Origin of the sequence: Amycolatopsis heterodermiae, from assembly GCF_034929455.1 — a bacterium.
Taxonomy (GTDB): domain Bacteria; phylum Actinomycetota; class Actinomycetes; order Mycobacteriales; family Pseudonocardiaceae; genus Amycolatopsis; species Amycolatopsis heterodermiae.
In genome coordinates this window covers 56,139-110,251 of record NZ_JAYFSI010000012.1, presented here as the reverse complement: position 1 = coordinate 110,251, position 54,113 = coordinate 56,139, and the positions used below count along the sequence as shown (strand labels likewise).

At 71.8% G+C, this 54,113-nt stretch carries 59 protein-coding genes and 2 pseudogenes (1 of these 61 only partly in view); 34 read left to right on the top strand and 27 right to left on the bottom strand.

Annotated elements, in window-relative coordinates:
• Window positions 1–16: 16 nt before the first annotated feature.
• Window positions 17–586 carry a TetR/AcrR family transcriptional regulator gene (locus tag VA596_RS38170; RefSeq protein WP_410171960.1) on the bottom strand — a complete coding sequence of 190 codons (570 nt, stop codon included), beginning with the start codon at window positions 584–586 and terminating at the stop codon, window positions 17–19.
• A 76-nt stretch (window positions 587–662) separates the two neighbouring features.
• Window positions 663–1,130, bottom strand: a complete 468-nt coding sequence (locus VA596_RS38165) for a TetR/AcrR family transcriptional regulator (RefSeq protein WP_323333899.1) — start codon at window positions 1,128–1,130, stop codon at window positions 663–665.
• On the opposite strand from VA596_RS38165, the gene VA596_RS38160 reads away from it, so the two are divergent.
• Window positions 1,092–1,448: a Rossmann-fold NAD(P)-binding domain-containing protein gene (locus VA596_RS38160; protein ID WP_323333897.1), complete on the top strand. Its 357-nt coding sequence runs from the start codon at window positions 1,092–1,094 to the stop codon at window positions 1,446–1,448. The two genes, VA596_RS38165 and VA596_RS38160, sit on opposite strands and share 39 nt — an antisense overlap.
• Before the next feature lie 315 nt (window positions 1,449–1,763).
• Here the strand turns inward: VA596_RS38160 and VA596_RS38155 are convergent, their stop codons facing one another.
• Window positions 1,764–2,804, bottom strand: a complete 1,041-nt coding sequence (locus tag VA596_RS38155; protein ID WP_323333895.1) for an aldo/keto reductase — start codon at window positions 2,802–2,804, stop codon at window positions 1,764–1,766.
• A gap of 74 nt (window positions 2,805–2,878) precedes the next feature.
• Between VA596_RS38155 and VA596_RS38150 the strand changes: the two genes are divergently transcribed.
• Window positions 2,879–3,415, top strand: coding sequence for a TetR/AcrR family transcriptional regulator (locus VA596_RS38150; RefSeq protein ID WP_323333893.1), 537 nt, complete (start codon window positions 2,879–2,881; stop codon window positions 3,413–3,415).
• A gap of 28 nt (window positions 3,416–3,443) precedes the next feature.
• Here the strand turns inward: VA596_RS38150 and VA596_RS38145 are convergent, their stop codons facing one another.
• The 3 genes from VA596_RS38145 to VA596_RS38135 are packed head-to-tail and all read right to left on the bottom strand — an operon-like array spanning window position 3,444 to window position 5,535.
• A complete protein-coding gene (locus tag VA596_RS38145; protein WP_323333891.1) occupies window positions 3,444–4,064 on the bottom strand; it encodes a TetR/AcrR family transcriptional regulator in 621 nt (206 codons plus the stop codon).
• The gene (locus VA596_RS38140; RefSeq protein WP_323333889.1) at window positions 4,064–4,921 is read right to left on the bottom strand and encodes an oxidoreductase; all 858 of its coding nucleotides are present in this window, start codon (window positions 4,919–4,921) and stop codon (window positions 4,064–4,066) included. Before VA596_RS38140 ends, VA596_RS38145 begins: the two co-directional genes overlap by 1 nt.
• A 50-nt stretch (window positions 4,922–4,971) precedes the next feature.
• Window positions 4,972–5,535, bottom strand: coding sequence for a TetR/AcrR family transcriptional regulator (locus VA596_RS38135; protein ID WP_323333887.1), 564 nt, complete (start codon window positions 5,533–5,535; stop codon window positions 4,972–4,974).
• A gap of 113 nt (window positions 5,536–5,648) precedes the next feature.
• Between VA596_RS38135 and VA596_RS38130 the strand changes: the two genes are divergently transcribed.
• Window positions 5,649–6,704 carry an aldo/keto reductase gene (locus tag VA596_RS38130; RefSeq protein ID WP_323333885.1) on the top strand — a complete coding sequence of 352 codons (1,056 nt, stop codon included), beginning with the start codon at window positions 5,649–5,651 and terminating at the stop codon, window positions 6,702–6,704.
• A 159-nt stretch (window positions 6,705–6,863) separates the two neighbouring features.
• Window positions 6,864–7,400, top strand: coding sequence for a YrhB domain-containing protein (locus VA596_RS38125; RefSeq protein ID WP_323333883.1), 537 nt, complete (start codon window positions 6,864–6,866; stop codon window positions 7,398–7,400).
• A 13-nt stretch (window positions 7,401–7,413) separates the two neighbouring features.
• On the opposite strand, the gene VA596_RS38120 is transcribed toward VA596_RS38125, so the two are convergent.
• From VA596_RS38120 to VA596_RS38110, 3 genes are read right to left on the bottom strand one after another with little or no spacing between them, the layout of a single operon-like run.
• On the bottom strand, window positions 7,414–8,055 hold the full coding sequence (locus VA596_RS38120) for a CoA transferase subunit B (protein WP_323333882.1): 642 nt from the start codon (window positions 8,053–8,055) through the stop codon (window positions 7,414–7,416).
• Window positions 8,052–8,804 carry a CoA transferase subunit A gene (locus tag VA596_RS38115; RefSeq protein WP_323333880.1) on the bottom strand — a complete coding sequence of 251 codons (753 nt, stop codon included), beginning with the start codon at window positions 8,802–8,804 and terminating at the stop codon, window positions 8,052–8,054. Before VA596_RS38115 ends, VA596_RS38120 begins: the two co-directional genes overlap by 4 nt.
• Window positions 8,805–8,815: 11 nt before the next feature.
• Complete coding sequence (locus tag VA596_RS38110; protein ID WP_323333878.1) at window positions 8,816–9,751, bottom strand: hydroxymethylglutaryl-CoA lyase; 936 nt, start codon at window positions 9,749–9,751, stop codon at window positions 8,816–8,818.
• A gap of 156 nt (window positions 9,752–9,907) precedes the next feature.
• On the opposite strand from VA596_RS38110, the gene VA596_RS38105 reads away from it, so the two are divergent.
• The 3 genes from VA596_RS38105 (at window position 9,908) to VA596_RS38095 (ending at window position 12,633) form a co-directional block, all read left to right on the top strand.
• Window positions 9,908–10,675, top strand: a complete 768-nt coding sequence (locus VA596_RS38105; protein WP_323333876.1) for an IclR family transcriptional regulator — start codon at window positions 9,908–9,910, stop codon at window positions 10,673–10,675.
• A 160-nt stretch (window positions 10,676–10,835) separates the two neighbouring features.
• Entirely contained in the window at window positions 10,836–11,651 is an 816-nt protein-coding gene (locus VA596_RS38100; protein ID WP_323333874.1) for an SAM-dependent methyltransferase, read from the top strand.
• Between the two features lie 28 nt (window positions 11,652–11,679).
• The gene (locus VA596_RS38095) at window positions 11,680–12,633 is read left to right on the top strand and encodes a catalase (protein WP_323333872.1); all 954 of its coding nucleotides are present in this window, start codon (window positions 11,680–11,682) and stop codon (window positions 12,631–12,633) included.
• A gap of 15 nt (window positions 12,634–12,648) precedes the next feature.
• Here VA596_RS38095 and VA596_RS38090 read toward each other — a convergent pair whose 3' ends face one another.
• Window positions 12,649–13,215: a PhoU domain-containing protein gene (locus VA596_RS38090; RefSeq protein WP_323333871.1), complete on the bottom strand. Its 567-nt coding sequence runs from the start codon at window positions 13,213–13,215 to the stop codon at window positions 12,649–12,651.
• Between the two features lie 74 nt (window positions 13,216–13,289).
• Between VA596_RS38090 and VA596_RS38085 the strand changes: the two genes are divergently transcribed.
• Both VA596_RS38085 and VA596_RS38080 read left to right on the top strand, forming a co-directional pair.
• Entirely contained in the window at window positions 13,290–14,261 is a 972-nt protein-coding gene (locus VA596_RS38085) for a magnesium transporter CorA family protein (protein ID WP_323333869.1), read from the top strand.
• A gap of 126 nt (window positions 14,262–14,387) precedes the next feature.
• Entirely contained in the window at window positions 14,388–17,585 is a 3,198-nt protein-coding gene (locus VA596_RS38080; protein ID WP_323333867.1) for a family 78 glycoside hydrolase catalytic domain, read from the top strand.
• Here VA596_RS38080 and VA596_RS38075 read toward each other — a convergent pair.
• Complete coding sequence (locus VA596_RS38075; RefSeq protein ID WP_323333865.1) at window positions 17,582–18,259, bottom strand: TetR/AcrR family transcriptional regulator; 678 nt, start codon at window positions 18,257–18,259, stop codon at window positions 17,582–17,584. The two genes, VA596_RS38080 and VA596_RS38075, sit on opposite strands and share 4 nt — an antisense overlap.
• 86 nt (window positions 18,260–18,345) lie before the next feature.
• Here VA596_RS38075 and VA596_RS38070 point away from each other — a divergent pair, with 86 nt between their 5' ends.
• The gene (locus VA596_RS38070) at window positions 18,346–19,464 is read left to right on the top strand and encodes an FAD-dependent oxidoreductase (RefSeq protein WP_323333863.1); all 1,119 of its coding nucleotides are present in this window, start codon (window positions 18,346–18,348) and stop codon (window positions 19,462–19,464) included.
• Here VA596_RS38070 and VA596_RS38065 read toward each other — a convergent pair whose 3' ends face one another.
• Complete coding sequence (locus VA596_RS38065; RefSeq protein ID WP_323333861.1) at window positions 19,465–20,376, bottom strand: NADP-dependent oxidoreductase; 912 nt, start codon at window positions 20,374–20,376, stop codon at window positions 19,465–19,467. It abuts the gene before it with no gap.
• A gap of 19 nt (window positions 20,377–20,395) precedes the next feature.
• Window positions 20,396–21,847 carry an MFS transporter gene (locus VA596_RS38060; RefSeq protein ID WP_323333859.1) on the bottom strand — a complete coding sequence of 484 codons (1,452 nt, stop codon included), beginning with the start codon at window positions 21,845–21,847 and terminating at the stop codon, window positions 20,396–20,398.
• A gap of 121 nt (window positions 21,848–21,968) precedes the next feature.
• On the opposite strand from VA596_RS38060, the gene VA596_RS38055 reads away from it, so the two are divergent.
• Entirely contained in the window at window positions 21,969–22,688 is a 720-nt protein-coding gene (locus tag VA596_RS38055; protein ID WP_323333857.1) for a TetR/AcrR family transcriptional regulator, read from the top strand.
• Window positions 22,689–22,929: 241 nt separating this feature from the next.
• On the opposite strand, the gene VA596_RS38050 is transcribed toward VA596_RS38055, so the two are convergent.
• Both VA596_RS38050 and VA596_RS38045 read right to left on the bottom strand, forming a co-directional pair.
• Entirely contained in the window at window positions 22,930–23,352 is a 423-nt protein-coding gene (locus tag VA596_RS38050; protein WP_323334294.1) for an MmyB family transcriptional regulator, read from the bottom strand.
• Window positions 23,288–23,761, bottom strand: a pseudogene (locus tag VA596_RS38045) (helix-turn-helix domain-containing protein); the annotation flags it as partial. The pseudogene VA596_RS38045 and the gene VA596_RS38050, both read right to left, overlap by 65 nt.
• A 130-nt stretch (window positions 23,762–23,891) precedes the next feature.
• Here VA596_RS38045 and VA596_RS38040 point away from each other — a divergent pair.
• The 6 genes from VA596_RS38040 to VA596_RS38015 all read left to right on the top strand — a co-directional run bounded on the left by VA596_RS38040 (window position 23,892) and on the right by VA596_RS38015 (window position 30,351).
• Entirely contained in the window at window positions 23,892–24,653 is a 762-nt protein-coding gene (locus tag VA596_RS38040) for an SDR family NAD(P)-dependent oxidoreductase (RefSeq protein WP_323333855.1), read from the top strand.
• A 178-nt stretch (window positions 24,654–24,831) separates the two neighbouring features.
• A complete protein-coding gene (locus VA596_RS38035) occupies window positions 24,832–26,322 on the top strand; it encodes a right-handed parallel beta-helix repeat-containing protein (RefSeq protein ID WP_323333853.1) in 1,491 nt (496 codons plus the stop codon).
• Between the two features lie 298 nt (window positions 26,323–26,620).
• Window positions 26,621–27,625 (top strand): D-isomer specific 2-hydroxyacid dehydrogenase family protein, encoded by a 1,005-nt coding sequence (locus VA596_RS38030; protein WP_323333851.1) that lies wholly within the window; start codon window positions 26,621–26,623, stop codon window positions 27,623–27,625.
• Window positions 27,622–28,647 (top strand): D-alanine--(R)-lactate ligase, encoded by a 1,026-nt coding sequence (gene vanA / locus VA596_RS38025; protein WP_323333849.1) that lies wholly within the window; start codon window positions 27,622–27,624, stop codon window positions 28,645–28,647. Before VA596_RS38030 ends, vanA begins: the two co-directional genes overlap by 4 nt.
• Window positions 28,644–29,249, top strand: a complete 606-nt coding sequence (vanX, locus tag VA596_RS38020) for a D-Ala-D-Ala dipeptidase VanX (protein WP_323333847.1) — start codon at window positions 28,644–28,646, stop codon at window positions 29,247–29,249. The genes vanA and vanX overlap by 4 nt, the downstream gene beginning before the upstream one ends.
• A gap of 4 nt (window positions 29,250–29,253) precedes the next feature.
• The gene (locus VA596_RS38015) at window positions 29,254–30,351 is read left to right on the top strand and encodes a UDP-N-acetylglucosamine--N-acetylmuramyl-(pentapeptide) pyrophosphoryl-undecaprenol N-acetylglucosamine transferase (RefSeq protein ID WP_323334292.1); all 1,098 of its coding nucleotides are present in this window, start codon (window positions 29,254–29,256) and stop codon (window positions 30,349–30,351) included.
• Here the strand turns inward: VA596_RS38015 and VA596_RS38010 are convergent.
• Window positions 30,329–31,420 (bottom strand): sensor histidine kinase, encoded by a 1,092-nt coding sequence (locus tag VA596_RS38010; protein ID WP_323333846.1) that lies wholly within the window; start codon window positions 31,418–31,420, stop codon window positions 30,329–30,331. The two genes, VA596_RS38015 and VA596_RS38010, sit on opposite strands and share 23 nt — an antisense overlap.
• Window positions 31,413–32,087, bottom strand: a complete 675-nt coding sequence (locus tag VA596_RS38005) for a response regulator transcription factor (RefSeq protein WP_323333844.1) — start codon at window positions 32,085–32,087, stop codon at window positions 31,413–31,415. Before VA596_RS38005 ends, VA596_RS38010 begins: the two co-directional genes overlap by 8 nt.
• 86 nt (window positions 32,088–32,173) lie before the next feature.
• On the opposite strand from VA596_RS38005, the gene VA596_RS38000 reads away from it, so the two are divergent.
• Both VA596_RS38000 and VA596_RS37995 read left to right on the top strand, forming a co-directional pair.
• A complete protein-coding gene (locus VA596_RS38000; RefSeq protein WP_323333842.1) occupies window positions 32,174–32,662 on the top strand; it encodes a M15 family metallopeptidase in 489 nt (162 codons plus the stop codon).
• An 83-nt stretch (window positions 32,663–32,745) separates the two neighbouring features.
• A complete protein-coding gene (locus VA596_RS37995) occupies window positions 32,746–33,138 on the top strand; it encodes a hypothetical protein (protein ID WP_323333840.1) in 393 nt (130 codons plus the stop codon).
• Window positions 33,139–33,142: 4 nt separating this feature from the next.
• On the opposite strand, the gene VA596_RS37990 is transcribed toward VA596_RS37995, so the two are convergent.
• From VA596_RS37990 to VA596_RS37970, 5 genes and pseudogenes are all read right to left on the bottom strand, one after another.
• Window positions 33,143–33,499 carry an STAS domain-containing protein gene (locus VA596_RS37990; RefSeq protein ID WP_323333839.1) on the bottom strand — a complete coding sequence of 119 codons (357 nt, stop codon included), beginning with the start codon at window positions 33,497–33,499 and terminating at the stop codon, window positions 33,143–33,145.
• Entirely contained in the window at window positions 33,496–34,725 is a 1,230-nt protein-coding gene (locus tag VA596_RS37985) for a PP2C family protein-serine/threonine phosphatase (RefSeq protein WP_323333837.1), read from the bottom strand. Before VA596_RS37985 ends, VA596_RS37990 begins: the two co-directional genes overlap by 4 nt.
• A complete protein-coding gene (locus VA596_RS37980; RefSeq protein WP_323333835.1) occupies window positions 34,725–35,159 on the bottom strand; it encodes an alpha/beta fold hydrolase in 435 nt (144 codons plus the stop codon). The genes VA596_RS37985 and VA596_RS37980 overlap by 1 nt, the downstream gene beginning before the upstream one ends.
• A gap of 47 nt (window positions 35,160–35,206) precedes the next feature.
• A pseudogene (locus VA596_RS37975) lies at window positions 35,207–35,455 on the bottom strand (alpha/beta fold hydrolase); the annotation flags it as partial.
• Window positions 35,456–35,465: 10 nt separating this feature from the next.
• Entirely contained in the window at window positions 35,466–36,305 is an 840-nt protein-coding gene (locus tag VA596_RS37970; RefSeq protein ID WP_323333833.1) for an oxidoreductase, read from the bottom strand.
• 103 nt (window positions 36,306–36,408) lie between these two features.
• Between VA596_RS37970 and VA596_RS37965 the strand changes: the two genes are divergently transcribed.
• The gene (locus VA596_RS37965; RefSeq protein WP_323333831.1) at window positions 36,409–37,248 is read left to right on the top strand and encodes a helix-turn-helix transcriptional regulator; all 840 of its coding nucleotides are present in this window, start codon (window positions 36,409–36,411) and stop codon (window positions 37,246–37,248) included.
• Here the strand turns inward: VA596_RS37965 and VA596_RS37960 are convergent.
• Entirely contained in the window at window positions 37,238–38,431 is a 1,194-nt protein-coding gene (locus VA596_RS37960) for a serine hydrolase domain-containing protein (RefSeq protein ID WP_323333829.1), read from the bottom strand. The genes VA596_RS37965 and VA596_RS37960 overlap by 11 nt on opposite strands.
• A gap of 161 nt (window positions 38,432–38,592) precedes the next feature.
• On the opposite strand from VA596_RS37960, the gene VA596_RS37955 reads away from it, so the two are divergent.
• The gene (locus VA596_RS37955) at window positions 38,593–39,051 is read left to right on the top strand and encodes a GtrA family protein (protein ID WP_323333827.1); all 459 of its coding nucleotides are present in this window, start codon (window positions 38,593–38,595) and stop codon (window positions 39,049–39,051) included.
• Between the two features lie 25 nt (window positions 39,052–39,076).
• Window positions 39,077–39,973 carry a LysR family transcriptional regulator gene (locus tag VA596_RS37950; RefSeq protein ID WP_323333826.1) on the top strand — a complete coding sequence of 299 codons (897 nt, stop codon included), beginning with the start codon at window positions 39,077–39,079 and terminating at the stop codon, window positions 39,971–39,973.
• On the opposite strand, the gene VA596_RS37945 is transcribed toward VA596_RS37950, so the two are convergent.
• Together VA596_RS37945 and VA596_RS37940 are read right to left on the bottom strand one after the other, a co-directional pair.
• Window positions 39,970–40,710: an SDR family oxidoreductase gene (locus VA596_RS37945; RefSeq protein ID WP_323333824.1), complete on the bottom strand. Its 741-nt coding sequence runs from the start codon at window positions 40,708–40,710 to the stop codon at window positions 39,970–39,972. The two genes, VA596_RS37950 and VA596_RS37945, sit on opposite strands and share 4 nt — an antisense overlap.
• Window positions 40,711–40,790: 80 nt before the next feature.
• On the bottom strand, window positions 40,791–41,609 hold the full coding sequence (locus VA596_RS37940) for a helix-turn-helix domain-containing protein (protein WP_323333822.1): 819 nt from the start codon (window positions 41,607–41,609) through the stop codon (window positions 40,791–40,793).
• Window positions 41,610–41,689: 80 nt separating this feature from the next.
• Between VA596_RS37940 and VA596_RS37935 the strand changes: the two genes are divergently transcribed.
• The 6 genes from VA596_RS37935 (at window position 41,690) to VA596_RS37910 (ending at window position 48,518) form a co-directional block, all read left to right on the top strand.
• Complete coding sequence (locus VA596_RS37935; protein WP_323333820.1) at window positions 41,690–42,577, top strand: alpha/beta fold hydrolase; 888 nt, start codon at window positions 41,690–41,692, stop codon at window positions 42,575–42,577.
• Between the two features lie 97 nt (window positions 42,578–42,674).
• Entirely contained in the window at window positions 42,675–46,142 is a 3,468-nt protein-coding gene (locus VA596_RS37930) for a ricin-type beta-trefoil lectin domain protein (protein WP_323333818.1), read from the top strand.
• Window positions 46,143–46,746: 604 nt separating this feature from the next.
• A complete protein-coding gene (locus VA596_RS37925; RefSeq protein ID WP_323333816.1) occupies window positions 46,747–46,926 on the top strand; it encodes a hypothetical protein in 180 nt (59 codons plus the stop codon).
• Entirely contained in the window at window positions 46,920–47,375 is a 456-nt protein-coding gene (locus VA596_RS37920; RefSeq protein ID WP_323333814.1) for a hypothetical protein, read from the top strand. The genes VA596_RS37925 and VA596_RS37920 overlap by 7 nt, the downstream gene beginning before the upstream one ends.
• 63 nt (window positions 47,376–47,438) lie before the next feature.
• Window positions 47,439–47,825 carry an STAS domain-containing protein gene (locus tag VA596_RS37915; RefSeq protein ID WP_323333812.1) on the top strand — a complete coding sequence of 129 codons (387 nt, stop codon included), beginning with the start codon at window positions 47,439–47,441 and terminating at the stop codon, window positions 47,823–47,825.
• A 57-nt stretch (window positions 47,826–47,882) separates the two neighbouring features.
• Window positions 47,883–48,518, top strand: coding sequence for a PaaI family thioesterase (locus VA596_RS37910; RefSeq protein ID WP_323333810.1), 636 nt, complete (start codon window positions 47,883–47,885; stop codon window positions 48,516–48,518).
• A 536-nt stretch (window positions 48,519–49,054) separates the two neighbouring features.
• On the opposite strand, the gene VA596_RS37905 is transcribed toward VA596_RS37910, so the two are convergent.
• Together VA596_RS37905 and VA596_RS37900 are read right to left on the bottom strand one after the other, a co-directional pair.
• Window positions 49,055–49,363 carry a hypothetical protein gene (locus tag VA596_RS37905; RefSeq protein ID WP_323333808.1) on the bottom strand — a complete coding sequence of 103 codons (309 nt, stop codon included), beginning with the start codon at window positions 49,361–49,363 and terminating at the stop codon, window positions 49,055–49,057.
• A gap of 320 nt (window positions 49,364–49,683) precedes the next feature.
• Complete coding sequence (locus tag VA596_RS37900; RefSeq protein ID WP_323333807.1) at window positions 49,684–50,277, bottom strand: TetR/AcrR family transcriptional regulator; 594 nt, start codon at window positions 50,275–50,277, stop codon at window positions 49,684–49,686.
• 134 nt (window positions 50,278–50,411) lie between these two features.
• Between VA596_RS37900 and VA596_RS37895 the strand changes: the two genes are divergently transcribed.
• The 6 genes from VA596_RS37895 to VA596_RS37870 all read left to right on the top strand — a co-directional run.
• Window positions 50,412–51,134, top strand: coding sequence for an SDR family NAD(P)-dependent oxidoreductase (locus VA596_RS37895; RefSeq protein ID WP_323333806.1), 723 nt, complete (start codon window positions 50,412–50,414; stop codon window positions 51,132–51,134).
• A gap of 28 nt (window positions 51,135–51,162) precedes the next feature.
• On the top strand, window positions 51,163–51,573 hold the full coding sequence (locus tag VA596_RS37890) for a PaaI family thioesterase (RefSeq protein ID WP_323333804.1): 411 nt from the start codon (window positions 51,163–51,165) through the stop codon (window positions 51,571–51,573).
• A gap of 213 nt (window positions 51,574–51,786) precedes the next feature.
• Window positions 51,787–52,638 (top strand): STAS domain-containing protein, encoded by an 852-nt coding sequence (locus VA596_RS37885; protein ID WP_323333802.1) that lies wholly within the window; start codon window positions 51,787–51,789, stop codon window positions 52,636–52,638.
• Entirely contained in the window at window positions 52,638–53,042 is a 405-nt protein-coding gene (locus VA596_RS37880) for an STAS domain-containing protein (RefSeq protein ID WP_323333800.1), read from the top strand. Before VA596_RS37885 ends, VA596_RS37880 begins: the two co-directional genes overlap by 1 nt.
• The gene (locus tag VA596_RS37875) at window positions 53,039–53,449 is read left to right on the top strand and encodes an ATP-binding protein (protein ID WP_323333799.1); all 411 of its coding nucleotides are present in this window, start codon (window positions 53,039–53,041) and stop codon (window positions 53,447–53,449) included. Before VA596_RS37880 ends, VA596_RS37875 begins: the two co-directional genes overlap by 4 nt.
• A protein-coding gene (locus tag VA596_RS37870; protein ID WP_323333797.1) for an ATP-binding SpoIIE family protein phosphatase crosses the window boundary here: on the top strand, window positions 53,446–54,113 show its 5' portion. It continues 364 nt past the right edge of the window; only the first 668 of its 1,032 coding nucleotides appear in the window; the start codon lies at window positions 53,446–53,448; its stop codon lies beyond the right edge, outside the window. Before VA596_RS37875 ends, VA596_RS37870 begins: the two co-directional genes overlap by 4 nt.

The following is a 54,113-nucleotide window of genomic DNA, read 5'->3' as shown; positions in this document are numbered from 1 at the left end:
GCAGCCGGTGAGCGTCCTACTTGGACGCGGCGTCGATGCGGAACTGCAGGATCCCGTCGACGCCCTGGAGGAACGTGTCGCAGACCTCGGGCGGGTCCGACAGGCAGCCCGCGGCCATCGCGCCGTCCCGGAGCATCACGAAGTGCCGGCCCGCGAGCCCCGGCGGCGTCGTTCCGACCTGCGCCAGCAGGTCCGTGATGGTGTGCAGGAACCATTCGCGGTGGGCGAGGACGGCTTTGTGCACGGGGTGCTCGGGGTCCGGGTACTCGGCCACCGCGTTGAGGAAGGCGCAGCCGCGGAAGTGGGCCGACCGGATGCCCTCGGCGATCGACCTGGCGATGGTGCGCAGGATGTCGGCCGCCGGAAGGCCGCCGGCGAGGGCCTTGCCGACCGCTTCGCGCTCCATCTCGTGGACGCCCTGCAGGTACGCGACGACCAGGTCGTCCTTGCCGGGGAAGTGCCGGTACAGCGTGGCGCGGGTGACCTTCGCCTCCGCGACGATCCGGTCGATCCCGACGGAGTGCAGGCCCTCCGCGTAGAAGATCCGGGTCGCCGTCGCGAGCAGCCTCGACCGCGCTTCGGACACCTGACCTCGCGTGTTCTGCACCATCGGACCGAGTGTAACAGGGAGAACGTTCGGTCCTCTTGAGCAGCGGCAGGCGTCACTCCCCCGCCGGGCGCGCGGCCGCGCCGTTCACCAGCGCGTCCATCAGCAGGTCGACGAGCCGGCCGGCCTGGGACGGCGTGCCGTGCCGGACCGAGTAGGCGATGCCCCCCATGAACAGCAGGACGACGTCGGGGGTGAGGTCGGTGCGCACCGTGCCGTCGCGGGCGCCGGCCTCGAGAAGGCGGCCGACCGCGCCGGTGAGCAGCGTGTGGCTGTCGGCGAAGGGATCGGCCCCGGAGGCGACGACGGCGTCGAGCGCCGCGGACATGCCGCTCTTGGCCGCGGCGTAGTCGAGGAAGTGGGCCACCCACCGGCGGACGGCCTCGGCGGCCGGGTACCGGGCAACCAGGTCGCCGACCGTCTCGCACACCCGCACCAGCTGGTGCTGGTAGGCCGCGTCGACCAGCACCTCCCGGGTCGGGAAGTGCCGGTAGAGCGTGCCGACGCCGACTTCGGCGTCCACCTCACCATCGTCGAGCCCGGCGGCACCCGCACCGGTTTCGCTTCGGCCCTGCGGTACACGGAGGAAACGGCCGCCTACCGGGACAACGCCGTCGGCCGGACGCGGCGCGGGCTCGAAGCGCTCGACGACGACGCCCTGACCGGCGATCCGGCGAAGCTGGCCGCCGCCATCTTCCGGACCACCCGCGACCCGAACCCGCCCGTGCGCCTCGCCCTCGGGGCCGACACCTACGACGCCGTCCACGCGGCACTGAGCGAACGTCTCACGGCACTCGAAGCCCAGAAGGACCTCGCGGCGACGGTCGCCTTCACCCCGTGATCAGGCGAGCTTGCCGACCACACCGGACAGTTCGGCGTGCAGCGCGGCACTAAGGGTGACCTGGCCTTCGGGAGCCAGGACTGTGCGCGGCCTGCATCTCAAGCCCGCAGGCAGCATTCCGGGGCGGGTTGGTGCGCTTCTTTCGTGGCACCGAACCGGATCGCTTCGTGTTCGGCAGTGTCGAGGTCTTCGACAGCGAACCCGGTGTCTCGAACGCCAACTCGCCGCCGAGCAGGTCGGCCCAGAAGCGGCGGGGTCGGCACATTCGAGGGTGATCGCGGCGATGGGGGCCACCGGCACGGGCGCTCCGGGGAATCAGTGAACGGGAACGAGCGGAGCGTCTAGGAGGCTGCGGTCGCCGTCGAGGCCGTGGGTCAAGGCCGCCGCCACGTCCTCGTGCGGTGTGCCCAGCCGGATCGTGCTGACCTCGTCCAGCACTTCGTACTGCTTCCGGCTCAGCTCGACGTCCAGGGCGTCGAGGTAGCCCTGCAGCTGGGCCGGGGTGCGCGGGCCGACGATGGGGATCATCGACGTCTGGGCCTGCCCGGCGCGGTGACGCAACCAGGCCAGCGCGACCTGGACCGGGCCCGTCCTGATCTCCTCGGCGACCGCGAGGACCGCGTCGAGCACGGCGCCGCGCTGGCCGGTGTCCACGTCGGCCCGGGCACTGAGCCGCCCCTGCGCGCCTTGCCGGTACTTCCCGGTCAGTAGCCCGCCCGCCAGCGGGGAGTACAGGACGACCCCCAGCCCGTGGGCCTGCGCCATCGGGAGGAGCTCGCGCTCCGCGGAGCGTTCGGCCAGGCTGTATTCGGTCTGGATGCCGGCCAGCGGCGAAGAGCTGCTCAGCTCCGACCGGACGGCGGCGCCCGCGACCCGCCAGGCTGGGAAGTTCGACAGGCCGCCGTAGCGGATCTTGCCCGAGCGGACCAGATCCTCGAAGCCGGCCAAGATCTCCGGCATCGGGGTCACGCCGTCGGGGAAATGGGGCATGAAGACGTCCACGTAGTCGGTCTTCAACCGCCGCAAGCTCTCCTCCAGGGAGCGGATCATGGTCTTGCGGCTGTTGCCCGTGGTCCCCGGCCGGACCTGGGCCTGCCGGGTCCCGCTGTACTTGGTGATCACCACGAACTCGTCGCGCTCGCGGCCGAGGAGCTCGCCGAGCACGGTCTCGGCCTCCCCGTTCTGGTAGATGTTCGAGACGTCGAACGTGGTGCCGCCGGCCGCGACGAAGGCCTCGAAGATCGCCTTGGCGCCCGCCAGGCCCGCGGCGGCCGGGGCCGCGCCGAAGGTGGCCGTGCCCAGGACGTACTCCGAGACCCGCAACCCGCTCCGCCGGCCGAATGTCTGGTAGCGCAAGGAACTCTCCTCGGGTGCACGAGCTGTGGGGTAGAGTTCGGACGCTACCACAAAAAACGAATGGTCGTTCTTTTATGCCGAGAGTCACGCAAGCCCACCTCGACGCGCGCCGTCAGCAGATCCTCGACGCGGCCCGCGCCCGCTTCGCCTCCCACGGCTTCGCGCGGACGTCCATGACCGACCTCGTCGAAGCCTCGGGCCTGTCCACCGGGGCGATCTACCGGTACTTCAAGGGCAAGGACGAGATCGTCGCCGCCATCTGCGCACACTCGAACCAAGCGCTCCCCACCGAGCTGACGGCCGGGTCCGCGCGCGAGTTCCTCGAGCACATCCGCACCATGGCGCGCGAGGAGGACCACGCCCGGCTGGTCGCCCAGATCTACGCCGAGGCCGCCGTCTCCCCGCCGCTCGCCGACCTCGTCCGACGGCAGCTCGCCGAGCTGCGCGCCGCGGTGGCCGGGCTCCTGCCCGGCCGCGAACCGGCCGAAGCCGACCGGATCGCCGAAGCGTTCGTGACCCTGTGCGGCGGCTACGGCCAGCAGCTCGCCATCCGCGGCGACCTCGACCCGGCCCCCTTCGTCACGGCGCTCGTGGCGATCATCGAGTCGTGACGCGCTCGGCCCATCACGGCGCCGGTGGTCAGGGTTCGAGGCCCGCGGTCCGGAGCCACACCACCCGGCAGGTCTCCGACGCCTGGTCGAGCGCCTCGGGAGAAACCGCCGACGCGTGGTAGAACGTCCGCTCGATCATCCAGCACAGCGCGCCCGCCAGCGCCCGGGCGCCGTCGGGGCCCTCGTGGGACGCGACGTCGGCCCGCACCAGGATCGTGGTGATGGCGTCGATGAAGACGTCCGCGGTCTCCGTCCACAGTGTACCGAGTTCGGGAATGGTCGAAGCCTGGTCGATCGCCACCCGCATGATCAGGCCGTGCTCGTGCCAGCGGTCGCGGGTGCGCGTCATGGCCGTCGCGATCGCGTCGCGGGGCGCGGCGGGATCGCCGGCCGCCGCACGGGATTTCTCGCGGAGTGATTCCACGGTCCTGGCGAAGAGCGCGACCAGCGCCTCCTGCTTGGAGCTGAAGTAGAAGTACGTCGACGCACGGGACAACCCGGCGCGTTCGGCGATGTCGCTGGTCGTGAGCGAGTCGAAGCTCTTGACGGCCAGCAGATCCTCGAGGACGTCGAGGATCTGCTGCTCACGAAGGTCCCCTTTGGACGGTGCGGCGGTGCGCCGTCGGCCTGCCTTGACCGGGTCAGGCATCAGTTCGCCGCGACCTGGTGACCGTCGGGGAAGTCCGTCGACCGGGACAGCTCTTCCCACGCTTCGATGTCCGCGGACACGGCGGCCCGGCCGTTCCCGACGAGCCTCAGCGCGTCCGAACCGAGCACCAGGTGCACCGGCGGTTTTTCCGCGTCGACCACCGCGAGCACGGCTTCCGCGGCCTTGGCGGGATTGCCCAGCTGGTTACCACTGGCGGCGTGGCGTGCCGCGCGGATCGGCTCGAACAGCTCGTCGTAGTCCGCGATCGACCGGTCGCTGCGGACCATCGAGCGGCCCGCCCAGTTCGTCCGGAACGAACCCGGCTCGACGATCGTCACCCGGACCCCGAAGCCCGCGACCTCCTTGGCCAGCGATTCCAGCATCCCCTCCACCGCGTACTTGCTGCTGCAGTAGTACGCCATCCCGGGAACGGTCATCAGCCCGGCCATCGAGCCGACGGCGAAGATGTGCCCGGACCGCCGCTGCCGCATCCCCGGCAGCACCGCGTGGACCGTGGCCGCGACGCCGAACACGTTGGCGTCGAACTGCGCGCGCAGGTCGGCCATCGTGGACTCCTCGAACACACCCTCGTGCCCGTAGCCAGCGTTCGCGATCAGCACGTCGACCGGGCCGACGGTGCGCTCGACCTCGCCGACCACGTCGAAGACCGCCTCGTCGACGGTCACATCGAGCTGCCGCGCGTGGGCCCGTCCGGGCGCGAGCGCCTCGAACTTCGCCAAGTCGTCGGCCTTGCGCACGGTGCCGACGACGGTATGGCCGGCCGCCAGCGCGGCCTGCGCGAAGGCGCGGCCGAGGCCACTGCTGGCACCGGTGATGAGGAACGTCCGCTTCGTCATGCCGTCGACTCTACGCCGTGTCCAGAAAAATCGACACTGTGTCGAGTGTCCTACCGTGGCCGTAGTCCATCGACGACGACGGTGAGCATGCGGTCGAGCTGGGCGCGCTGGCCGGGCGCGCCGGCCACGGAGAGCACGCCGGCGAGGATGCCGCCGACGTCGACCGGATCGAGGTCGCCGCGCAGTTCTCCCGCTTCGACCCCGGCCTCGAGCACCATCCCCAGGATCTGCAGCACCTCGTCGCAGACCGGTCCAGTGCCGAAGCGCCCGGAAGCGCTCATGGCGACCAGGGCTTCGCAGATGCCGCGCCGCTCCGCCGCCCACTCGGCGAAACGGCGCATCCAGGCGTGCAGCGCCTGCGCGGGCCGCTCGGTGACCAGGAGGACGCGCGCGTCGTCGCGCAGCGGGCGGATCTGGTCGCGGTAGACCTCTTCGACCAGGTCCTCCCGGGTGGGGAAGTGCCGGTAGAGGGTGCCGCTCCCCACGCCCGCGCGCTTGGCGATCGCGTCCAGCGAGATCGACTTTCCCGAGGCGAAGGCCTCGGCGGCCGTGGCGATCAGGTGCTCGCGATTGCGCTGGGCGTCGGCTCTCAGGGTGCTCCGTGGAGGTGTCATGGCCTTCGCGATCGGGTTGCCGGGTGGGGGTGCGAGCTAATCGGGGACATCTCCGTTTAGTGTAGCGTGAGCTAAGCGGGGACCTCGCCGCTTACGACAACCAGGAGATCACGATGGCACTCACGCTCGACACCTACCGGCAGCTGGGACGTTCCGGCCTGCGGGTCTCGCCGCTCGCGCTCGGCGCGGCCACCTTCGGCAACGACTGGGGCTGGGGCGCGGAGCCGGACGAGGCGCGGAAGCTGTTCGACCTCTACGTCGAACGCGGCGGGAACTTCGTCGACACGGCGGTCACCTACACCAACGGCACGTCGGAACGCCTGCTCGGCGAGTTCGCCCGCGACCGGCGGGACAGCCTGGTCCTGGCCACGAAGTACACCACCCTGCGCCGGCCCGGCGACCCCAACTCCGGTGGCGCGAGCCGGAAAAGCCTCTTCGGCGCGGTCGAAACCAGCCTGCGGCAGCTGAACACGGACTACATCGACCTGCTGTACCTGCACGTGTGGGACCCGACCACGCCCGTCGAGGAGATCCTGCGCGGCCTGGACGACCTGGTCCAGCGGGGCAAGGTCCTCTACGTGGCCATCTCCAACACCCCGGCCTGGCAGATCGCGCGCATGCAGACGATCGCCGACCTGCGCGGCTGGTCGCCGCTGGTGGCGCTGCAGCTTGAGTACAACCTGGTGGAGCGCACCGGGGAGCGCGACCTGATCCCGATGGCGCGGGAACTGGGGCTGGGCACCGTCTTGTGGTCACCGCTCGCGGGCGGCGTGCTCACCGGCAAGTACCGCCGCGAGGACCTGACCGCGTCGCCGTCCGGCCAGGGCTCGCGCAAGGAGTTCAACCTGGCCCTCGGCGGCGTGACCGAGCGCAGCCTCGCCATCGTGGACGTCGTCAAGGAGGTCGCCGGCGAGCTGGGCCGCACGCCGGCCCAGGTGGGACTCGCCTGGACCCTGCAGAACCCGGCGGTGACGGCACCGATCATCGGCGCCCGCACGACCGAGCAGCTGACGGAGAACCTCGGAGCGCTGGAGGTCGACCTCACCCCGTCCCAGGTGGCGCGCCTGGACGAGGTCAGCGCGATCGACCTCGGCTTCCCTCACGCGATGCTCGCGAGCGACCACATCCGGGTCCAGACCCGCGGTGACCTGAAGATCCAGGCCCGCTGAAGCTACGGCTCAGCGGCCCAGGTGGTCGCGGTACGAGGTCCGGTTCGACGGACCGGTTGAGGAACACACCGGCCGTCCTCCACCGTAACCCGGCTCGGTGCCGCTGAAGTCGCCACAATTCGGGGATCCTCGGCGCAATGAACGCCCTACTCTGGTGCCGTGGTGTCGGAGAGGTGGGCGGTCAAGGTCGTGGAGCGGCATCTGGCCGGGTGGTCGGCGCAGGGTGGGCCGACGATGGCGGTCATGGACGTCAGGCCGCACCGGCTCGGCTGGGTGATCAACAGCCAAAGTGAGCGTTACCTGCGCACCCGCGCCATGATGGACGCGGTGCTGGGTCACTGGCCCTTCCTGGTCGACGGGGTGGACGGCAGCCTGCACGAGTTGCTTGGCGTCGCCGATCCCGGGAACGGCGAGTGGATCGAGGAGTATCTCGAGCAGGTACGCGGCATCGAACGTGCCGACCCGCTGCGGCTCCGGATCGCCGAGCTGCTCGATTCGGGTCAGCGTCTCGCCGCGCTTCGGCTGGTCCGAGCCTCCGCGCCCGATCTCGGGGCGCAGGGGGCGAAGGAGTACGTCGAGGCTGCCGCGGTCGCCGCGCCGGTTCCCGGGCACCTGCGCTCACGGCTGCCTCGGCCGCCGGCCGGGCGCCGGGCCTGGCGGCGTGTGTCGGGGCCGAACCCCGAGCCGGGCGCGTGACGAGCCGTGGTGGCTATGCCGACAAGGCGACCTTCAGCGATGCCCCCGTGGCAGCACGCACGTCGTCTTCCGTGACGCCAGGCGCCGTTTCCACCAGTACCAACCCCTCGGCGGTCACGTCGATGACGGCGAGGTCGGTGATGATGCGGTTCACCACGCGCAGTCCGGTGTACGGCAACGTGTTCTCCCGGAGGATCTTGGGGGAACCGTCCTTTGTGGTGTGTTCCATCAGCACGATGACCCGGCGGGCGCCGTGGACGAGGTCCATCGCGCCGCCCATGCCCTTGACCATCTTGCCGGGCACGGCCCAGTTGGACAGGTCGCCGTGTTCGGAGACCTGCATGGCGCCCAGGACCGCGACGTCGAGGTGGCCGCCGCGGATGATGCCGAACGAGAGCGCGGAGTCGAAGAACGACGCGCCCGGGCGGACGGTCACCGTTTCCTTGCCGGCGTTGACCAGGTCCGGGTCGATCGCGTCGGGCGCCGGGTACGGCCCGGTGCCGAGGATGCCATTTTCGCTGTGCAGCACCACGTGCACGTCTTCGGGCAGGAAGCCGGGGATCAGCGTCGGCAGGCCGATGCCGAGGTTGACGTACTCGCCGTCACGCAGCTCGGCGGCCGCGCGCGCGGCCATCTGGTCACGGGTGAGGCTCATCGGCCGGCCTCCGTCACAGTTGTCTTCTCGATGCGCTTTTCCAGGTCGGGGGCGTACACCACGTGCTGGACGAACACCCCGGGCAGGTGCACCGCGGCCGGGTCGAGCTCGCCGGGTTCGACCAGCTCCTGGACCTCGGCGACGGTGACGCGGCCCGCCATCGCGCACAGCGGGTTGAAGTTCTGCGCGGACTTCTCGAACACCAGGTTGCCGTGCCGGTCGCCCTTGGCCGCGGCGACGAGCGCGAAGTCCGTGACGATGGCCTCCTCGAGGACGTGCATGACACCGCCGAACTCCCGGGTCTCCTTGGGCGGCGACGCGACGGCCACCGAGCCGTCGGGCGCGTACCGCCACGGCAGCCCGCCGTCGGCGATCTGGCTGCCGACTCCCGCCGGGGTGAAGAACGCCGGGATCCCGCAGCCGCCGGCGCGCAGGCGCTCGGCCAGCGTGCCCTGCGGGCAGAGCTCGACCTCGAGCTCACCACCGAGGTACTGGCGGGCGAACTCCTTGTTCTCCCCCACGTAGGACCCGGTGACGCGGCTGATCCGCCGGTCGGCCAGCAGGATCCCGAGCCCCCAGTCGTCGACCCCGCAGTTGTTCGACACGACGCGCAGGTCGCCGACCCCCCTCTTGTACAGCGTCTCGATCAGGGTGGTCGGGATGCCGCACAGGCCGAATCCGCCGACGGCGAGCGTCGCGCCCTCGGCGATCCCGGCCAGCGCCTGTTCGGCGGTGACGACTTTGTCCATGCCTCTCCTCCTCAGGAAGTGCCGGCGAGTGCCGTGACGGTGCGGGACGGGCTGGGCCGGCCGAGGTGCCCGGCGAGCCAGGTGCTGGTGTCGACCATCTTCCGCAGGTCGACGCCGGTTTCGATGCCGAGACCGTGCAGCTGCCACAGCAGGTCCTCGGTGGCGAGGTTGCCGGTGGCGCTGCCGGCGAACGGGCAGCCGCCCAGGCCGCCCGCGGACGCGTCGACCAGGGTGACGCCCTTGCGCACGGCGGTCAGGGTGTTGGCCAGCGCCTGGCCGTAGGTGTCGTGGAAGTGCACGGCGAGCGAGTCGACCGGGATACCGGACGCGATCAGCGCGTCGAGCACGGCCGCGACCCGCCCGGGAGTCGCGACGCCGATGGTGTCGCCGAGGCTGATCTCGGTGCACCCCAGCGCGCGCATGCGGGTGGCCACGTCCAGAACGCGAGGCACGGGCACCTCGCCCTCCCACGGGTCGCCGAAGCACATCGACAGGTAGCCGCGCACGCCGATCCCGGCTTCGCGGGCGCGGGCGACGACCGGAGCGAACATCTCGAGGGACTCGCCGACCGTGCGGCCGAGGTTCCGCCGGGAGAAGGTTTCGGTGACGCTTCCGAACACGGCGATGTCGCGGACGCCGAGGTCGAGCGCACGCTCGAGACCGCGTGAATTCGGCACCAGCACGGGGTAGCGCACGCCGGGAGCGAGGGTGATCGCGCGGAAGAGGTCTTCGGCGTCGGCGAGTTGCGGCACCCACTTCGGGTGCACGAAACTCGTCGTCTCCACGACCGTGTGCCCCGCGTCCACCAGCCGCTCGACGAACTCGGCCTTGACCGCGACGGGCAGCACCGCGGACTCGTTCTGCAGGCCGTCACGGGGACCGACCTCGCAGATGGTCACGCGGGGAGGCAGCGGGAGGCCGTCGTGGGGCGTGACGCCGAAATCCATCGTCCTCTTCCCCGTCCGTCTGTTCAGTGAACGCCTCCGGAGTCAACGTCGAGCGGCAATCATCCGTCAATGAACGGGTGATATTGCCGGGCGAACTTCTCGGTCAGCGGTCATTCGAGCTTCGTACGTTCACTCAGTGAACGTACGATCGACGGCGTGACTGCTCCCCCGAACGTGGTCGGCCGGATCGCCGCGGTGCTGCGCGCGCTGTCGGCCGCGCAGCGCACCGGCGCGTCCACCTCCGAGATCGCGCGGGCGAGCGCGCTGGCCCGCCCGACCACGCACCGGCTGCTCGTGGCGCTGGCGGACGAGGGTTACGTGGACCGCGACCACCGCAGCGGGCAGTGGTACCTCGGACCGGAGCTGTACCTGCTCGGCGGGGTCGCCGCGAACCGCTACGACGTCACCCGGCACGCCCGCGCGAGCGTGCACCGCCTCGCCGCCGCGACCGGTGAAAGCGCCTTCTTCTCGGCTCGCCGCGGCGAGGAGACGGTGTGCCTGCTGCGCGAGGACGGCGCCTTCCCGATCCGCTCGTTCGTCCTCTTCGAAGGCGCCCGGTTCCCGCTCGGTGTCGTCTCCGCCGGCCAGGTCCTGCTGGCTATGCTGCCGGACCGCGAAATCGACGACTACCTGCGCCGAACGGACCTCACGGCCCAATGGGGCCCCGAGCACGGGCCGGACGCGGTCCGCGCGCGGGTCGCCCGCACGCGCGAACTCGGTTACGCCGTCAATCCGGGGCTGGTCGTCGAAGGCAGCTGGGGCATGGCCGCCGCGGTGTTCGACCAGGCCGGCGAACCCGCCTGGGCGTTGACCCTCACCGGGATCGAGTCACGCTTCCGCGCCGGCCGCCGTCCGGAACTCGGCGCCCTTTTGCTCGAGGAAGCCCACGAGCTGACGAAGACTCTGCAAGCGTCCAGCCACTGACGCGGACCGGCAGGTCACCTAAACAGCGCAACAATGCTCACCGCCAGTGGTTTCGCCACACAACAGACCATTCTTTCGTGTAAACACCGGTCTGGTCACGGGCGTTACCAAAGTGACTAGACTGCTGCGACGCGAAAGACCCATTCCCCCCGGAGGTGACGTGACTCTCGCTGCCGAACCCGTCGTGCTCGGTGACTGCCTGTCGGACACCGTTGCGTCGCCGGCCCGGATTCGTGATGCCGCTCTCGGGGGCCAGGACAACTACGCCGCCGATCGCGATGCGCTGCGGGAGCTGGACGAGGTCGCGCCCGGGTTCGCCGATCTGCTGCGCGTGGTCCGCGCGTGGCACGTCCGGGTCGTCCGGCATCTCGCCGCTCGTGGGTTCGGGCAGTTCCTCGACCTGGCCGCCGGGCTGCCCGCCGCCGAGGACAACACGCACCAGACCGCGCAACGCCACAACCCCGACGCGAAGGTCGTCTACACCGGGACCGACAACCTCGTCCTCAGCTACGAACGCGCCCTGCTCGACGACAACGACACCGTCCACGTCGTCCACGCCGACGGCCTCGATCCCCACGCTCTGCTCGCCCACGAAACCGTGTCCTCGGCGCTCGACCCGGCGCAGCCGGTCGCGGTGCTGCTGACCACCGGCGTGCAGGACGAACCCGACGACGACCGCCTCGCCGCGGCCCTGTCCGGCTACCGGGCCCTGCTCCCGCCGGGTTCGGCGCTGGCGCTCAGCTGCTGGGCACCGCCGAGCAAGCCCGGCCGGGCGATCGAGCGGACCTGGGCGGCACGCTGCCACCGCGAGATCCGCTGCCGCACCGAGAACGCCGTCGAGCGCCTGTTCACCGGCTTCGACCTGCTCGACCCGGGCCTGGTGCGCCTGGCCGACTGGTGGCCGGACGGCCCGCTGCTGCACACACCGCCGCCGGCGCACCAGTTCGCGCTCGGCGGTGTCGGAATCAAGAGCTAGCTTGCCGTTGCCACGCTAGGCTTCCCGGGTGACCACACCGGGCGGGATGACCGCTGTCCAGGCCGTCAACCGGATCGAAGCGGCGGGACACCCCCGTCCCCAGGACCGCAGGCTGCACGCCCGCGGCGCCGTCTTCGCCGGCCGGTTCGTCCCCAGCGGCCGGCTCGCGCAGCTGACCTCGGCGGCCCACCTGACCCGTGAGACCGACCTGGTCGTCCGGTTCTCCAACGGCTCGCCGCAGCACGACGCCGACGACCGAACCCGCGGGATCCGCGGGATGGCCGTCAAGTTCCTCGACGGCGAGGGCAACGGGGTGCACGACCTGGTCGCCGCCAACTTCCGGGTGTTTCCCAGCAGCACCCCGGAAGGCTTCATCGAGCTCGTCGAGGCGCTGGCCGGGACCACCGAGACCGCGCTCAAGGACAAGCTCGCCGCGGGTGGCAAGCTCGCCGGATTCCTGTTCCAGCACAAGGAAAGCCACGCCGGGATCAAGGCGTTCGTCTCCCGGCACGCCCCGGCGAGCTTCGCCACCACGCGGTTCGACGGGCTGCACGCGTTCCACTTCGCCGACGCCGAAGGCCGGCGCCGCGCGTTCCGCTACCGGCTCGTCCCCCAGCTCGGTGAGGTCGACCTCGATTCGGGACGCGCCCTGCCCCGCGACTTCCTGCTGCCGGAGCTCGACCGCCGGCTGGCCGGCGGGCCCGTGTCGTTCACCCTGGTCGTCCAGCTGGGCGACCAGGGCGACCCGACGCACGACCCGTCGATCGCCTGGCCCGAACAGCGCACCCTGCTGCCGGCCGGCGAGATCCGGATCGAGCGGCTCTCCCCGGACTCCGCGCAGTGGGAGCGCCAGGTCTTCGACCCGACCCGGGTCGCGCCCGGCGTCGAGCTTTCGGACGACGCGGTGCTGGCGTTCCGGCCGCACGCCTACTCGGTTTCCGCGGAACGGCGGCTGAGCGCCGACCCCGGCCCGGCGCGGTGACGACCCTCCCCCGGCTCAGGCCGCCGTCACCCGGCTGCCGGGTGCCGCGGACTTCATGAGGCGGCCGAGAACGACCGCGTGCTCGGCGAAGCGCTCGTAGACGCGGCTCAGCGCGGCGATGTCCGCCGGCTCGCGCAGGGTGGCCAGGATCCCGCGCAGGTCGGCCAGGTCGTCGTCCACCCCGATCGACGCGCGGGCGTGCTCGCCGTCGGCGGCCAGTTCCACCAGCCACACGGCGAGCCGGCCCAGCTCGACGAAGGCCGGGGTCAGCGCGTGCGGCACCACCGGGTGCGGGTAGGCGCGCTGGACGGCCCGCGCGACCTGGAGGGCGAACCCGCTCAGGCGCTCCAGCTCGGTCAGCGCGTGGATCGCGGCGAGGACCGGCACGGCCGGCGCCAGGACCGTGGGCACGCGGCGGGCCAGCTCCTCGCGTTCCCGGTCGAGGCGGACCGAATCGGCCACGATGTCGTCCGCCAGCGCCACGTCGGCTTCCTCGAGGGCAACGGTCGCGCGCTTCATCGCGGCCGCGGTCGCCCGGGTCAGCCGGACCAGTTCGGCGGCGGCGGATTCGTGGGTGCGCATGCCTCCACACTGTCCATCCGGGACGGCCCACGTCCAGCACTTTGACGGGAATTCAACGCGCTAGTCTCCACTTCATGGCCCGCACCCGCCTCTACCGCGACGGGGTCCTCGTCGCCGAGGACTTCCCGGCCGCGGACGTGTCCGACCACCTGGCCGACCCGGCGGCCACCGTCTGGCTCGACCTGTGCGCTCCGACCGAGGCGGACCTCGCCACGATCAGCGAAGAGCTGAGCCTGCACAAGCTGGCGGTCGAGGACGTCGTGCAGGACCACCAGCGGCCGAAGGTGGACCGGTACGACACGCACTCCTTCCTCACCGCCTACGCGGTACGGCTCGACGTCGGGACCGGCGACCTCGAAGCGATCGAAATGGACGCGTTCATCACCGAACGCGCGCTGGTGACCGTCCGGGAAAACGACGGCTTCGACATCACCGAGGTCCTCACCCGCTGGGACGCGACCGCCGATCTCGCCAAGAGCGGCGTCGGCTACCTCCTTCACGGGCTGCTCGACTACGTCGTCGACAGCCACTTCGAAGCCGTGCAGACCCTCGACGAACAGATCGAGGCCCTCGAGGACCTCGTCTTCGACGACGACGTCGACCACCGCGACATGCACCGCCGCTCCCTGCACCTGCGCAAGAGCCTGGTCCGGCTCCGCCGGGTCGTGCTGCCGATGCGCGAGGTCGTCAACACGCTGATGCGCCGCGACCACAACGTCTGCGACAGCGAGCTGATGCCGTACTACCAGGACGTCTACGACCACGTGCTGCGCGCGTCGGAATGGACGGAGTCGCTGCGCGAGCTGATCACGACGGTCCGCGAAACCCAGCTGAACCTCCAGGCGAACCGCCTCAACACGATCATGAAGAAGGTGACCGGCTGGGCGGCGGTGATCGCGGTACCCACCGCGATCACCGGCTTCTACGGCCAGAACATCCCGTACCCGGGCGTCGACCAGCCGTGGGGGTTCTGGGTCTCCACGGCGGCCATCGTCGTCTTCTCGGCCGGGCTCTACCTGCTGTTCAAGCGCAAGGACTGGCTCTGACGTTCGATTAGAACGTTCTAAGCCCGAATGGTCGTGACCCTTGTCACTTCATCCGTAAGCGGTATATCGTTGCGCGGCACCGGTATTGAAACGATTCAAGAGTCGCCCGCCAATGGAGGATGTGCGATGAGATCGCGTGTAGCGGGAGTCTCGGCCGTGCTGGTCGTGCTGCTGGCCGTGTCCGGCTCGGGGACGGCGCTGGCCGGGCAGGACCGGCACGCCGGTCTGGACGCCGGAGCGCTGACGGTCGAGCACCAGGCGGACCCCCTCGGCGTCGACGTGGCCAAGCCGCGGCTCGGCTGGGAGCTGAACTCGGACCAGCCGGGGGCCCGGCAGTCGGCCTACCAGGTGCAGGTGTCGTCGGCGCCGAACCGGACGGGCGACGTCTGGGACAGCGGCCGGGTGCCGTCGGCGAAGTCGTTCGACGTCGCCTACGCCGGAGCCGGGCTGCGGTCGCGCACGCGGTACTACTGGCGCGTCCGCGTCTGGGACGCCACCGGGCGGACGTCGGACTGGAGCGACGCCGCGTGGTTCGAGACGGCGTTCCTGACCGGCGCCGACTTCCACGGCGACTGGATCGGGGCGCGCGCCGAACCGGTCACCACCTCGCTGCAGGGCGCGAACTGGATCTGGTACCCCCAGGGCAATCCGGCGGACTCCGCGCCGGTCGGCACCCGGTACTTCCGGCGGGCGTTCGACGTCCCCGCCGGCGTCACGGCGGCCCACATCCAGCTCACCGCCGACGACAACTTCGTCCTGTCCCTCAACGGGAAGCAGGTCGCGAGCTCGCCGCCGGTCGCCGACTCGTGGCGGACCGCCGTCGACGTCGACCTCACCGCCGACCTGCGTCCCGGGCGCAACGTGCTCGCGATCCAGGCCGCCAACGCCCAGCCCGGCCCGTCCGGGCTCGTCGGCAAGCTGCACGTCGAGACGTCGTCGGGGACTCCGGTCGACATCGTCACCGACGCCGCCTGGAAGGCGTCCGACACGGACACCGCGGGGTGGCAGCAGCCGGACTTCGACGACTCGGCGTGGCCGGCCGCGCTGGTGGCGGCCGCCTACGGCTCGGGACCGTGGGGCAACTCGGTCACGGCGACGACCCCGCCGGAACCGTTGCTGCGCAAGGACTTCACGGCGAACAAGAAGATCAGGTCCGCACGCGCGTACATCGCCGGTCTCGGGTACTACAAGCTCTACCTCAACGGCCGCCGCGTCGGCGACCACGAGCTGGACCCGGCGTTCACCGTCTACGACAAGACGGATCTCTACGCAACGTACGACGTGACCCAGGCCCTGCGGTCCGGGGCCAACACGATCGGCGTGAGCCTGGGACGCGGCTACTACGCGATGACGAACCCCGACGAGTGGCTGAGTTCGCCGTGGCACGGTGAGCCGAAGCTGAAGCTCGAGCTGGACGTCACCTACACCGACGGCACGAGCGGGCGCGTCGTCAGCGACGGCAGCTGGACGCTCGCGGACGGGCCCACCACCTCGGAATCGTTGTGGTTCGGCGAAACCCACGACGCGCGGCTCGAGCAGCCGGGCTGGAACGACACCGGGTTCGACGCCTCCGCCTGGCGCCCCGCGCGCGTCGTCCCGGCGCCCGCAGGCACGCTGCGGGCGCAGGCGTTCCCGCCGATCAAGGTGACGGACACGCTGGGCACCGGGAAGGTGACCACCCCCGCCGCCGGGACGACGGTGCACGACTTCGGCAGCCCCACCGCGGGCTGGGCCGGGGTCGGCGTGCGCGGACCGGCCGGGGCCCAGGTGACGATCACCTACGGCGAGAAGCTGAAGGCCGACGGCACCGTCGACAACATCGGCGGTTTCGGGATGCAGCTGCAGAAGTACACGTACATCCTGAAGGGCGGCGGGCCGGAGACGTTCACGCCGAGCTACTCCTACGCCGGGTTCCAGTACGTCCAGGTCACCGCGCCCGCGGGCGTCACCGTTGATGCGGTGACCGGGCAGCGGGTCCACACGGCCGTCGCCAAGACCGGTGACTTCACCAGCTCGAGCGACCTGCTCAACCGGTACCACGCCGCCGAGGCGAACACGATCCTCAACAACCTGCACTCGGTGCCGACCGACACCCCGATGTACGAGAAGCGGCCCTACACCGCCGACGCCTTCCTGGCCGCCGACGCCGCCATCGGCAGCTTCGACATGGAGAACTTCTACGAGAACTGGATGCGGGCCCACCGGGACGACCAGACGCCGGAGGGCAACATCGGCCAGACCGTGCCGGGCACCGTCGGGGCCAAGCAGGTGATCGACCCGGTCTGGTCCGCCAGCTTCGTGCTCGTCGACTGGGATCTCTATTGGTACTACGGAGATATCCAGCCGCTCGCGGACAACTACGAGGCGATGAAGGCGTGGCTCGGGTTCTTCGAGAAGAACATCGCGAAGACCGGGTACATCTACACGGGCGGCAGCTACGCCGACTGGCTCGCGCCCGGGTTCGCCCAGCCGCCCGAGGGCGCGCGGCTCGCCGGCACTGCCTACCTCCACAAGACCACCACGACGATGGCGGCGATCGCGCGCGCCCTCGGCCACAACGACGACGCGGCGCGCTTCGACCAGCTCGCCGGCACGATCGCCGGCGCGTTCAACGCCACGTTCTACGACGCCTCGAAGGGGGCGTACTTCGACGATCCGGCCGCGGGCTACCGCCAGACCAGCAACCTGCTGCCGCTGAGCCTCGGCATCGTGCCGGCAGCGGCCCGCGCCGGCGTCGTCGCGAACCTCGTCGGCGACATCAAGGGCCGTGGCGTCCACCTGAACACCGGTGCGCTGGGCACGAAGCTCATCCTCCCGGTGCTGACCGAAACGGGGAACTCGGAGCTCGCCTACAGCGTCGCGACGAACCCGACGTACCCCGGCTGGGGTTACTGGTTCCAGGCTCTGGGCGCCACGACGATGTGGGAGGAGTGGCAGGCCGGGTCCCGGTCGCACCAGCACGCCTTCATGGGCACGGTCGACGACTGGCTGTACCAGGACGTCGCCGGGATCGAACCCGCGGCGCCGGGCTACACGAAGGTCAAGATCCAGCCCTCCCCCGTGGGCGACCTGCGGCAGGCCTCGGCGCACGTCGACTCCCCGCTCGGCCCGGTGCGCTCGGACTGGACCCGGGACCGGAACCGCTTCACGCTGCGGGTCAGCGTGCCCGTCGGCGCGACGGGTGAGGTCTTCGTGCCGGTCGGCCGGGGACAGCGGGTCAACGCGCCGGCCGGCGCGACGGCGGAAGGCACGCAGAACGGCTACGCCCGCTACCGGGTCGGTTCGGGCAGCTACGAGTTCCGGGCCATTTTCCGGGCCGGCTAGGTCAAGGTGGCGATGCCGGCCAGGAAGATGTCGAGGCCGGCGAGGAACTGCTCGCGGTCGTCGTGCTCGCGCAGCTGCGTCACCGACGCGTGCACGAACGGGTAGCGGGCCGGGTCGACTTGCGCCCACTGCGCGGCGGCGTTGTCCAAAAAGGACGCTCGGTCCGTTTCGGTGTCGGCGAGGTACCGGGCGTTCGCGGCGTTCTGCACGGCGACACCGAGGACGTAGTTCGTGAGCGTGCCGGCCGCGTCGAAGCGCGCTCGTTCGGGGACATCGAGCGCGTTGAGCAGCCGGGCGATGCTCTCGTAGAAGTCCAGCAGTGCGGGCCGCCACGGCTGCCGGGACAGCTCGGCCCCGACCCAGGGGTGGGCGTCGACCGCGTCGAACAGGCCGACGGCGAGGCGGCGCAGGGTCTCGCGCGGGTCGTCGTCGAGGGCCGCGCCGGCCAGCACGCGGGTGATGACGTCGTCGGCGGCGGCGGCGAGCAGGTCGCCCTTGTCCGCGACGTGGTGGTAGATCGCGCCGTAGCCGGTGCTCAGGCGGACGGTGAGCGCGCGCAGCGTCAACGCGCTTTCGCCGCCGCTGTCCAGGAGTTCGGTCGCGGACCGGATGATCAGCTCCCGGGACAGGCTGTCCGTGCGCCGCGGCGACCGCGGCGCGGTGTTCTTGCCCATGGCTCCATCATCGCATGACTGGATCGCCGCTCCAAACTCGTGCTAGCTTGATTGGAGTGACGATCCAATCAAGCCTTGGAGGAACCATGACCACCCCGGTCACGATCATCGGCGCGGGTCTCGGCGGCCTGGTGCTGTCGCGCGTGCTGCACGTCCACGGCATCCCGTCCGTGGTCTACGAGGCGGAATCCTCGCCGTCGGCGCGCACGCAGGGCGGGCTGCTCGACATCCGCGACTACAACGGCCAGCCGGCGCTCGAGACGGCGGGCCTGACCCAGGAGTTCCGCGAGCTGATCCTGGAGGGCCGCCAGGCGATGCGGCTGCTCGACCGGGACGGGACCGTCCTGCTCGAAGTGCCCGACGACGGCACGGGCGGCAGTCCCGAGGTGCAGCGCGGTGAACTGCGGCGGATGCTGCTCGACGCGCTCCCGGCCGGCACCGTCCACTGGGGACACAAGGTCACCGGTGTGCGAGCCCTCGGCGACGGCCGCCACGAGGTGACCTTCGCCGACGGCACCACCGTCACCACGGGCCTGCTCGTCGGCGCGGACGGCGCTTGGTCCCGGGTCCGGCCGCTGCTGTCCGCCGCGAAGCCCGAGTTCACCGGCATCGGGTTCGTCGAGACCCACCTGTTCGACGGCGACCACCGGCACCCGACCAGCGCGAAGACCGTCGGCGGCGGCGCGATGATGGTGCTGGAGCCGGGAAAGGGAATCCTCGCCCACCGGGAGCGCGACGGGAACCTGCACACCTGGGTGATGCTCGCCCGATCGCGGGAGTGGTTCGCGAGCGTCGACTTCACCGATCCCGCCACGGCCACCGCCCGGATCGTGGCGGAGTTCGACGGCTGGGCGCCGCAGCTCACCACCCTGGTCACCGCCGGCGAGACCGCGCCCGTCCTGCGCACGATCCACACCCTGCCCGGCGGGCACCGGTGGGACCGGACCCCCGGCGTCACCCTGCTCGGCGACGCCGCCCACCTCACGGTCCCCAACGGCGAAGGCGCCAACCTGGCCATGTACGACGGTGCCGAGCTGGGCCTGGCCCTCGCCGCGCACCCCGGCGACGTCGAGACCGCGCTGGCCGAGTACGAGCAGGCCCTGTTCCCGCGCAGCGCCGCAGCCGCCGCCGAGGCCCCCGACCTCTACGTGATGCTGGGTGAGGGCACGCCCCACACCCTGATCAACGCCGTCGGCGCCGGCTGATCACCCGACCACCAGCACCAGCCGGCCCCGGGCGTGCGCGGTTTCGGCGGCGCGGTGGGCCTCGACGATCTCGTCGAGCGGGAAGGTCCGGTCCACCGGCAGCCAGAACCGGCCGGCCTCGATCAGCGCGCCGATCTCGCCGAGGGCGTGGAACCCGTTGCCGTCGACGAATCCGTTGCTGAAGTGCACCCCGTGCTTCTCCGCGCCCTGGAAGTCGGCCAGCGTCACCACGTTCGACGCGCCACCGGCCAGGTCGATCAGCTCGGGCAGGACCCCGTTCCCGGCCACGTCCAGCGCGACGTCGACGCCGCCGGGAGCGAGGGCGCGGATCCGGTCGACCATGCCATCGCCGTACGTCACGGGTTCCGCGCCGAGCAAGGCCAGGTAGTTCTGGTTGGCGGCACCGGCGGCGCCGATCACCCGCGCGCCGCGGGCGAGGGCCAGCTGGACGGCCGTGCCGCCGATCCCGCCGGTGGCCCCGTTGACGAACAGTGTCCGTCCCCTTGAGACGGTGAGCTGGTCGAGCGCGCGCGTGGCCGTTTCGAGGGCGATGGGGAGGGCGGCGGCGTCGACGAAGCCGAGTGACGGCGGGATGGGCGCGCGGTAGGTCAGCAGGGCCAGCTCGGCCGCGCCGGCGCCGTCGTCGGAGATGCCGAACACCCGGTCGCCGACGGCGACGTCGGTCACGCCCTCGCCGAGTTCGTCGACCACGCCCGCGACGTCACGGCCGGTCGTCTGCGGAAGTCCCGCGCCGAAGGACAGCTCGCCGCTGCGCAGTTTCGTCTCGGTCGCGTTGACGCCGGCCGCGTGGACGGCGATCCGGACCTGGCCGGGACCGGGGTGCGGGTCGGGGAGGTCCACGATCTCGAGGACCTCGGGACCGCCGAACCGCTGGAACTGTGCTGCTTTCATGGTGTTTCCCGCTTTCGGGTCAGTGGGCGACGACAGGGGTGGCGTTCTCGGTGACGGGCAACGGGCCGCTGCGGAAGAGCAGCCCGGAAACGACGGCGCCGCCGAGGAACAGCGCCGCCGCGATCCAGAACACGAAGTGGTAGCTGGAAAGCGTCGCGTCGACGATGGTGGCCGGGTTCGCGGCGTGCTCGGCGAGGTAGCTCGTGACCGCCGTCGCGCTCAGGGAGCTGAACACGGCCAGCCCGATGGACCCGCCGATCTGCTGGGCGATGTTGACCATCGCGGACGCCACCCCGGACTCGTGCGGCCGCACCCCGCTGGTCGCCGCGTTCTGTCCGGGGCCGAAGACCAGCCCCAGGCCCAGTCCGATGACGAGCAGGGCGGGCAGCACACCGCCGGCGTAGCTGGACGACGTGCCGATCCCGGTGAGCAGCACCATGCCGAGTGCGGCGAGCAGGCACCCCGCCGGGATGAGCGGGCGCGGCCCGACGCGCGGCAGCAGCACCGATCCGGAGAGCACCGCGCCGACCATCACCAGGCCGACCATGGGGAGGAACGCCACGCCCGTCTGGAACGGCGTGAACCCCAGCGTCTCCGCGAGGTAGAAGGTGAGGAACAGGAACACCGCGAACCCGCCGATGCCGGAGATCCCGATCGACAGGTAGGCCGCGCCCCGGTCGCGGTCCAGCAGCACCGGCAGCGGGAGCAGCGGGTTCCGGACGCGGCGTTCGACCAGGACGAAGACGAGCACGAGCACGGCACCGGCGAGTACCGGTCCCCACGTCCAGAGGTCGCTCCAGCCCTTCGCCGCGGCGTTGCCGAGGCCGTAGGCGATGCCGACCACGCCGAGGATCGCGGTGACCGTGCCCGAAACGTCGAGCCGGGTGCGTTCCGGCCGCTCGCCCTCGGTGAGGAAGACCAGCGCCCCGGCGAGCGCGACGGCGGCGATGATCAGGTTCACGTACAGGCACCACCGCCACGACAGGTCCTGCGTGAGGACGCCGCCCAGCAGCAGGCCCAGCGCGCCGCCGGCGCCCGAGATCGCGCCGAACACCCCGAAGGCGCGGCCGCGCTCGTTCGCGTCGTCGGCGAACGTCACCGACACCATCGACAGCGCCGCCGGCGCGAGCATCGCGCCGAACGCGCCCTGGGCGACCCGCGAGACCAGCAGCATCCCGAACCCGCTCGCCGCCCCGCCAAGTGCTGACGCGACCGCGAAGCCGACCAGCCCGATGACGAACAGCCGTTTGCGCCCGAAGAGGTCCGCCAGCCGCCCACCGAGCAGCAGGAGGCTGCCGAACGCGAGCGCGTACCCGGTGACGACCCACTGCCGGTTGTCCACGGAGAACCCCAGGTCCCGCTGGGCGGTCGGCAGCGCGATGTTCACGATGGTCGAGTCCAGGATGACCATCAGCTGAGCGAGGCTCAGCACCACCAGGGCGATCCAGCGGTGCGGGACGTTGCGGTTCATGGCGACCTTCGATCCGTGAGGGGAACTGCCGTCAATTTAACACCGGTAGGTCTGACTTATCAATGGTAAGTTAAGCGACCGACGGTAGATCAGGGCGTCGCGATGAGTAAGGTGGGTGCTCATGACCACGGGAGACCCCGACGGCGGAACGCCGCCCGCCACCAGCGACGTCCTGTGGCTGCGCGGCGAGCGGGAACGCCCGGCGCGGCGGGCCGCGCCGCTCACCCTGGAGCGGATCGTCACCGAGGCCGTCGCCGAACTCGACGCCCACGGGGCCGAGCGGCTGACGATGCGGCGGCTCGCGCAGCGCCTCGACGTGACCTCGACGGCGCTCTACTGGCACGTCTCGACCAAGGAGGACCTGCTCGACCTGGCGGTCGACCACATCCTCGGCGAGGTGCCGCTCCCCGAACCCGGTCCCGAGCCCCGCGCCGCGCTGCGCGCACTGCTGCTCGGCTGGCGCGCCGCGATGCTCGCGCACCCGTGGTCACCCGGCCTGCTGGGACGCCCCCTGCTGGGCCCGAACGTGCTGGCGCGCACCGAGTTCGTGCAGGCGACGCTGACCCGCGCCGGGCTGGCCGGCCTCGAACTCGCGTCCGCCACCCACCAGCTGACGGGCTTCGTCATCGGCACGGCAATGACCGACGCCACCTGGCGCCGGCTCGACGACCCCGAGATCGTCACCAGGGCACGCGCGCACATCACCGGCTTGAGGGAGATCTACCCGACGCTCAGCACGTCCGGCTTCGTCGACCAGGAGTGGTCGGACGACGACCTGTTCGGGGTAAGTCTTGAGCGGATCCTCGACACGCTGACCCCGTCGCCGGCTCGGGAGCCGTGACGCGGTCCCGCTGATTTCGGCGCCGGCCTGCTCGGTGGCGTCCGGATCGCGGCGGTTTCGGCGCCACCATCGTGGCCGCCGGAAGCCCGCCCCACGGTGCGGATCGCGCCGGGTGACACACATCGGGAAGCGGCCGTCGCGCCGGATCGCGCGCGGCCTCGGGGCTGCCGGTGTGTTCCGCCCGCTCGCCGAGCGTCTCCGCTGCAACGGCGCCCGGCCGGGGGCACTCACCCGGCGGCGTTCACCCTTCGGCCTTTTCCTGCAGCAGCCGAACCTTCGCCCAGGTGTCCTCGTCGACCGGGGTGTGCGTGGCCAGCTTGAGGCCCGAGCCCTCGCCCACCGACAGCTGCGTGTAGTCCAGCTTCAGCAGGCCGACCTCGGGGTGGAGGTAGTGCTTGGTGAAGTTCTCCGGCCCGCGCACCCCGTGCTGCTCCCACACGCGCTCGAAGTCCGGTGACTCCCGCCGCAGGCGGGTGACCAGGTTCTTCCAGCCGGGCTCGCCCGCGTGGGCCGCCAGGCCGGCGCGGAACCGGGCCGACCAGGCGGGCCGCGGCGTCCTCCCAGTCCAGGATGGCGTTGCGCCACCTCGGCGACGTGAACACCAGCAGCAGCCAGTTGCGGTCCTCGAACGGCAGGTGGTCCACCCCGCCGACCATCTGCTCATAGGTGCGGTTCCAGGCGAGCAGGTCGAACCGGGCGTTGAGCACGACGACCGGGATCGGCTCGAGGTGCCGCACCAGCACCAGCACGGCGTCCGGGACGGCCGCGTGGTCGCGGTCCAGCGGCGGCCCGGGGTGCCCGGCCAGCGTGTAGAGGTGGGTCCGCTCGTACGGGTCGAGCCGCAGCGTGCGCGCGATCGCGGCCAGCACCGGCTCGGAGACGTTGATGTCCCGGCCCTGCTCCAGCCACGTGTACCAGGTCACGCCCATGCCCGCGAGGTGCGCGACCTCCTCGCGGCGCAGCCCCGGCGTGCGACGGCGGCCCGTGGGCGGCAGGCCGGCCTGCTCCGGGGTGATGCGTTCCCGCCTGCTGCGCAGGAAGGACGCCAGTTCCTGGCGCTCGGACGTCGTCACCCGTTCACTGTCCCACCGCGCCGAGCCTGGTGCCAGGTGGTGCGGATACCCCCATAAACACACTCTGGCACCTGGATAACGCACGGCGGAGAGTCGATCTCAGTCACTCGTCATCGTTCCGGAGGTCTCCATGCTCACCCCCTTGTCATCGACGGTCGCCCTGGTCACCGGGGCCAGCAGCGGCATCGGCCAGGCCACCGCCCGCACGCTCGCGGCCCGGGGCGCCACCGTCGTGCTGGTCGCCCGCCGTCAGGACCGGATCGAGGTGCTCGCCAAGGAGATCGCCGGCGAGGGCGGCCAGGCGCTCGCGCTGACGGCCGACCTCACCGACGCCGACGCCGCCACCGCCGCGGTCGGCACCGCCGTCGACCGGCTCGGGCGGCTGGACACCCTGGTCAACGCGGCCGGCGTCATGCTCACCGGCGACTCGATCACCTCGCCGCTGGAGGAATGGCAGCGGATGGTCGACATCAACGTCACCGGCCTGCTGTACGTCACCAAGGCCGCCCTGCCGCACCTCGTCGAGGCCGCCGCCACCAGCCCGCGGCAGGTGGCCGACGTCGTCAACATCAGCTCCATCGCCGGCCGCTGGACCATCCCCGGCGCCGCCGTCTACAACGCCACCAAGTTCGGCGTCACCGCCGCGACCGAGGCCTGGCGGCAGGAGTACGCCCGCCGCAACGTCCGGTTCTCCGTCGTCGAGCCGGGCCTCGTGGCGACCGAACTGATGGACCACCAGCAGAGCGCCGTCCAGGAACGGATGGCCGCCCGGTTCGCGGACGTCGAACAGCTGCACGCCGACGACGTCGCCGAGGCCGTCGAATACATCGTCACCGGCCCGCGCCGCCGGGCCGTCGCCGAAATCGTCGTCCGTCCCACCGACCAGGTCTGAACCGGCGCGCGAAACGGTATTTTTCCCGGCGCGTGCGATCGGCCGCGGTTGATTTGCGGCAATTGTCACGACGTTCATTGATCACGGCGAATTGTGTTACCTCGTACACTCGAAAGCGGCAAAGGGAAACACGGCTGGGCTATGCTCATTACGAGGCGGACTCCGTAGGTTCGTCCCCATGTCCCGCATCGGTTTCGTATTCGCAGCCGCAGTACTGGCCGCCCTGCTCGTCCCGCCCGGCACCGCCGGCGCGGCGAAAGCGCCGACGCCGGGGCCGGTGTGCGACCACCAGCCGGTCGCGAACACCACGGCGCCACCCGGTGCCGTCGTGATCGACCCCGCGGTGCCCGGCGACCTCTACCACAAGACGCAGGATTCCCCGGCCGGCACGACGTTCTGGCTCCCGCCGGGCACGCACACCCTCGCCACCGACCCGTTCGGCCAGGTCATCCCCAAGGACGGGGACGTCTACCTCGGCGCGCCGGGCGCCGTGCTCGACGGGCAGCGGGTCAACCTGGCCGCCTTCACCCAGCAGGCGAAGGACGTGACGATCCGCGGGCTGACCGTCCAGAACTTCGTGCCGCCGCAGGACCAGGGCGTCGTCAACCACGATTCGGGCGAGCACTGGACCATCGAGAACACGACCGTGCAGAACAACGCCGGTGCCGGGCTGATGGCCGGCGCCCGGCAGGTGGTGCGGCACAGCTGCCTGCGGAACAACGGGCAGTACGGCATGAACGCCTACCGTTCGGACAACACGATCACCGGGCTGGTCGTCGAAAGCAACGAAATCGTCGGCAACAACACCGACGACTGGGAAACCCGCGTGCCCGGCTGCGGCTGCAGCGGCGGAATCAAGTTCTGGGCGGTCAACAAGGCGGACGTCCGCGGGAACTGGGTGCACGACAACCGCGGTGCCGGATTGTGGGCCGACACCAACAACAACGACTTCCTCGTCGAGTACAACCTCATCGAGGACAATGACGCCGAGGGCCTGTTCTACGAGATCAGCTACAACCTGATCTTCCGCGACAACGTCCTGCGGCGCAACGCGCTCGTCTCGGGCAAGCTCAAGTCGGACCGCGGTGACAACTTCCCGGTCGCCAGCGTGTACCTCTCGGAATCCGGCGGCGAGCGGCGGGTGCCGGCGCGCACCCACCTGATCGACGTCTACGACAACACGTTCGAGGACAACTGGTCCGGCATCACGGCGTGGGAGAACTCCGACCGGTTCTGCAACAGTCCCGCCAACACGTCCAGCAACACCTGCACCAAGCTGGTCGCCGACCGGACGAAGTGCTCCGCGCCCGGCATCGCCACCCGGCCGCTCTACGACGACTGCCGCTGGAAGACCCAGTTCGTCGAGGTGCACGACAACACGTTCCGCTTCGACCCGGCGCACGTCGGCTGCACCACCGGCCTCTGCGGCCGGATGGCGCTGCTGGCCAACTACGGCACCTACCCGGCGTGGTCGCCCTACCAGGGCACGGTCGTCCAGGACGCGATCACCCACGACCAGGGCAACTACTGGTTCAGCAACGCCTACTACGGCCCGTGGACCTTCGTCGCGGGCGACACCTCACGCTCGCTCACCGCCCAGCAGTGGCAGGCGACACCCTGGGACCAGGACAACTGCGCCTCCTTCGACGGGGTCGCCGGCCCCTGCTGAGCCGCCCCGCGTGAAAGCGGCGGCGCCCGGACCACCCGGGCGCCGCCGCTTTGACGACCAGAACGGCTGACACGGCGGCCACCGTGCCGGCCGATCCGGGCGGCGTGTGCGCTATTCCAAGCGGCAAGTCGGCCATGGCGAGCGGCGCCGAGACCCGACGCTACCGAACCCTTGTGTGAAGGCGGCGGCGCCCGGATCACCCGGGCGCCGCCGCTTTGGCGTTACCAGCCGCGACCTATCGCCGGCGTATCCGAAGCCGCATACGGGCCGGCAACACCGGGCTCCCTTGACTGGGGCCATGACCCACACGTCCTGGTCCTCCGCCGCGGCCGTTCCGGCGCTGGGTGTCACGGTCTACGGGTGCGAGCCGGACGAGGCCGTCCTGTTCCGGGAGCTGGCGCCGCGCTTCGGCGTCGAGCCGGCCATCACCGGCGCGGCCGTGTCCGAAGCCAACGCCGCACTGGCGTCCGGGAACCGGTGCGTCAGCGTCGGGCACAAGACGCCCGTCACCCGCGCCGCCCTGCTCGCGCTCAGCCGAGCCGGCGTCACGTACCTCTCCACGCGGAGCGTCGGCTTCGACCACATCGACGTCGGATACGCGGAGAGCGTCGGGATTTCCGTCGAGAACGTGGCCTATTCACCCGACGGCGTCGCCGACTTCACCCTGATGCTCATGCTGATGGCGGTGCGCAACGCGCGCTCCACCCTCAGGCGCGCGGACGTCCACGACTACCGCCTGGACGACGTCCGCGGGCGGGAACTGCGCGACCTGACCGTCGGGGTGCTGGGAACCGGGCGCATCGGCACGGCGGTCATGGACCGGCTGCGGGGTTTCGGCTGCCGCGTGCTCGCGCATGACAGCCGCCCCAAGGACTTCGTCGACTACGTCCCGCTCGACGAACTGCTGCGGCTAAGCGACGTCGTCACGCTCCACACCCCGCTCACCGCGGAAACCCACCACCTCCTCGACGCCCGGCGCATCGCGCGGATGAAGCGCGGCGCGTTCGTCGTCAACACCGGACGTGGTGCCCTCGTCGACACCGAAGCCCTTGTCGCGGCACTGGAAAGCGGCGAGCTGGGCGGCGCGGCACTGGACGTCCTCGAAGGCGAAGAAGGCATCTTCTACGCCGACCTCCGGAACCAACCCGTTGACAGCAAACACCTGTTGCGGCTGCAGGAACTGCCGAACGTGCTCATCAGCCCGCACACGGCCTACTACACCGATCGCGCCCTGCGCGACACCATCGAACACTCCCTCGTCAACTGCCGGAAATTCGTGAGCGGAAAGCAGCATTGGATATGAGAATCGGCATCCTCTTCGGGGGCGCTTCGGAAGAGCATCCCGTCTCCGTCAAGTCCGCGCGCACGGTCGCGGAGAACCTGGACCCCGCGAAGTACGAGCCGTTCTGGATCGGGATCACGAAGTCCGGTGCCTGGAAGCTGTGTGACGGCCCTGCCGAAGGCTGGGAGAACGGCCGGCCGGTGGTGCTCTCGCCGGACCGGGACGTCCGCGGGCTGCTCGTCCTGGAGGACGGGAAGTACGAGACGATCGGCCTGGACGTCGTGCTGCCGGTGCTGCACGGCAAGCGCGGCGAGGACGGCGCGATCCAGGGGCTGCTGGAGCTCTCCGGCATTCCGTACGCCGGCTGCGACATCCAGAGTTCCGCGCTGTGCATGGACAAGTCGCTCGCCTACGCCGTCGCCGGCAGCGCGGGCATCGCCACCCCGAAGTTCTGGACCGTCACCGCGGACGAGCACCTCGATCCCGCCCGGCTCACCTATCCCGTCTTCGTGAAGCCGGCCCGTTCGGGGTCGTCGTTCGGCGTCAGCAAGGTTTCCCGCGGAGAAGAACTCGCGGGCGCGGTGGAGATCGCCCGGCAGTACGACGCGAAGGTGCTGGTCGAGGAGGCCGTCGTCGGCAGCGAGGTCGGCTGCGCCATCCTGGGGAACGGCGCGGACCTGATCGCGGGCGAGGTGGACCACATCGCGCTGTCGCACGGGTTCTTCCGGATCCACCAGGAAAGCACGCCCGAAAGCGGCTCCGAGAACTCGACGCCGATCGTTCCCGCGGACATCCCGGCGGAGGCGCGCGCTCTCGTCCAGGAGACGGCGAAGGCCGTGTACCGCGCCCTGGGCTGCGGCGGGCTGGCGCGGGTGGACCTGTTCCTCACCGAAGGCGGAACGGTGGTCCTCAACGAGGTCAACACCTTGCCCGGCCTGACGTCCTACAGCCGGTACCCGCGGATGATGGCCGCGGCGGGTTTGCCGCTCGCCGAGGTGATCGACCGGCTGGTTTCCCTGACCCTGACCGGAAAACTCCGATGAAGGACTTCGTGTACGTCGACGAGCTGGTACCCGGAATCCGCTGGGACGCCAAGTACGCCACGGCGGACAACTTCACCGGCGCGCCGGTGGACGGTTACCTGGCCGACCGAATCGTCGGCACCACAGCCTTGTGCGCCGCTCTGGAGAACGCCCAGGAAAAGGCCGCGGCCCTGGGCTTCGGCCTGCTGCTGTGGGACGGCTACCGCCCGCAACGCGCCGTGGACGCCTTCCTGCGCTGGGCGGAACAACCGGAAGACGGCCGTACGAAGGCGAAGCACTACCCGAACATCGACCGGGCCGAGATGATCACCCGCGGGTACGTGGCGGCCCGCTCGGGCCACAGCCGGGGCAGCACCGTCGACCTGACGCTCCACGACCTGGCCACCGGCGAACTCGTGCCGATGGGCGGCGGGCACGACCTCATGGACGTGGTCTCGCACCACGACGCGCCGGGCGTCCCGCCGGCCGCGGCGGCCCACCGCCGTCACCTCCGGTCCCTCATGGAGTCGTGCGGGTTCAGCGCGTACGAATCCGAGTGGTGGCACTACACCCTGACCGGCGAACCGCATCCGGACACGTACTTTGACTTTCCCCTCACCTAGCCGGATCGTGGTCGCCGGTGGCCATTCGGCCGGGCACATCGAGCCGGCGATGAACCTCGCCGACGCGGTGCGCCGGCTGGAGCCCGCCGCGGAGATCACCGCGCTCGGCACCGTCCGCGGCCTGGACACCACGCTCGTCCCGGCCCGCGGCTACCCGCTCGAACTCGTCCCGCCGGCGCCGCTGCCGCGTGCGCTGAACGGGGCCCTGCTGCGGACGCCCGGCAGGCTGCGCGACGCGGTGCTGGCGGCCGGGGCGGTGCTCGACCGCGTGCGGGCCGACGTCGTGGTCGGCTTCGGCGGTTACCTGGCCATGGCGGCCTACCTCGCCGCGCACGGCCGGGGCCTGCCGATCGTCGTGCACGAGGCGAACGCCCGGCCCGGCGTGGCCAACCGGCTGGCGGCCCGCCTGACGGCGCACGTGTTCACCGCCGCGCCAGGCGTCCGGCTGGCCCACGCCACCGCCGTCGGGATCCCGCTGCGGCCGTCAATCAGCGGCCTCAACCGTCCCGCGCTGCGCGACGCGGCCAGGCAGCGTTTCGGCCTGCGTCTGGGCGGCCCGGTCCTGCTGGTCACCGGCGGTTCGCAGGGCGCCGGGACGATCAACGCCGCGGTGTCCGGCGCGGCACCGGCGCTGCGCGGAGCCGGGGTGCAGGTGCTGCACATCACCGGGCCGCGGCACACCATCGAGGTCCCGGACGGCGACCCGCCGTACGTCGTCGTCCCGTACGTCGACGAGATGCACCACGCCTACGCCGCGGCCGACTTCGCGCTCTGCCGCTCGGGCGCGATGACGTGCGCCGAGCTGGCCGCGGTCGGCCTCCCCGCCGCGTACGTCCCCCTGCCCCTGCGCGGCGGCGAGCAGCGCTTGAACGCCGAACCGGTGGTCGCCGCGGGCGGCGGGCTGCTCGTCTCCGACGCCGACCTGGACCCGGCGTGGATCGAGACCACGCTGATTCCGGTACTCACCGATCCCGGCCGGATCGCGGCGATGTCGGCGCGCGCATCCGCGACCGGGACACCCGACGCGGGCGAGGTGTTGGCCCGGCACGTGCTCACCACCGTCGCCGAGCGGCGTGGAGTCAACCGGGAAGCTGCACCGTGACCCGCAAACCGCCGTCCGGGCGGGCGGTCAGGTTGAGGATTCCGTCGTGGGCGCGGGTGATGCTTCGGACGATGGCCAGGCCCAGGCCGACGCCACCGTGGTCGTTGCGGAGGCGTTCGGCGCCGCGCTGGAACGGCTCGGTGAGGGTCGAGACCAGCTGCGGGGTGAGCTTGTCGCCGGTGTTCTCGACGGTCAGCACCACGAACCCGGGGCGGACGGCCGTGTCGATCTGCACGGTGCCGTCTTCGAGGAGGTTGTGGACGATCGCGTTGTGCAGGAGGTTCGTCGTCAGCTGCAGCAGGAGCGCCGGTGAGCCGCCGACGGGGGTCATGTCCCCGGACGTCCGGACGGTGACGCCGCGCTTCTCCGCCAACGGCAGCAGGGTTTCGGTGGCTTCCTCCGCGACCAGGGACAGGTCGACGCGCTCCGGGGTGAAGGAGCGCTGGCCGCTGCGGCTGAGCAGGAGCAACGCCTCGGTGAGCTCGATCGCGCGGGTGTTGACCGTGTGGAGGCGCTCGACCAGCTCGCCGGTGGGGCCGTCCGGATCCTTGCGGGCCACCTCCAGCAGGGCCTGCGTGGTCGCCAGCGGGGTGCGCAGCTCGTGGGAGGCGTTCGCCGCGAACCGCCGCTGCTCGCCGACGTGCGCTTCGAGCCGCGCGAGCATGGCGTCGAAGCTGTCGGCGAGCTCGCGGAACTCGTCGCTGCGGCCCTCCAGGTTGATCCGGTGGGAGAGCGACCCGCTCGCGGACATCCGGGTGGCGGCGGTGATCCGGACCAGCGGGCCGAGCATCCGGCCGGCGAGCAGCCACCCGCCCAGCAGGCCGAACACCAGCAGGAACCCGGCCACCGCGGCCGCCCTCGGCAGGAACACGTGCAGGAGCGTCGACCGGACCGGGAAGACGCCGTTGAGCCCACTGCCGTCGGGGACGTAGAGCATCGCGCGGTCGGGGACGTACCGCAGGAGGAACACCCAGACCGCGCCGAGCAGCAGGGCGCCCGCGACCATGAGGAACCCGGCGTAGCTGAGGGTCAGCTTGAGACGGACGCTCAGCCCCCGCGCCCTATTCACCCTCGCCCCCGGTCCCGATGCGGTAGCCGACCCCCGCCACCGTGGCGATCAGCCAGGGTTCGCCGAGCCGTTTGCGCAACGTCGAGACCGTGATGCGGACGGCGTTGGTGAACGGGTCGGCGTTCTCGTCCCAGGCCCGTTCCAGCAGCTCCTCGGCGCTGATCACCCCGCCTTCGGCGGCGACGAGCACCTCGAGCACGGCGAACTGCTTCCTGGTCAGCGCGACGTACCGGCCGTCGCGGTAGACCTCGCGGCGGAACGGGTCCACCCGCAGGCCCGCGATCTCCCGCACCGGCGGCCGGCTGTGCGCCCGCCGCCGGTCGAGGGCCCGGAGCCGGAGCACGAGCTCCTGGAGCGCGAACGGCTTGGTGAGGTAGTCGTCGGCGCCCAGCTCGAAGCCGGTGGCCTTGTCGTCGAGCCGGTCGGCGGCGGTGAGCATGAGGATCGGCATGCCGCTGCCGGAGGCGACGATGTGCTCGGCGATCTCGTCACCGGAGGGCCCGGGGACGTCGCGGTCGAGCACGGCGATGTCGTAGGCGTTGACGCCCAGCAGCTCCAGCGCGGTGTCGCCGTCACCGGCGATGTCGGCGGCGATCGCTTCGAGGCGCAGCCCGTCACGGATGGCTTCGGCCAGGTAGGGCTCGTCCTCGACGATCAGCACGCGCATCCTCCGATGCTAGGAGGCGGCCCCTATCGCCCGCATATCCGAAGCCGGATACGGGACGGCAACACCGCGCGGCCTTGGCTGGCGGCATGCCCGACTTCGAACCCGCCGTCCGGCAGGCCCTCGGCCCGGCCCACGGCGCCGTCCCCGTCCCCGTGCCGGTCTTCGACGACGAGACCCCGGCCGTCGCCAACCTCGATCCCGGGCTGCTCGCTGCCCTGCGCCGCGCAGCGGCCGATGCCGCTCACGACGGCGTCGCGTTCGTCGTCAACGGCGGCTGGCGGTCCCCGGAGTACCAGGAACAGCTGCTCCACGACGCCGTCGCGAAGTACGGCTCGGCGCGGGAGGCGGCCCGCTGGGTGGCCACCCCCGCCACGTCGGCCCACGTGCGGGGCGACGCGGTCGACGTCGGGCCCGCCGACGCGCGGGCGTGGCTGGCCGAGCACGGCGCCCGGTACGGGCTGTGCCAGATCTACCGCAACGAACCCTGGCACTACGAGCTGCGCCCGGAAGCCGTCGGCGGCGGCCGCCCGCCCCTCTACCCCGACCCGACGCACGATCCGAGGATGCGGCGGTGACTACGGCAAATGACCGATGGCCAAGCGGGGCGTTCTGGGGCACGGTGGGAGTTCCGGACCAGTCGAGCCGAGGGAGGCCGGCCGTGCCTCGTCGCCGTGTGCCCGAACCCGCCACCGAGGGCCGGGCCGGGCGGATCTTCCTGCCCGTGATGCTGGTCCTGTTCGGGCTGGGCACGGCCGTCGTGCTGACCGCCCAGATCCTCGTGCTGGTGGACGAACTCGACCACGGGGACGAGACGTCGCCGTGGTTCGTGCTCGCGCTGCTCTCCTCCGCGGTGCAGCTGATCGGCGTGCTCGCCGTCGCCTTCCGGCGGCGCTGGGGCGCGAAGATCCTGGCGGGGGCGTTCCTCGCCGGGGTGCTGCTGGACCTCGGGCAGGTCACCGGCTCGAGCGCGCTGCTGATCATCGCCAGGATCCTCGTCGGCGGGCTGCTCGCCGCCGCCGTCCTCGTCCGCTGGGACGACCTGGTCGCCTGACCGTTCAGTCCTCTTCGGACAGTCCGCGTCGGGCGTCTTCGATCGTGGTGAACGCCGGGAAGAAGGCCGCCAGGCCGATCAGCTTCAGGCTGCGCTGCAGCTGCCGGGGGACGCCGACCAGCGCGATCACGGCGTCGGCGGCCAGGGCGAGGTTGCGCGCGGCCAGCAGCGCCGAAATGCCGCTCGAATCGCAGAACTCCAGCGCGGACAGGTCGACGACCAGCTGCTCTCCGCGGTGCAGGGTCAGCGCCTGGATCGCCGTCAACGCGGTGGGAGCGGTGGCGGCGTCGAGTTCGCCGGTGAACGCGAGGACCGGGCCGGCGGGCTCCGCGCGGGTGGCGGTCGTGAACCCCTCGGTCACGACGTCGTCTCCGGCGGAATGCTCAACGCCAGCAAGGCCGTGTCGTCCTCGACGCCGTCGCCGAAGCTCGTCAGGAGGGCCTTCAGCGCGGCCGTCACCGCCGGTGCCGTGGTCGGGGCGGAGGTCGTGAGGAACTCCTGGAGGTCTTCTTCGCTGTAGCGCGCCCGGCCGGATGCCGTGCGGGCTTCGGTGAGGCCGTCGCTGTAGAGCAGCAGCGTGTCGCCGGGGGTCAGGCGCAGGCCGGCCTTGGTGAACCGGGCGTCGGGCACCGCGCCGACGAGCATGCCGCCCGGCGTGTCGACGAACTCGACCGTGCCGTCCGCCCGGATGAGCAGCGCCGGCGGGTGCCCGCCGCCGGCCAGGGTGATCACGCAGCCGCCGGCTTCGGGGGTGAGCGAGCCGTAGACGACCGTGCAGTACCGCGGGTCGGTGCCGCGGAACTCCTGGTTCAGCACGGTGTTGAGGTTGCGCAGCACGCCGGCCGGATCGGGGTCGTAGACGGCGGCGGCGCGCAGCGTGTAGCGGACCAAGGACGTCACGGCGGCCGCGACGGCGCCCTTGCCGGAGACGTCGCCGAGGAAGAAGCCCCAGGTCCCGCCGGTGAGCGGGAAGAGGTCGTAGAAGTCGCCGCCGACCTCGTCGGCGGAGGCGGGGTGGTAGTGGGCGGCGACCTCCATGCCGGGCACCACCGGCAGCGCGGGCGGGAGCAGGGTGCGCTGCAGGATGGCCGCGAGCTCACGCGCCCGGTCGCGTTCGACGTCGGCTTGACGGCGGGCGCGCAGCAGCTCCTCTTCGTAGGCGCGGCGGTCGCGGGCGTCGAAGATCGTGCTGCGGATCAGCTGGGCCGTGCCGTCCGCGCCCTTCTTGACCGTCGAGGTCACGAGCACCGGCAGCCGGGTCCCGCCGGCGGTGCGCAGCTCCAGGGCCAGGCCGCCGGCCTCGCCGTGCATCGCCAGCATCGGCGCGATGTGGGTCTCGTGGTAGATCCGGCCGCCGACGCTCAGCAGGTCCGCGAACCGCCGCCGTCCGACGAGCTCTTCCCGGCGGTGGCCCAGCCAGCCGAGCAACGTGGTGTTGATCTTCGCGATCGTGCCGTCCATCAGCGTCGAGAGGTACCCGCACGGCGCGTGCTCGTAGAGGTCCTCGGCGCTGTCTTCGAGCAGGGCCGGGAACACGTCCCCGACCGTGTCCTCGCTGCTGCCGTCGGTGTCCCCCGCCTCGCACATCACCGCGGGCCGGCGAACGCCAGGATCGCTTCGGCGGTGGCTTCCGGCGCGCTGAGCTGGGGGCAGTGCCCGGTCGCGTCGAGCGTCACGAGGGTGCTGCCGCCGATCTGCTCGTGCACGAACCGGCCGACCGCCGGCGGGGCGATGGCGTCCTGCGCGGTCTGGATCACCAGCGTGGGCACCGGGACCCGTGGCAGGTCGGCGCGGTTGTCGGACAGGAACGTGGCGCGGGCGAACACCCGCGCGATCACCGGGTCGGTGCGGCAGAAGCTGTCGGCCAGCTCGCCGCCCAGCCCGGGCCGCTCGGGGTTGCCCATGATGACCGGCGCCATGGCCGCCGACCAGCCCAGGTAGTTGGCTTCGAGCGATTCGAGCAGCTCGTCGATGTCCGCCCGGCTGAACCCGCCGCGGTAGTCCCCGTCGTCGAGTAGCACGGCGACGGCGTGAGCAGCACCAGCTTCGCGAACCGCTCCGGCGCGCGGTTCACGGCCAGCACGGCGATCATCGCCGACACGGAGTGGCCGACGAGCGTCACGTCACGCAGGTCGAGCTCGGCGCAGATCTCGAGGACGTCCTCGGCGTAGGCGCCGAGACCGGCGTACCGCTCCGAGACGTCCGACCGGCCCGCGCCGATGTGGTCGAACAGCGCCACCCGTAAGCGTCCGGCCAGCGCGGGGACGACGAGCCACCAGAGGTGCTGGTCGCAGCCGAAGCCGTGGGCCAGCAGCACCACGCGGACGTCACAGCTCGGTGCTCCGGCTGAGCTCCTCCCACCGCGCGAAGTCACGCTGCAGGGCCTCGACCTTGCCGCGGGCCACTTCGAGAGCGGCCGTGCCGAGCAGCAGCCGCAACGGTGGCTCGTCGGCTTCGAGCGCGGTGACGACGGCTTCGGCGGCGCGGGCCGGGTCGCCGGGCTGGCTGCCGTACGTGGCCAGCGTCGCTTCGCGGCGCTTTCCCGCGGTCTCGGCGTAGTCCTCGATGCGGGTCGCGGACTGCTTCATCGACGGGCCGGACCAGTTGGTGCGGAACGCGCCGGGCTCCACGATGGTCACCCCGATGCCCAGCGGCGCGACCTCGGCGGCCAGGGACTCCGACAAGCCTTCCACGGCGAACTTGGTCGCGTGGTAGTAGCCGGTGGCTCCGAACCCGGCGAGACCACCGAGCGAAGAGACGTTGACGACGTGGCCGGACCGCCGGGCCCGCATGCCCGGCAGCACGGCCCTGGTCACCGCGGCGAGGCCGAAGACGTTCGTGTCGAACAGCGCGCGGACCTCGGCGTCGTCGCCTTCCTCGACGGCGGCGAGGTAGCCGTAGCCGGCGTTGTTGACCAGGACGTCGATCCGGCCGAAGGTCTCCTCCGCCCGCTTGACCGCGGCGGTGACCTGCTCGGGATCCGTGACGTCGAGGGCGAGGGCCACCGCGCGATCGCCGTGGCGGGCGACGAGGTCCGCGACCGTCTCCGGGTCGCGGGCGGTGACCGCCGCGCGCCACCCGCGGTCCAGGACGTGGGTGGCCAGCGCGCGGCCGAGGCCGGTGGAGCAGCCGGTGATGAACCAGGCCGGGGATTCGGTGAGTGTCATGGGATCCAGGTTCGGCCGGGACGCGCCGGGCAGCCAGTCGCCGGGTCTTCCTGGGACCGCTGGTACCAGGCAGTTCCGTCGCCCGCGTTGCACACTGGAGGGCATGGCGAAGGCGGAGTTCGGGCAGGCGGTGCGGCGCTGGCGTGACCGGGTCGCGCCCGAGACCGTCGGGCTGCCCGCCGGCGGGCAGCGGCGCGCAGCCGGCCTGCGGCGCGAGGAGCTGGCCATGCTGGCCGGGATCTCCGCCGACTACGTCACCCGTCTCGAACAGGGCCGCGCGTCCCACCCCTCGGGCCAGGTCATCGAAACCCTGGCGCGGGCCCTGCGCCTGTCCTCGACCGAGCGTGAACACCTCTTCCACCTGGCCGGCCTCACCCCGCCCGGCCCCGACACGGTGCCCGCCCGCATCACCCCGAGCGTCCAGCGCCTGATGGACCGGCTCGAGGGGACGCCCGCCGCGGTGTACGACGCGGGCTGGACGCTGCTGGTCGCCAACCCGCCGTACGCGGCGCTGATGGGCGACCCGTCCGGGTGGCGCGGGCACGAGCGCAACGCCGTGTGGCGCAACCTGCTCGGCCCGGGCACCCGGGTCCGGCACACGCCGGAGTCGCAGCGGGCGATGGAAGCGATGCTGGTCGCCGACCTGCGCGCCGCCGCGGGGCGCTACCCCGCCGACGGCGGGCTGCGCCGGCTGGTCGCCGAGCTGCGCGCGCACAGCGACCGGTTCGGCGAGCTGTGGGACTCCGGTGCGGTCGGGCACCACGAGACCGCCCGGAAGGTCGTCGACCACCCGCGGGTGGGCCCGGTGACGCTGGACTGCGACACGCTCACCGTGGCCGGCAGCGACCAGCGCGTCATGCTCTACACCGCCGAGCCCGGCACCGAGGACGCCGAGCGCCTCGCGCTGCTCACCGTCCTCGGCACCCAGGCGCTCACGGGCTAGTTTTCCCGTACATGGCACACACCGCACCGGTGACCAGGGCCTGGTGCGCGGCAGCGAGGTCCGGCTCGGCGAGCCCCTGCTGCTCGGTGACGAACACCTCGACGCTGCGGCTGCCCGTGCTGTCGGTGAACAGGTCGGACCGGTAGCCCGGAATGCCGCCGGTGTGGCCGTAGACCGGACCGCACGGCGTGTCCAGCCGGGCCAGCCCGAGCCCGTAGCTCCCCGCCTCCGGATGCGCCGGGTCGGCCGGGATCATCGTCTTCATCTCCCGCAGCTGGGCCGGCGGCAGCAGCCGGCCGGAGAGCAGCGCCGTGAGGAACCGGTCCCAGTCGCGCGCGGTCGACACGACCCCGCCCGCGGCGCCGGCCCAGTCCGGGTCGATCCCGGTGACGTCGGCGTGGCCGTCGTGTTCCGGTCCTACGAAACGGAAGCCGTCCGGCAGGTCCGGGATCAGCTCCTTGAGGTGCGCGGCGTCGGGTTCGTAGCCGTGCGCGAGCTTCCGGCGGTCAGGGGAGCCGTAGTACGTGTCCCTCAAGCCGAGGGGCTGGAAGAGGCGCTGCCGGAACAACGCGGGCAGGGTCCGGCCGGTGGCCTTCTCCAGCACGAGTCCCAGGGCGACGTAGTTCGTGTTGCTGTAGGACCACTTCTCCCCTGGCGGGAACAACGCCGGGTGCCGGGTCCCGGCGGCCAGGAGCCGGTCCGCGGTCCACGGCCGTTGCCGGAGACCGAACACCGACTCGAGGACCTCCTCGTCGTCGGTGTTGTCGAACAGCCCGCTGGTGTGGTTGAGCAACATCCTCAGGGTGATCGCGCCGCCGCCGGGAACCCGGCCCGGCAGCCACTTCTCGACCGGATCCGCCAGGCTGAGCCGGTTCTCGGCGACCAGCTGCAGCACCATGGTCGCGACCATCGTCTTGGTGTTCGACCCGACGCGGAGTTCGTCGCCGGGGCTCAGCCGGTGGTCGGCCGTGGTCCACGGCGCCTGCCGGGCCAGCTCGACCGGCGGCCCGTGGCCGGTGCCGACCCGGACGACGACGCCCGGCGCTCCCGCGTCGACGGTCCGCTGGGCCAGCTCGGCCAGGCCGTCCGGCGCGGCCGCGGCGGCGGGTCCGGCCGCCGCGGTCAGTGCGATGCCGCCGGCCACCGTCAAGGCGATGACCCGGCGGCTCAAGGTGCTGCTCATTTTTGGTTGCCCCTCTCGGAAGTAAGGAAAACCTAGGGACGATCCGGCGCGGTCACGAGCCAGCTGACCGGAGTTCCGGGGGTGGTGCAGGCGCTACCCCGGGACGCGATCGGCGCGCCTGGAAGACGTTTCGCGGCCGCGGGCGGGGCACCATCGGAGCCATGACCGATGCCGCCCGGCCCAGCGGAACCGCGCCCCGGCAGCTCGTCCTGCAGGGTGCGAAGTTCGTCCTGGCCGGGTCGACGGCCACGGCCGGGACGTTCGCCGTCTACTGGACGCTGCGCACCGTGCTGGCTCCCGTCGTCGCCACGCTGCTCGCCAACGCGGTGACGACGGTCGCCGGGACCGAGCTGCACCGGCGGTTCACCTTTTCCCGTGCGAGCGCGGTCCCGGCGCGCAAGGCCGTGCAGAACCTGGCGAGCTGGGCGTGGTCCAGCGGGGCGACGTCGGCGGGCCTGCTCGTGCTCCCCCTGATCGTCCCCCGGCCGGGCGTGCTGCCGGAGACCCTGGCCATCCTGGTGCTCAGCGCGGTCGGCGGGGCCGGCCGGTTCGCCGCCCTGCGCTGGTGGGTGCTGCGACCGCCCGAGGCGGGCCGGACCCGCGCGAGTCCCGTCCGGTGACCGCGGCGCCAGTACGCTTCGCGGCATGCACCTGGACCTGAACCTCCTCACGGCGCTGGACGCGCTGCTCGAGGAGGGCAGCGTGGCCGCGGCCGCGGATCGCCTGCACCTGTCGCCGCCCGCGGTGAGCCGGGCGCTCGGGCGGATCCGGCGCGTCACCGGCGACGAGATCCTGGTCCGGACCGGGCGGACGATGACCCCGACGCCGTACGCGCTGGCGATCCGGGCCCAGGTCCGCGATCTGGTGCAGCAGGCCGAAAGCGTGCTCGCGCCGGAACGGGCGCTCGACCTCGCCGCGCTCGACCGGGTGTTCACGCTGGTCTGCCACGACGCGATCACCACCGCGCTGGGTCCCGGCCTCATCGCGGCGGTCCGCCACGCGGCACCGGGCGCCCGGTTGCGGCTGCTCGCCGAGTCCAGTGTGGACACCCACGAGCTGCGCCGCGGTCAGGTCGACCTCGAGCTCGGCAGCGCGGCCCCGGACTCCCCGGAGATCCGGTCGGAGACGTTCTTCGAGGACCGGCTGGTGCTCGCCGTCGCACCGGATCACCCGTTCGCCAAACGGAAACCGACCCTGCGGCGCTACGCCGACGCGCTGCACGTCCGGATCAGCAGGCGCGGCCGGCTGCGCGACCCGATGGACGACGTCCTGGCCGAGAGCGGCCTCGAGCGGCGGGTCGTCGCGACCGTGCCGACCACCACGGCCGCACTCGGCGTGGTCCGGCTCGGCGAGTTCGTCACGGCGGTGCCGGAAGGCATGTGCGCGGGCGTGATCGAGGCACTGGGCCTGGTGATCGTGCCCCTGCCGATGCCCCGCCCGCCGGTGCCGCTGGTGGTGTCCTGGCACCAGCGCTACGAGAACGACAAGGCCCACCGCTGGCTGCGCGACCGGGTCCGCGAGGTGCTGGCGGAGATCGGTTAGCCCTGCACGGTGGGCCGGATGACCAGCTCACCGATCTCCACGTCGTACGGCTGCTCCACCGCGAACACCACCGCACGAGCCACCGCGGCCGGCGCGATCGCGAACTCGTCGATGCCCCGGCGGATCTCCGCGCGCACCTCGGGGTTGTCGATCGAGTCGGCCAGGTCGGTCCGGACGAAACCCGGGGAGATCGCCGTGGTCCGCAGGACGCCGTCGGTGGACTCCTGGCGGAGTCCCTCCAGCAGGGTGCGGACGGCGTTCTTGGTGGCGGCGTACACCGCCATCGTGGACGTGATCTTCAGCCCGGCCGTCGACACCGTCGTCACCAGGTGTCCCCGGCCCTGCTGCCGGAACACCGGCAGCGCGGCGGCGATCCCGTGCAGCACCCCGCGGAGGTTGACGTCGATCATCGCCGACCAGCCGCTGACGTCGAGGTCCGCCACCGGGCCGATCTTGCTGATCCCGGCGTTGCCCACGAACACGTCGAGCCGGCCGAACTCCTCGACGGCCCGGGCGACGAGCCGTTCGACGTCGGCCTGGACGGTGACGTCGGTGGCGCACGCGACGGCCCGCCCGCCGCGGGCGGTGATGTCCGCGACCAGCTCGTCCAGGCGATCCGCCCGGCGCGCGCCGACGACGACCGCCGCGCCGCGTTCCGCGAGCAGGCGGGCCACGGCTTCGCCGATGCCGCCGCTCGCCCCCGTGATGGCGACGACCTTGCCCTCGATGCCTGACATGACACACTCCCGTCGATTCATGCGGACATGTGTCCGCTTAATCGAAGGTAGCGGACACTTGTCCACTTGTCCAACGAGACTCACTGATCGGCGAGGTGGCGCGCGTGCTCCCGGGTCTCGTCGTTCATCGGGAAGAAGCACTCGATCCGCAGCTCCTGCAGCGTCACGTCCTGCGGGGTGCCGAGCGTCGTCACGGTCGAGAAGTAGTCGAACTGCCGGTCGCCGCGGGCGTAGCGGATCGGCACGATCGGCAGCACCGGCGTCGTCGCGTCGAGCGACCGCAGCGACGCCGGCACCCCGGGGTAGTCCAGCACCTCGTCGAGGATCCGCTGGGCGCGCTCGTCGGTGACCCCGCCGATCGCCTCGCGGCGGGCGCGCCGGACCAACGCCTCCGCGACGTCGGGCCAGTTCGTCACGTTCGGGCGGACGCCGTCGGGGTGGAACATCCGGCGCAGCACGTTCGACGGCCCGGGCGGGGTCGCCGTCCGCCCGTCCTGGAGGAAGGCGAAGAACCGGCGGGCCGCGGTGTTGGTGTGCCGGATGTCCCAGCTCCGGTCCATCACCAGCGCCGGGAACGGCTCCTGCTGCGCGAGGATGGTTTCGAGCGCCTCGCGGACGGCGGCGAGCTCCGGCGCGTCCAATGCGGACTCCGGGTACTCGGGGGAGAACCCGGCGCTGAGCAGCAACGTGTTGCGTTCGCGCAGCGGCACGTCGAGCACCTCGGCGAGCTTGAGCACCATCGTGCGGCTGGGTTTCGCGCGCCCGGTCTCGAGGAAGCTCAGGTGCCGGATCGACACCGCGGCCTCGGCGGCCAGCGCCAGCTGGCTCAGCCGCCGGGCGCCGCGCCAGTGTTTCAGCAGGGGGCCGACGTCGGCCACCGTCCGCGTATCAAGCGTCATGCCCCGAAGTCTGCGGCAACGGCGGAGCCGAACCAATTCCCTCGGAGGTAAACGTCACCCCTCCGTGCGAGGATCCGCGGATGGGCTTCTCTTCGACCGGCCGGGTCGCCACCCCGACCCTGGACGTCGCGTACGAACACACCGGCTCCCCCGGCGCGTCCCCGGTGATCCTGCTCCACGGCTTCCCCTACGACGTCCGGGCCTACGACGACGTCGCGGAGCTCCTGGCCGGCCGCGCGTGGGTGGTGGCGCCCTACCTCCGCGGGTTCGGCGCCACGTCGTTCCGCGACGCGGCCACCCCGCGATCCGGGCAGCAGGCCGCGCTGGCCCAGGACCTCGTCGAGTTCATGGACGCCCTCGGCATCGGCACCGCGGTCCTCGCCGGGTACGACTGGGGCGGGCGGGCGGCGTGCATCACGGCCGCCGTGCACCCGGAGCGCGTGCGCGGCCTGGTCACCGTCGACGGGTACAACGTCCAGGACATCGCCGGCGCCGACGAGCCCGCGAAACCCGAGTGGGAAGCCACGTTCTGGTACCAGTACTACTTCCACTCCGAGCGCGGCCGCCGTGGTCTGGACCGCCACCGCGAGGAGCTGTGCGCGTTCCTGTGGCGGACCTGGTCGCCCACGTGGTCCGGTGCCGCGGCGGCCTTCCCGGCGAGCGCGCCGAGTCTGCACAACCCCGACTTCGTCGACGTCGTGATCCACTCCTACCGGCACCGTTACGGCCTGGCCGAAGGAGATCCGCGCTACCAGGGGCTGGAGGACCTGATCGCGCGGCAGCCGCCGATCACCGTGCCGGCGGTCATGCTGGAGACCGGCGCCGACGGCCTGCTCGGGCCGAGCTCGTCCGGCGACCGGGAGCAGTTCACCGGGCCGTACGAGCACCGGCTGCTGGACGGCGTGGGCCACAACGCCCCGCAGGAAGCGCCCGAAGCGTTCGCCCAGGCGGTGGCGAGCCTGCTTTGACCGGTGGCTGCTGCATTCGGCGGCTGACTTGTCCTGTGGACAACCCCGACAGTGGATCGGCAACGGGATCAGGCGGAGCGTGGACAAGGGAGTGCGCGTGTTCCGAGCACAGTCGCTGAAGACGGTCCAGACCATCGTGGCGCTCCTGACCGGCGTCGTCACGTTCACCGGCGTCGCCACCGCGCAGGAGGCGAAACCGCAGCTGCAGAGCCAAAGCGTCGTCCAGGACGGGCACGCGCGGTTCGAGGTGCTCTCGCCGACGCTGATCCGGCTCGAATACGCCGGCGACGACCGGTTCCAGGACCTGGCCACCTTCACCGCCGTCAACCGGTCGATCCCCGAGCCCGCCTACACGACCACGGTGACCGGCGGCTTCCGCGAGATCCGGACCGCGGGCCTGACACTGCGGTACCGGCAGAACAGCGGGCCGTTCACCCGGGACAACACCTCGGTGCAGCTCACCGCCACGAACGTCACCGCGCAGCCGCTGTTCCCGTCGTACTGCGCGTTCGCCACCGCCTGCGAGGCCGAGAACGGCGTCCCGGGCGGCTCGGCGTCGACCGCCTACGACCACACCGGCAACACGGGCTCGGGCTTCCTCGCCGGGTTCACCTCCGTCGGGGCGTCGCTCGCGCAGGACGTCTCCGCGGCGCCGTCGGCCGGGCAGTACCGGCTCACCGTCCGGTACGCGAACGCGCAGGGCGGCGACGGCCAGACCACCACCCGCACCCTGTCCACCACGGTCAACGGCGCGCCGGGGCCGAAGCTTTCGCTGCCGGCGACGTCGTCCTGGAACACCTGGGCGACCGCGTCGGTCACGGTCCCGCTGAACGCCGGGACGAACGCCGTCCGGATCGACCGCAAGAGCGGCGACTCGGGCAACGTCAACCTCGACAGTCTCGCCGTCACCACGGCCACCGGGGCCTACCCCGCCGCCGACACGTCGCTGCTCAGCACCGCCTACGGCGCCGGCCCCAAGTCCGTGCTCGGCGGCTGGGACCGCTCGCTGGACAACCCGGAGGCCGTCCCGACGCCGCAGCACCCCGGCCTGCTCGACCGCGACGGCTGGTACCTGCTCGACGACACGCGCTCGGCCGTGCTCAACGCCGACCGCACCGTCACGGACCGGCCGTCGCACGGCGCGCAGCCCTACCAGGACGGCTACTTCTTCGGGTACGGCAAGGACTTCAAGCAGGGCCTGACCGATCTCAACACCCTGACCGGCGGCACAGCGCTGCTGCCGCGCTCGGCCTACGGCGTCTGGTTCTCCCGCTACTTCGCCTACTCCGACAACGACTACCGCACCTCGCTGCTGCCGAAGTTCCGCTCGACGTTCACCCCGATCGACTGGCTGGTCGTCGACACCGACTGGAAGTCGCCGTCGCAGTGGAACGGCTGGAACTGGAACACCGGGCTCTTCCCGGACCCGCAAGGGTTCCTGAACTGGACCAAACAGCAGGGCCTCGCCGTCTCGCTCAACATCCACACGTCCATCGCGGGCAACGACCCGAAGTTCGCGGCGGCGAACTCGACCGCGGGCGGGCTGATCCCCGACGGCTCGAACTACGTCTGGGACTGGTCGAACCCCGCGCACCTGCGGTCCTACTTCGACCTGCACAAGCCGTTCGACGCCCAGGGCGTCCGGACGTGGTGGCTGGACTACTGCACCACCTGCGGCCGCTCGACGGCCTCGGACCCGGGCGTGGCGCCGGACAACTTCATCAACCAGGCCTACGCCGACCACGCGGCGGCCCAGGGCCTGCGCGGGTTCTCCTTCGGCCGCATCGGCGGCGCCGAGCAGGGCGGCATCCACAGCAGCTACCCGCTCGGCCCGTGGTCGGAGCGCCGCAACACCCTCCAGTTCACCGGGGACACGCCCTTGAGCTGGGACATGCTGGCCTACGAAGCCCACTTCACGCCGGACGAGGCCGCGGCCGGGCTCAGCAACGTCAGCCACGACATCGGCAGCTTCCACGGTGGCCACCTGCCCGACGAGCTCTACGCCCGGTGGCTGCAGCTGGGCACGTTCCAGCCGGTCGACCGGCTGCACTCCGACCACGGCGACCGGCTGCCGTGGGACTACCCCGGCGCGGCGGGCGACAGCGCGGAGAAGTTCCTGCGGCTGCGCGAATCGCTGGTGCCCTACACCTACACGCTCGCCAAGCAGGCGAACCAGACCGGCGTGCCGATCACCCGGCCGCTCTACCTGAACTACCCGGACCAGGACGCGGCCTACACCCACCCGCAGGAGTACCTGTACGGCGACAACGTCCTCGTCGCGCCGATCACCGCGGCCGGCGGCTCGGTCTCGGCGTGGATCCCGCCGGGCACCTGGACCGACTACTTCACCGGGACCGTCTACACGGGACCGTCGACGGCAACGATCACCAAGCCGCTGTCGGAGATGCCGGTGCTGGTGAAGGCGGGCGGCGTCGTGCCGATCCGCACGAACTACACCGACAACGCCGCCGCGCCGCTCGACCAGCTCACCCTGAACGTGACCGCGGGCGCCGACGGGAACTTCTCGCTGTACGAGGACTCCGGCGAGGGCGCCGGGACGTCGTCGACCACCCGGTTCGGCTGGCAGGATTCGGCGAAGACGCTCACCGTCGACCCGGCCTCCGGCAGCGCCCCGGCGCGCGCCTACACCCTCCGGCTGGCCAACTCGGCCGCGCCGACCGCGGTTTCCGTCGACGGTCAGCGGCTGCCCGAGACGGCCTGGGCGTACAACACCAACTCCCGTACGGTCACGGTGTCGACGGCGAGCCTGCCGTCGACCACCCGGCACACCGTCACCCTGACCGGCACGGCCACCGGAAACCCCGCCGCCGGCCAGGTGAACGGGCGGGGCGGGCTCTGCCTGTCCGTCCACAACGGACAGACGGCCGACGGGACGACGCTGGAGCTGGCCGCCTGCGACCACACGGCGGGCCAGCAGTTCACGCCGCCGTCCACCGGCGCGGTGCACGCGCTCGGCAAGTGCCTCGACGTCGCCGGCGGCGGGACGGCCGCGGGCACGCCGGTGCAGCTCTACACCTGCAACGGGTCGGCCGCGCAGGCGTGGAGCCTGACCAGCGCGGGCAAGCTGGTGAACGGGACCCGCTGCCTGGCCGCCACAACGGCGGGCGACGGGATGCGCCTGGCCGACTGCGCCGACACCGCGGACCAGGCGTGGCAGTTCCCGCCCGCGCCGGTCACCGGCCCGGCCGGGCTCTGCGCCGACATCGCCGGCGCCTACCCCGCGTCGGGCACCGCGGTGCAGTTGTACGGCTGCAACGGCTCCGACGCCCAGCGGTGGAGCGCACCGGGCGACACGTCGCTGCGGACGCTGGGGAAGTGCCTCGACGTCCCCAACGCGAGCACCGCGAACGACACGCCGGTCCAGCTGTGGGACTGCAACGGAACCGCCGCCCAGCAGTGGACCCCGGCACCGGGCGGAGCGCTGCGCAACGTCGCGTCGGGGCGCTGCCTGGACGACCCGGACAACGCAGGCCAGGCCGGCGACCGGCTGCGCATCCACGACTGCAACTCGACCACCGCACAGCGCTTCACCCTGGGGACGTGAGGCCCACCGGCTCCCGGTGAACGACCCTGGCAACGCCGGCCGGCTGGGAACTCGACCACCGCGGCAACGGGTCCTGACAACGCCGGGACCGGCGCGGACCCACGACCGCACCTGACCGCCGCACAGCGGAACACCGCGCGGCAACGGGTCCTGGCGACACCGGGACCGGTGCGAACCCACGACCGCAACCAACCACCGCGGCAGGTTCACGCCTGGGGTCGTGACCACCGCCGCGGCGGGTTGCGGACAGTCGGGACCGGCCCGGACCCATGACCGCACCCGACCGCCGCACAGCGGAACACCGCGCGGCAACGGGTCCTGGCAACGCCGAGACCGGTGCGAACCCACGACCGCAACCAACCACCGCGGCGGGTTCACGCCTGGGGTCGCGACCACCGCCGCGGCGGCCGTCGACGGGTAGTGAACCGCCAGGACCAGCGCGGACCCACGACCGCAACCCGACCGCGCACGGTGGTTCACGCTGAGTGCTGACCACTGCTGCGGCGGGCGCCGGCGGGCGTTAAACTCCGGAGGGAACACGACGTCGAGGCAACCCTGGACCCCGGTGGCCGAACACGCACCATTTCGCCGATCGGGAGCAGCCATGGCCGGCGTTCAGCACGCGACGAAACCCCTCCTCACGCCGGAGTTCACCCGGCGCGCCGCCTGCGCCTGGATCCGCGCGGCCGACGCCGGGCTGATCGACGCCGCCGAGCTCACCTGGCTGCTGAGTCACCTGCCCGGTGACCAGGCCCGGACCGTCGTGCTGGCGAAGGAATGCTGACCACGGCCGCGTGGCGCTCCGCCGTTCCCGAACTGCCCGAGCGGATGCTGACGCTGGTCTACCGCGTCGCGAAGCAGACCGGGCGCTCGCGGCGGACGAGCACCGCGTTGTGCCGCCGGGTCCTCGACGCGGCACCGGAGCTGGACCGGCGCTGCCGGGACGTCGCCGCCGGGCGGCGGGTGCGGGCCCGCGTGCTGGCGGCGCTGCGGGCGGACCTGGCCCCGCGGATCGACCGTGAGCGGCTCGACGCGGCCCTGCACGACGCGGTGCTGCTCGACGAGGTGACGCTGCTGCCGCCGCGTCAGCGCTTCGCCCTGTGGTCCACCGCCGTGGACCGCCTCACCACCGCCGAACTCGCCACCCGCACCGGCTGGACGACGCCGCAGATCGCCCGGCTGCTGCGGGCGGGCCTGCGCACCGTGACCTCGGGCGCGGCGCTGCCCGAGTGACGGCGGGCACCGGAACCCGGGCACCACGCTGCGGACGCCGGGCCGCCGGGAGAGACTTGAACCGTGCCCAGCAACGAACCCCCCGAGCCGCTGGTGATCCCGGACGAGCAGCCGGCCTTCCAGTGCAGTGTCAGCCGCCGCGGTGACGCCGTGATCGTCGCCGTGTCCGACGAGCTCGACCTCTTGACCGTGCCGGAGTTCAGCCGGACCCTGACCGCCGTCCAAGCCGCCGCGGCCGGGCCCGTCGTGCTGGACCTGACCGGGGTGACCTTCCTCGATTCGAGCGGCATCAACGCCATCGTGCGGGCGAGCCGCGACGCCGACGACGTCCCCACCGGGCTGCGCGTCGTCGCCGAGGGCCCCACCGTGCTCAAGACCATCCGGCTCGCCGGCGCCCACGACCTGATCACCCTCGCCCCGACCGTGGACGACGCGCTGAAGATGTCCTGACCCCGGGCACCGCCTGCTAATGTGGAACACGTTCTAGTTTCCGCGGGCGGGAGGGCGATGGCCGAACCACAGCTCAGGGGCGCTTTCCCGGTGGTCACCGGCGTGCCGCCCGCGCGGGCCCTGCTCGCCGCCCGGATCCGGGAGCTGATCGACGCCGCGGTGTGCGTGCGCGACGAGGACGGCCTCGTGGCCGCCGCGGAGCGCATCGAAGACGTCACCGAGGCGCTGCGCGCGGCCGGCGGCGAGCCGCCGCTGCTGCTCGCCGCGCTCGAAGGCGGCGGGCACCTGAGCATCAACAACCCGGTCGAAGGGCCCGGAAACCCGCTGGCGCCGCCGGTGTCGTGGGTCCACGTCGGCCCGGACGCCGTCCGCGCCGAGGTGGTCCTCGGCCCGGCGCACGAAGGCCCGCCCGGCCGCGTCCACGGCGGCTGGGTCGCGGCGATCCTGGACCACGTCCTGGGCCGCGCCACCGCCGCGGCGGGCTTCCCGGGCATGACGGCCTCCCTGACGGTCGACTACCGCCACGGCACGCCCTACGGAGTCCCGCTGACGGCGGAAGGCCGCCTCACCACCCGCGACGGCCGCAAGCTCCACGCCACGGGCGAGCTACGAGCAGGAGACCTGGTCTGCGCCACGGCGACCGCGCTGCTGGTCCAGTTCAGACCAGGCCAAACCCCCACTCCAGCCCCCTGACCCAGCCCGTGTCGCCCCGGCAATCACGCGAGTCGACCTCCCCATCACACGAGCCGACTCGGCAATCACGCGTGTCGACCCTCCACTCACGCGAGTCGTCCGCCCAGACACACGAGTCGACCCTCCAATCACGCGAGTCGCCCACCTAGACACACGAGCCGACCTCGCAATCACACGAGCCGACCCTCCAATCACGCGAGTTGCCTATCTAGACAGACGAGCCGACCCACCAAGGACACGAACCGACCTCGCGGGCACGCGAGTCGTCCGCCCGAGTACGCGAGTCGACCATCCAGACATACGAACCGACTTCGCAAGTACGCGAGTCGTCCGCCCAGATACGCGAGTCGTCCGCACAAGTACGCGAGTCGTCCATCCAGATACGCGAACCAACCGCCCAAGCACGGGAACCGACCGGCCAGGTACGCGACTCGTCCGCCTGAACAGTCGGACCGGCCACACCAAAGCCACAAAGCCCCGGCGGTCGTGAGTGAAAGTGAGTTCTAACCCGCCCAAACACTCCCGTGGAGCGACAGCTAAGTCGCCGGACCTCGGCTCGGTAGCTCGACCACCACCGTGGGGTGGTCTTCCACGACGTCGGCCAGTGGGGTCGGGGGGATCGGCTCGCCCGGGGGGCGGGCGTCCAGGATGTCCGTGGCGCGGATCAGGCGCAGCGGGGTGTCGGGGGTGGCGCAGAACGGGCGGACGCGGACCCACGTGGTGCTGGTGTGCTCGTCGCGCAGGCTGGGGCCGGCGATCGTGCCGATGCGTTCGCGGGAGGCACCCGCTCGGTCTCCGCGCCCCCGGTAGCGGACCTGCCAGCCCGGTGGGTAGCCCTCGGCCATCTCGTCACCCCGCTCAGTCGACGGTGCGCCGGGTCCAGCCTAAGCCTGGGCGGGGCGGATGACCCTCAGCCAGGCGAGTGGTTCCGCCGGAGTCCTTTGAGGACGGAAGGGGACGCTCACCGGCGCGTCTGCCGCGCAAGCACGATGGCGGGATCCAGCGCCCGCTCGGCCGACGTCGCTCAGCCGGAGGCGTACCCCCGCAACGCGCCGAAGGTGCCGTCCATGGTGAGCCCGGGGTCACGCTCGCCACGATGACGGGCGCCGTCGAGCGGGAAGCGCCGGTGGCCAAGGGTTTCCGGCCGGCACCCGCCGCGGCGTGATCAGTCCGCGACGGCGGCGTCCACCAGAGCGGCGGCGACCGAGCGGGCGGCCGACTCGGCGCCGGGGTCGCGGTCCATCCACGCGCTGATGCCGGCGCCGTCGTAGAGCAGCACGAGCTGCTGCGCGAGCAGCTTCGGGTCCTTCGCGTGCGCCTGCCGCGCGAGGTCGGAGAACAGGTCGTGCAGCCAGGTGCGGTAGTCGGCCGCGGTCTGCTCGACGACCCCGCCCGGCGGGGCGTCGGCGCTCGCGCTGACGAAGGCGCAGCCCCGGAACCCCGGCTCGGTGAACGAAAGACCCTGCACCTCGAACGCGCCGACGAGCCGCTCTTTCGCGGTGGCGTAACGGGTTTCGAGCTCGCGGGCCATCCGGTCGGCGGTGGCGGCGTGGCGGGCTTCCAGGTAGGCGCGGACGAGGCCGTCCTTGCTGCCGAACGCGCTGTAGAGCGTCGCCTTGGCGACGCCCGCGTGCTCGATGACCCGGTCGATCCCGACCGACTGCACCCCCTCGGCGTAGAACAGCTCGTCGGCGGCGGCCAGCAGCCGCGCCCGCGCGGCCGCGCTGCGTTCCCGGGGTGACGGTGCCTTCTCGGACATGCGCACACCATAGCAGACAGGTCGGTCTGTCTGTGCTGAGGCGAGCGTCACGCTTGACGCAGTCAGACAGGTCTGTCTACGTTGATTCTTGCCAGACAGACCGGTCTGGATGACAACTTCGGAAGGTGCCGACCATGTCCGCTCAGCCCACCACCGCCCTGGTCACCGGCGCGACGTCCGGGATCGGCAAAGCCGTCGCGAAGAAGCTGGCCGCCGACGGGATGACCGTCATCGTCGTCGGCCGCGACGCCCGTCGCGGCGCCGCGACCGTCGACGAGATCACCGCCGCGGGCGGCCGGGCCCGGTTCGTCGAGGCCGATCTCGAAGACCCGGCCGCCATTGACCGGCTCGCGGCGTCGGCCGGCGAGATCGACGTCCTGGTCAACAACGCCGGGCGGTCGGTCTGGGCCCCGACCGAGGACCTGGAGCTCGCCGACTACGACGCGATGTTCGCCGGCAACGTCCGTGCCCCGTTCCTGCTGGTGGCCGCGTTCGCCCCGGCGATGGCGGCGAAGGGGTCGGGCAGCGTCATCTCGCTGGGCAGCATGGCCGGCACCGTCGGCCTGGTGAACGGCGCCGCGTACGGCGCGACGAAGGCGGCGCTGGCCGCACTGACGCGGGGCTGGGCGGCCGAGTACAGCGGCCGCGGCGTCCGTTTCAACACCGTCGCGCCGGGCCCGGTCTACACGCGCCCGGAGGCGCGCGACCTGTTCGACGCGCTCGCCGAGACGACCGCGATGAAGCGTGCCGCCGACCCGGCCGAGATCGCCGAAGTGGTCTCGTTCCTGGCCTCCCCCAAGGCGAGCTACGTCACGGGCGCGACCATCGCCGTCGACGGCGGCCGCACCGCCATCTGACGTTCGTGACCACGGGTACCGTCTGGACATGCCCGAACCGACACCTCGCGCTCGCGAAACCCCGCCCGGCTTCGAGCTGCTGGTGTCCTCGCCGTTCGTCGCGCAGGTGGGCCCGATCCACGTCAACGACGAGGGCGTCCTCGGCGTCCACGTCCGCGACGAGCACCGGAACGTGCTGGGCACGGTGCACGGCGGCTTCCTGATGACGCTGGCCGACGTCGCCGCCGGCCGCACCGCCCGCCGCGTGATCGGCGAAGGCGCGGTGGTCCAGACGGTCAGCGCCACGGTCGACTTCCTCTCGACGGCCGCCGTCGGCAGCTGGCTGGAGATCGAGGCGACGGTCGACCGAGCGGGCCGCCGCGCGGTGTTCACGACCTGCCGGGTGACGTCGGGCGACAAGACGATCGCGAAGGCCAGCGTCGTCCTGCTGCGCAGCTGACCGCCGTGGCCGGAGGGAAATCCGGCGGCGGAAAATTGCGAACAACGGCGTTCGGGCGGTGGGGGCGCGCGGGCTGATGGCGGGCGGTGCAGGCGGGTGGTCGTTAATCGTGTACCAACTTCCGGCCACGTGGGATTACGCCTTGTGACACGGAGGTACGCCGGGGCGACCGGCTAGTGTCTGCACCACACGAGGACGTCGCGAGGAGAAACTGTGGCAGGCGAAAGCGGGCAGCCCCAACGGCTGGCTGAGTTGCTCGGAACGGAGCGGGAACGGCTGGTCCGCCGCTGGACCGAGCTCGCCGGTTCGGCCCTGCGGGGCCGGCTGACCACCACCGAGCTCGAACGCGACCTCGGCGAGCTGTACACCGCGATCACGGCCGTGTTCTCCTTGGACGGCGACCTGTCCAAGCCCGAGTACACCGAGCTCAAGGCGCAGCTGGGCGACCTTTCGCGCACCCGCGCCCGGCAGGGTTTCAGCCCGTCCGAGACCGCCGCGGGCGTGTTCGCCCTGAAGCAGGCCGTCTCCGAGCTGACCGAGAAGGACGACAGCTCCTTCCGCGAGGTGCTGACCTTCTCGAACCTGCTCGACACGCTGGGGCTGTGGACGTTCGAGACGTACGCCTCCGCCCGCGAGGAGATCATCCGGGAGCAGTCCGAGCAGCTGCTCGAGCTGACCACGCCGGTGGTGAAGCTGTGGGAGGGCGTGCTGGCGGTGCCGCTGGTCGGCACCCTCGACTCCGCGCGCACCCAGGTCGTGATGGAGAAGCTGCTCGAGGCGCTGGTCGAGACCGGCTCGGAGCACGCGATCATCGACATCACCGGGGTGCTGGCCGTCGACACGCAGGTCGCGCAGCACCTGCTCAAGACGGTCGTGGCGGCGCGGCTGATGGGCGCCGAGTGCATCATCTCGGGCATCCGGCCGCAGATCGCGCAGACGATCGTCGCGCTCGGCATCGAGTTCGGCGACATCACCACGAAGGCCAAGCTGGCCGACGCCCTCCGGCACGCCCTGCAGCGCGAAGGCGTCGTGGTGACCCGCCGATCACGGGAACGGACCCTCTGATGGACCGTGTCCCCATCCTGAAGATCGGCGACATGCTGCTGGTCTCCATCCAGATCGACCTGCAGGACCAGAGTGTGCTGGCGCTGCAGGAGGATCTCGCGGACAAGATCAGCACGACCGGCGCGTCCGGCGTGGTCATCGACATCTCCGCGGTCGAGATCGTCGACTCGTTCATCGGCCGGATGTTCGCGACCATCGCGTCGCTGTCGAAGCTGTTCGACGCCGAGACGGTCGTGGTCGGCATGCGGCCCGCGGTGGCGATCACGCTGGTCGAGCTCGGCCTGACCCTGGGCGGCGTGCGCACCGCGCTCGACCTCGACCGCGGGATCAAGGTCCTGAACTCACTCACCGCCGCGCGGAACAAGGGGGCGTCGGACGCTGATTCCGTCCGGGTGACCGGATGACCGCCGCCGGCGGGCCGGAGGAGATCGTGATCCGGGCCGACCAGGACGTCGTCCGGGTCCGCCAGCTCGTCCGCACCTACGCGCTGCAGGTCAAGCTCTCCCTGGTGGACCAGACCAAGCTGGTCACCGCCACCAGCGAGCTCGCCCGCAACACCCTGATCTACGGCGGCGGCGGGACGGCCAGCGTCGAGGAGGTCACCGACGGCCGCCGCAAGGGCGTCCGGGCCCGCTTCCACGACGACGGACCCGGCATCCCGGACGTCACCGTGGCCCTGGCCGACGGCTGGAGCAGCGGCAAGGGCCTCGGCCTCGGGCTGGGCGGCGCCAAGCGCCTGGTGGACCAGTTCGACCTGGACACCGAGGTCGGGCGCGGCACGGACATCGCCGTCGTCAAGTGGGCCCGATGACCACCGCCGACTGCCTGCCGGTCACCGAGGACTTCGCCTGGATCCGGGTCGAGGACGACACGGCCCACGGCCGGGCCCGGCGCACCGCGGCCACGCTCGCCGCCCAGCTGGGCTTCGACGAGGTCCGGGTGGCCGAGGTCGGCCTCGCCGTCACCGAACTCGCGACGAACCTCGTGAAGCACGCCACCGAGGGCGTCCTGGTCGTCCGGTCCGTCCGGGCGGTCACGCAGGCCGCGGTCGAGGTCGTCGCGTTCGACCGCGGCCCCGGCATGACCGACGCCGTCGCGTCGGGCCGGGACGGCGAGTCCACCACCGGGACGCTCGGGGTCGGCATGGGTACCGTGCGCCGGCTCGCCGACACCACCTCGGTGCTGTCCGAACCCGGCCGCGGCACCGTCGTGACCGCGCGGTTCCACCCCGGGCGCGCGCCGCTCACGGAGATCCCCGACGCCGACACGGCCGGCATCACCCGCCCGATCGGGGGTGAGGACGTCTGCGGCGACACCTACGCTGTGCACGGCGGGCCCGGCCGGCTCCGGCTGATGATGTGCGACGGGTCGGGTCACGGCCCGCTGGCGGCCGCGGCTTCGCGGGCCGCCGCCGACATCTTCTGCGCACGCGCGACGGACCGGCCGGAGGCAGTGGTGAAGCAGATCCACGAAGG

Coding starts and splice junctions, on each gene's coding strand:
- VA596_RS38150 (WP_323333893.1), top strand. CDS start 2,879: ATGCCGAGAGTCACGCAAGCCCACCTCGACGCGCGCCGTCAGCAGATC.
- VA596_RS38145 (WP_323333891.1), bottom strand. CDS start 4,064: ATGCCTGACCCGGTCAAGGCAGGCCGACGGCGCACCGCCGCACCGTCC.
- VA596_RS38140 (WP_323333889.1), bottom strand. CDS start 4,921: ATGACGAAGCGGACGTTCCTCATCACCGGTGCCAGCAGTGGCCTCGGC.
- VA596_RS38135 (WP_323333887.1), bottom strand. CDS start 5,535: ATGACACCTCCACGGAGCACCCTGAGAGCCGACGCCCAGCGCAATCGC.
- VA596_RS38130 (WP_323333885.1), top strand. CDS start 5,649: ATGGCACTCACGCTCGACACCTACCGGCAGCTGGGACGTTCCGGCCTG.
- VA596_RS38120 (WP_323333882.1), bottom strand. CDS start 8,055: ATGAGCCTCACCCGTGACCAGATGGCCGCGCGCGCGGCCGCCGAGCTG.
- VA596_RS38115 (WP_323333880.1), bottom strand. CDS start 8,804: ATGGACAAAGTCGTCACCGCCGAACAGGCGCTGGCCGGGATCGCCGAG.
- VA596_RS38110 (WP_323333878.1), bottom strand. CDS start 9,751: ATGGATTTCGGCGTCACGCCCCACGACGGCCTCCCGCTGCCTCCCCGC.
- VA596_RS38090 (WP_323333871.1), bottom strand. CDS start 13,215: ATGCGCACCCACGAATCCGCCGCCGCCGAACTGGTCCGGCTGACCCGG.
- VA596_RS38085 (WP_323333869.1), top strand. CDS start 13,290: ATGGCCCGCACCCGCCTCTACCGCGACGGGGTCCTCGTCGCCGAGGAC.
- VA596_RS38080 (WP_323333867.1), top strand. CDS start 14,388: ATGAGATCGCGTGTAGCGGGAGTCTCGGCCGTGCTGGTCGTGCTGCTG.
- VA596_RS38075 (WP_323333865.1), bottom strand. CDS start 18,259: ATGGGCAAGAACACCGCGCCGCGGTCGCCGCGGCGCACGGACAGCCTG.
- VA596_RS38070 (WP_323333863.1), top strand. CDS start 18,346: ATGACCACCCCGGTCACGATCATCGGCGCGGGTCTCGGCGGCCTGGTG.
- VA596_RS38065 (WP_323333861.1), bottom strand. CDS start 20,376: ATGAAAGCAGCACAGTTCCAGCGGTTCGGCGGTCCCGAGGTCCTCGAG.
- VA596_RS38060 (WP_323333859.1), bottom strand. CDS start 21,847: ATGAACCGCAACGTCCCGCACCGCTGGATCGCCCTGGTGGTGCTGAGC.
- VA596_RS38055 (WP_323333857.1), top strand. CDS start 21,969: ATGACCACGGGAGACCCCGACGGCGGAACGCCGCCCGCCACCAGCGAC.
- VA596_RS38050 (WP_323334294.1), bottom strand. CDS start 23,352: ATGAGCAGATGGTCGGCGGGGTGGACCACCTGCCGTTCGAGGACCGCA.
- VA596_RS38040 (WP_323333855.1), top strand. CDS start 23,892: ATGCTCACCCCCTTGTCATCGACGGTCGCCCTGGTCACCGGGGCCAGC.
- VA596_RS38035 (WP_323333853.1), top strand. CDS start 24,832: ATGTCCCGCATCGGTTTCGTATTCGCAGCCGCAGTACTGGCCGCCCTG.
- VA596_RS38030 (WP_323333851.1), top strand. CDS start 26,621: ATGACCCACACGTCCTGGTCCTCCGCCGCGGCCGTTCCGGCGCTGGGT.
- vanA (WP_323333849.1), top strand. CDS start 27,622: ATGAGAATCGGCATCCTCTTCGGGGGCGCTTCGGAAGAGCATCCCGTC.
- vanX (WP_323333847.1), top strand. CDS start 28,644: ATGAAGGACTTCGTGTACGTCGACGAGCTGGTACCCGGAATCCGCTGG.
- VA596_RS38005 (WP_323333844.1), bottom strand. CDS start 32,087: ATGCGCGTGCTGATCGTCGAGGACGAGCCCTACCTGGCCGAAGCCATC.
- VA596_RS38000 (WP_323333842.1), top strand. CDS start 32,174: ATGCCCGACTTCGAACCCGCCGTCCGGCAGGCCCTCGGCCCGGCCCAC.
- VA596_RS37985 (WP_323333837.1), bottom strand. CDS start 34,725: ATGTGCGAGGCGGGGGACACCGACGGCAGCAGCGAGGACACGGTCGGG.
- VA596_RS37970 (WP_323333833.1), bottom strand. CDS start 36,305: ATGACACTCACCGAATCCCCGGCCTGGTTCATCACCGGCTGCTCCACC.
- VA596_RS37965 (WP_323333831.1), top strand. CDS start 36,409: ATGGCGAAGGCGGAGTTCGGGCAGGCGGTGCGGCGCTGGCGTGACCGG.
- VA596_RS37960 (WP_323333829.1), bottom strand. CDS start 38,431: ATGAGCAGCACCTTGAGCCGCCGGGTCATCGCCTTGACGGTGGCCGGC.
- VA596_RS37955 (WP_323333827.1), top strand. CDS start 38,593: ATGACCGATGCCGCCCGGCCCAGCGGAACCGCGCCCCGGCAGCTCGTC.
- VA596_RS37950 (WP_323333826.1), top strand. CDS start 39,077: ATGCACCTGGACCTGAACCTCCTCACGGCGCTGGACGCGCTGCTCGAG.
- VA596_RS37945 (WP_323333824.1), bottom strand. CDS start 40,710: ATGTCAGGCATCGAGGGCAAGGTCGTCGCCATCACGGGGGCGAGCGGC.
- VA596_RS37940 (WP_323333822.1), bottom strand. CDS start 41,609: ATGACGCTTGATACGCGGACGGTGGCCGACGTCGGCCCCCTGCTGAAA.
- VA596_RS37935 (WP_323333820.1), top strand. CDS start 41,690: ATGGGCTTCTCTTCGACCGGCCGGGTCGCCACCCCGACCCTGGACGTC.
- VA596_RS37925 (WP_323333816.1), top strand. CDS start 46,747: ATGGCCGGCGTTCAGCACGCGACGAAACCCCTCCTCACGCCGGAGTTC.
- VA596_RS37920 (WP_323333814.1), top strand. CDS start 46,920: ATGCTGACCACGGCCGCGTGGCGCTCCGCCGTTCCCGAACTGCCCGAG.
- VA596_RS37910 (WP_323333810.1), top strand. CDS start 47,883: ATGGCCGAACCACAGCTCAGGGGCGCTTTCCCGGTGGTCACCGGCGTG.
- VA596_RS37905 (WP_323333808.1), bottom strand. CDS start 49,363: ATGGCCGAGGGCTACCCACCGGGCTGGCAGGTCCGCTACCGGGGGCGC.
- VA596_RS37900 (WP_323333807.1), bottom strand. CDS start 50,277: ATGTCCGAGAAGGCACCGTCACCCCGGGAACGCAGCGCGGCCGCGCGG.
- VA596_RS37895 (WP_323333806.1), top strand. CDS start 50,412: ATGTCCGCTCAGCCCACCACCGCCCTGGTCACCGGCGCGACGTCCGGG.
- VA596_RS37890 (WP_323333804.1), top strand. CDS start 51,163: ATGCCCGAACCGACACCTCGCGCTCGCGAAACCCCGCCCGGCTTCGAG.
- VA596_RS37880 (WP_323333800.1), top strand. CDS start 52,638: ATGGACCGTGTCCCCATCCTGAAGATCGGCGACATGCTGCTGGTCTCC.
- VA596_RS37875 (WP_323333799.1), top strand. CDS start 53,039: ATGACCGCCGCCGGCGGGCCGGAGGAGATCGTGATCCGGGCCGACCAG.